The following is a 54,337-nucleotide window of genomic DNA, read 5'->3' as shown; positions in this document are numbered from 1 at the left end:
GAGACCACCATCTACGTCACCGCCCACCACGTCACCGAACCCGGCCCCGTCGTCCCCATCGGCCGCCCCCTCGACAACACCCGCGCCTACATCCTGGACGGACGGCTCCAGCCGGTACCGGTGGGCGTGCCCGGCGAGCTGTACATCGCCGGCGAACACCTGGCCCGCGGCTACCTCGGCCGCCCCGACCTGACCGCCGAACGCTTCGTCGCCTGCCCGTACGGCGGGCCCGGAACCCGCATGTACCGCACCGGCGACCTCGTCCGACTGCTCCCCGACGGCCTCATCGACTACCTCGGCCGCGTCGACAACCAGGTCAAAATCCGCGGCATCCGCATCGAACTCGGCGAAATCGACGCCAATCTCGCCCGCCATCCCGACATCGCCCAGACCACCACCCTCGTCAGGGAAGACCAACCCGGCGACAGACGCCTCGTCACCTACCTCGTCCCCCACCGGCCGCCGGGCACCCCCTCCACCAACGCGGAGATCTCCACGCGGGTACGGCGGTTCGCCGAGGAGTCGTTGCCCGCCTACATGGTCCCCTCCGCCTTCGTCGTGCTGGACGCGCTCCCGCTCAACCACAGCGGCAAGGTCGACCGGCACGCGCTGCCCGTACCCGCGTGGCAGGAGCCCACCGTCGTGCCGCAGGAGCCCCGGACGGAGGCGGAGGAACTGGTCGCGGAGGTCTGGACCGAGGTGCTCGGCCTGGACCGGGTCGGCGTGCATGACAACTTCTTCGCGCTCGGCGGCAACTCGCTGCTGGCCATCCGGGTCGTCTCCAGGATCAGGGCGGCGGTGGACCTGGAGATCCCGGTCGCCGCGGTCTTCACCGATCCCACGGTCGAGAGGCTGGCCGACACCGTCGAGGCGCTGCTGATCGCGGACATCGAAGGACAGAGCCCGTAATCCCCACAGGGAGAGTCCACAGTCCCCGCAAGGAAGGAAGAAGTCTCGGATGACCGAGCAGCTGTCGGAGCGCGCCGTCGCCCTCCCGGCCGACAAACGTGCCCTCCTGTCGCAGCGCCTCCGTGGCCGGACCTCGAACACCACCGTCCGGCAACGCCCCGATGGGACCGATCCACCACCGTCCAGCGGGCAGGAGCGGCTGTGGTTCATGGAGCAGCTGGCTCCGGGGAACACCGCCTACACGGTCCCGCTGACCGTGCGCCTCACGGGTGAGCTGGACCCCGCCCTCCTGCAGGAGGCGCTGACGGCGCTGACCGCCAGACACGAGGCCCTGCGGATGCGCTTCCCCACCACCCAGGACGGGCGGCCGAGGGTCGTCGTCGACGGGCCGGGGCCCGCCGTACTGAAGATCATCGAAGCGGGCACCGCCGAGCAGGCGGCGGAGCTCGTCGGCGAGGAGCTGGTCCGGCCGTTCGATCTGGCGGCCGACGCACTGCTACGGGCGGTACTGGTCCGCATCCGGCACGACGACCACGTGCTCCTGCTCGCCGTCCACCACATCGTGAGCGACGGCCAGTCACTGGAGATCATGGTCGGCGAGCTGTTCAGGTTGTACGGCGGGCTCCGCGAGGGCACGCCGGCGACGCTGCCCGAGCAGAGCGTCCAGTTCGGCGACTTCGCCGTGTGGGAGCGGGAGCGGCTGACGGGGCCCGCCGTCGAGCCCGACGTCGCCTTCTGGCGCGAGCAGCTGACCGGGTTACCGGACCTGGAGCTGCCCACCGACCATCCGCGCCCGGCCGAGCAGCGCTTCGACGGCGCGGTCCACACCTTCACCTGGGACGCCGAACTGACCGAGGCCGCGCGCGAGCTCGGCAGGGCGCACGGCGCCACCCTCTACATGACCCTGCTCGCGGCCTACCAGGCGGTGCTCGCCCGGCACGCGGGCCAGGACGACTTCGCGGTGGGCTCGCCGGTGGCCGGGCGGCCCTACCGTGAGCTGGAGGACGTGGTCGGCTCCTTCGTCAACATGGTGACCCTGCGCAGCCGTACCGGCGACGACCCGACCGTCGCCGAGCACCTGCTCCGCACCAGGGAGACCGTGCTCGGCGCGCTCGCCCACCAGGACTACCCCTTCCACCAGCTCGTCAACGACCTGCGCGTGGAGCGGGACCCCAGCCGTTCGGCGATCTTCCAGGTGACCTTCACGCTCACCAACCGGGTGGACCGCGAGGAGACCGTCGCCGGGCTGAACGTCAGCCCGTTCGACCCGCCGCTCGCGATCTCCCAGTTCGATCTCGCGCTCTACCTCACCGAGACCGACGAGGGGCTGGACGGCCTCTTCACCTACCGGACCGACCTGTTCGAGCCCGCGTCGGTCGAGCGGATCGAGCGCTCGATGCTGCGTTTCCTCCGGGAGGCCGTCTCCGGCCACGACCGCCGCCTGTCGGAGGTGTCGCTGCTCAGCGACGGGGAACGCGAGTCGCTGCTCGGTGACTGGGCGGGCACCCGCGTCTGGCGGCCCGCGCACCGCACGCTCGGCGAGATGGCCGAGGCCCAGGCGGGGCGGACCCCCGACGCGCTCGCCCTCGTCGCCGGAGAGCGGTCGCTCACCTTCGCCGAGCTGCACCGCCGGGCGAACCGGCTGGCCAGGCATCTGCGGGACTCCGGCGTGGGCCCCGACGCGCGCGTCGCGATCTGCCTGGACGGGACCGTGGACGCCGCCGTCGCGATCCTCGCGGTGCTCAAGGCGGGCGGCGCCTACCTGCCGCTCGATCCCGAGCAGCCCCGCGACCGGCTGGAGTTCCTGCTCGCCGACTCTGCGGCCGTCGTCCTGGTCACCGACTCGGCGCTGCGGGACCGGGCAGCCGGTTTCACCGGCCCGGTCGTCGAGCTGGACCGGCTGAGCGAGGGCGACGACACGCCGCTGGAACCGCTCGCCGGCCCCGACGACCTCGCCTACGTGATCTACACCTCCGGCACCACCGGCCGCCCCAAGGGCGTCGGCGTCCAGCACCGGCACATCGTGGCCTATCTGGAGTACATCCGCGAGGAGTACGACATCGTGCCGGACGCCGCCTTCGGCCTGCTCCAGTCGCTCGCCTTCGACTTCAGCATGCTGATGTTCTACCTGCCGCTCACCGGGGGCGGTACCCTCCATCAGCTGCCCCGCCGCGGCTCCGGGCCCGAGCTGGCCGAGTCCGTCCAGGACCTCGACTACCTGAAGATGACGCCCTCCCACCTCGCCGCACTGGGTGCGGAGGTGGAGCCCGAGCGGCTGCTACCGCGCCGCGCGCTCATCCTCGCGGGCGAGGCGTCACCGACCACCTGGGTCCGCGACCTGGCCTCCCGCGCGGGCTGCGCGATCTTCAACAGCTACGGTCCCACCGAGACGGTCGTCGCGGTGACCACCGAGCGGGTGGACCCCGAGGCGCCCGCGGCCGGTACGGCCTGGCCCATCGGCCGCCCGCTCCCCGGCACCCGCGTCTACGTGCTGGACCAGGCGCTGCGCCTGGTCCCGCCGGGCGTCGCGGGAGAGCTCTACATCGGCGGTGACACCCTGGCCCGCGGCTATCTCGGCCGTCCGGGGCTGACGGCTGAGCGTTTCGTCGCCGACCCGTACGGCGCGCCGGGAACCCGCATGTACCGCACGGGCGACCTGGTCCGCAGGCTCGACGACGGGCGTCTGGAATTCCTCGGCCGCACCGACCACCAGGTGAAGATCCGCGGCTACCGGGTGGAGCTCGGCGAGATCGAGGCCGCGCTCGGCACGCTCCCCGGGGTCGTCCAGGGCGTCGTGGACCTGCGCGACGACCGCCTCATCGCCTGGCTGGAGAAGGAGCCGGACGCCGAGGAGGCGCCGGTGTCCGAGCTGCGGGCGCACCTGCTCGACCGGCTTCCCGAGTACATGGTCCCTGGGCGTTTCGCCTGGCTCGACCGGTTCCCGCTCCAGGCTCACGGCAAGGTGGACCGCAAGGCGCTTCCCGACCCCGAGCCCGAGCGTCTGGACCAGCGGGCCGGTTACACCGCCCCGTCCAACCCGGTCGAGGAGGCCATCGCCGCCATCTGGGCGGGCGTCCTCGACCTCGAAAAGGTCGGCACCGGCGACGACTTCTTCGACCTGGGCGGCCACTCACTCCTGGCCACCCAGGTCGTGGCGAGGATGCGCAAGGCCTTCCCCGAGAGCAAGCCGCCGATCGGCGTGCTGGAGATGTTCAAGCACCCCACGGTCGCCGAACTCGCCGGGCTCGTCACCGAGCGCCGCGGGGAGACGTCCGCGCCGCGCCGGATGCTGGCCGAGCTGACCCGCCCGGTCGATCCGGAGAACCACCTCGGCACCGTCATCTGCGTGCCGTACGGCGGCGCCAACGCGGTCGTCTACCAGACGCTCGCCAACGCGATGCCCGCCGGCTACTCCCTCTACGCGGTCGCCGCCCCCGGGCGTGAGCCGGGCGAGGAGGCGCAGCTGCCCTTCGAGGAGGTGGCCGAGCACTGCGTCAAGGAGATCGCCGAGCACATCCGGGGCCCGATCGTGATCTACGGGCACTGCGCGCCCGGCAGCACGCTGGCCATTGAGCTGGCCCGGCGCGTCGAGGCGTCCGGGCGCGAGCTGGACGCCCTCTACCTGGGCGGCATCTTCCCCTTCGCCCGGCCCAAGGGCCGCTTCCTCGGCTCGCTCAGCACACTGATCAACGACCGCCTGCACGGCACCCGCACGATCGCGGCCGAGCTGCGCGCGCTCGGCGGCGACATGTCGGGCCTCGACGAGGAACAGGTGGCCTTCACCGTCGAGCTGATGCGCGAGGACGGCCGGATGGCCGAGGAGTACTTCACCCGGCTCCTGAGTACCGAGCAGCCCCGGCTCAAGGCGCCGATCATCTCGGTCGTCGGCGAACGCGACCCCAGCACCGAGTTCTACCAGGAGCGCTTCAAGGAGTGGTGCTTCCTGTCCGACTCGGCGTCACTGGTCGTCATCGACGAGGCCGGCCACTTCTTCCCGAAGTACCGCGCCGACGAGCTCGCGGCGATCCTCACGGGCACCCACACCGCCGACGCGGCCTGGCGGCAGGCGCACTCGCGTGAGGCGGGCGGCACCTGGTGGCTCCAGGACACCGTGGAGCGGCAGGCCGCACACCAGGAACGCGAGCCGAGCATGCGCCGGTTCCTGCCCGTCGCGCTGGGGCAGCTGATCTCGCTCACCGGGTCGGCGCTCACCGAGTTCGCGGTGCCGATCTGGATCTACACGGTCACCGGGTCGATGGCCCACTTCGGGTTCATCGCCCTGCTCGCCCTGGTCCCGGGCATCATCGTGGCCCCGCTGGCGGGCGCCGTGGTCGACCGCTACGACCGGCGGCGGGTGATGATCGCCGGTGACCTGGTGTCGGGCCTGACGCAGGCGGTGATGCTCGGCCTGTTGCTGACCGACCGGCTCTCGGTCGGCCCGCTGTACGGGCTGATAGCCGTCGTCTCCGTCTCCGTGACGTTCCAGCGGCTCGCCTACCAGGCGTCGATCCCGCAGCTGGTGCCCAAGCGCTATCTCGGACATGCCAACGGCATCGTGCAGCTCGCCATCGGCACCGCACAGTTCCTGGTCCCGCTCATCGCGGTCGGCATGCTCGCCGCGATCGGGCTGGAGGGCATCCTGACCATCCAGGTGGCGGCCTACGCGTTCGCCGTCATCGTGGTGCTGTGCGTCAAGTTCCCCACCACGCTGGGGCTGCGCCGCCGCGAGCCGATCTCGGCGGAGATCGTCAACGGTTTCCGGTTCTCGCTGGGGCACCCGGGTTTCCGCGCCATGCTGTTCTTCTTCGCCGGTGTGAACCTGTTCCTGGCCCCCATGTTCGTCATGATCTCGCCGCTGGTCCTCTCCTTCGCCTCGCTCCAGGCGGCCGGTGCGGTGGCGGTCGCGGCCGGCGCGGGCGCGGTCACCGGTGGCGTCGTCATGAGCCTGTGGGGAGGCCCGACCCACCGCAGGCTACGCGGTGCGATCGCCGCGACGATGCTGATGTCGGTCGCGGGTCTGCTGACCGGGCTCCAGCCCAACCTCTGGCTGATCGGCGCCGGCGCCTTCGGCATGTCCTTCGCGCTGGCCATGATCAACGGCACGATCATGACGATCATCCAGGTGAAGGTGCCGCAGCGCTTCCAGGGCCGGATCATCGCGGTCAACACCATGATCGCCGCGGCCACCGTCCCGATCGGCTTCGGTGTCATCGCCCCGCTCGCCGGCCCCCTGCTCGATCCGCTGCTGGCCGCGGACGGCCCGCTCGCGGGAACCGTCGGCGCGATCATCGGTACCGGGGCGGGACGCGGGCTCGGCCTGCTCTACCTGCTGTGCGGCCTCGGCATGGCCCTGCTGGTGCTCGTCGGCCTCCGGATCCGGACGCTGGCGCGCTTCGACGACGAGGTGCCCGACGCGAAGCCCGACGACCTCATCGGCATTGAAACGCTGGAAAGGACCCACGCATCGTGACCACCACCATCGCCTGGGAGATCAGGGACGGCCGTCCCGCCGCGGCCGACGCCCAGGGCTCGGACCTGGGCGAGACCTGCGACTGGCTGAGGGAGAACCGCGACGCGATCCGGGCGGGCCTGGACGAGCACGGCGCCCTCTACCTGCGGGGGCTACCCGTGAAGGGGGTGGAGGACTTCGCCGAGGTGCGCGACGCCCTGATCTCCAAGCTCGCCGGGTACGTCGAGAAGGCCACCCCGCGCAGCCACTTCGGCAAGGACGTCTACTCCTCCACCGACCTGCCGCCGTCCCAGACGATCCGCCCGCACAACGAGAACAGCTACGCGCTCAGTTTCCCCGGGCTGCTGATGTTCGGCTGCCTGATCGCCCCCGACGAGGGCGGCGCGACTCCGGTGACCGATGTGCGCAAGGTGTTGCGGAGTATCCCGCAGCCGCTCGCCGACCGGTTCCGCGCGCACGGCTGGTCCCTGGTGCGCAACTACGGCGACCACATCAGTCTCGGCTGGCGCACCGCCTTCGGCACCGAGGACAGGGACGAGGTCGCCGCCTACTGCGCGGCGAACCACATCGCCCACGAGTGGGTGGGCGACGACCAGCTCCGCACCGTGCAGCGCCGTTCGGCGACCATCCGCCACCCCGGCACCGGTGAGGAGGTCTGGTTCAACCACACGGTCTTCTGGAACGAGTGGGCGCTCGACCCGGAGATCCATGAGGTGTTCCTGGAGGACCTCGGTCACGACAACCTGCCCTTCAACACCGCGTACGGCGACGGCGAGCCGATCTCCAAGGAGGACGTGGCGGTCATCGACGAGGCCTATCGGCAGGCGACGGTGAGGGAGACATGGCGGCCGGGTGACATTTTGATCGTCGACAACATCCTCTCCGCGCACGCCCGCGAGTCGTTCAAGGGCCCCCGCAAGATCGTGGTGACCATGGGCGACCCGGTTCCCCTGGACGCCTGCGAGCCGACCGTCCCGCCGCAGGCCGGCTTCGCCAGGGCCACGGCCGCGGAGTCCGCCAAGCCCGCCAAGGCGCGCCGCTGGTTCGGCCGCCGCTCCTGACCGCGGTGGGGCACCCCGGGCCCGGGGTGCCCCACCGTCCTCTCCGCGGACCGGTCCGGTTCACCGGACGCCGGCCTGTCCGTGGTGCAGGCGGCGGCCCTTCACACCCGGCCCGATGTCCGTCCTGGTACCGGGCACCATGCCAGCCGGGACGTCGTTCAGCTGCCCGGGTTGTAGATCACCCGGTCGGGCCGGACCCGCACCGTGATGCGCTGCTCACCCGGCTGCCGGTAGGGATAGCTGTCCACCCCGAGGTATTTGTGCGCCAAGCGGTCGATAACCCTGTCTGCGCCCTCAAGCTCCAGTTCCCCGGGACCGGAGACGCTGACCAGGTGGAAGGCGTCCTTGGGGTCCAGGACGCTCACCGACACCCGGGGGTCGTTGCGCAGGTGGCGCTCCTTGGCACGGCCGACGGCCGTGTTGAAGATGACATCGTCTCCGTCGACGTCCACCCAGACGACGGTGCTGTGCAGCGAGCCGTCAGGCCGGATGGTCGTCACCCAGGCGTGAATCGGCTGGGTGAGCAGTTCCTTGGCTTCTTCGTTCAGCTTCCCCACGGGGACCTCCATGATCAGAAATATGCCTATGGGTCAATCGAACATCACACCCAACTGATCAATTCCGCCGCCCCTCTGTTGATCCGGCTCCGTTCCCCCGAGATCGCGGATGCCGCGGATCGCGTCGGCGCCGTCCGCCGTCTCACCGGCCGGCGCGGACGGGGAATACCTCTGCTTCAGAGGTATTCTGGATAGATGACAGCCGATATCCGCAGGCTGGGCGGTCCGGGCGTCTCTCCTGACGCTTTCGAGGCCCTGGCGGAGGAGCTGCTGGGAGCGGTGGCCGGCCTACGCAGGGGTTCCCGCCGTGCCGCGGGCCCGGGGCCGGTCTTCGCCTCGCTCACCGGGGCCCAGGCCGACCTGCTGCGCCTGCTCTACCCCCGTCCCGGTCTCCGGGTCGGCGAGGCCGCGGCCGAGCTCGGCATGGCGGCCAACTCGGTGAGCACCCTGGTCGGGCAGCTGTGCGCCGCGGGCCTGATGCGGCGCGTCCGTGCCGACAGCGACCGCCGGGGGGTCAGTCTGGAGCTGACCGACCGGGCCCGCAGGAGCATGAGCGACTGGCGCGACCGGCGCACCACCGCCGTCGCGGCCGGGCTGGCCCGGATGGACCCGGCTCAACGTGGACGGCTGGCCGGCGCGATCGAGCCGCTGCGCCTGCTGGCCGAGGGATTGGAGGGAACTTGACGACGACTCCGGCCGTGGAGTGCGACGGCCTCTCCTACCGTTTCGGCGAGCACCTCGCAGTCGACGGCCTCACCCTGCGGGTGCTCCCCGGGGAGGTGTTCGGACTGCTCGGGCCGAACGGCGCAGGCAAGACCACCACCATCCGCATCCTGACCACCCTGCTCCCGATGCAGCGAGGGCAGGCCAGCGTGTTCGGCGTGGATGTGGCACGCCAGAAGATGCGGGTCCGCCGGCTGCTGGGATATGTGCCCCAGCAGCTCTCCGCCGACGGCGCGCTCACCGGCCGGGAGAACGTCACCCTGTTCGCCCGCCTGTTCGACGTGCCCAGGCGCACGCGCCGGCGGCGGGTGGAGGAGTCCCTGAGCGCCATGGGGCTCGACGCCGACGCCGACCGGGTCGCCGCCACCTACTCCGGCGGCATGATCCGCCGCCTCGAACTGGCCCAGGCCCTGGTCAACGAGCCTCGGCTGCTCATCCTGGACGAGCCCACCATCGGCCTCGACCCCATCGCCCGCTCGGGGGTGTGGGGGCGCATCAACGAGCTGCGCGCGAGCACCGGGATGACCGTGCTGGTCACCACCCACTCGATGGACGAGGCCGACACCATGTGCGAGCGGGTGGCGCTCATGCATCTGGGCCGGATACGCGCGCTCGGCTCGCCGCACGACCTGAAGGCCGCGCTCGGCCCGGACGCGAGTATGGAGGACGTCTTCCGGCATCACGCCGCGGACGCCCTGGACGACGAACTCCCGCGGGGAGGGTTCCGTGAAGCACGTACCACCCGCCGTACGGCGGGCCGCCTCGGCTGACGCCGGCGGGGTTCCGGCCTGGGATCTGCCGGTCTGGCGCCAGTTTCCCAGCCGTGTGGTCACCCTCTGCCTGGTCGAGCTGCAGAAGATGCGGCGCGACCGGACCGAGCTGGTCACCCGCGCCGTCCAGCCCGCCCTCTGGCTGCTGATCTTCGGTGTGACGTTCAGCCGGCTCCGGGCCATCCCCACCGGGAACGTTCCCTACCTGGACTTCCTGGCCCCGGGCATCCTCGCGCAGTCGGCCCTGTTCGTCTCGATCTTCTACGGCATCCAGATCATCTGGGAACGCGACGCGGGCGTCCTGACCAAGCTCCTGGTCACACCCACCCCCCGGTCCGCGCTGGTCGCCGGCAAGGCGTTCGCGGCCGGGATGCGCGCGCTGGCGCAGGCACTCGTCGTGCTCGTTCTGGCCGCCCTGCTGGGCGTCGGCCTGACCTCCAACCCGCTCAAGCTGCTCGCGGTCGGGGTCGTGCTCATGCTGTCGGCCGCCTTCTTCTCCTGCCTGTCCATGTCGATCGCCGGACTGGTCCTGACGCGCGACCGGCTCATGGGCATCGGTCAGGCGATCACGATGCCGCTCTTCTTCGGCTCCAACGCCCTGTACCCGCTGGCCCTGATGCCCGCCTGGCTGCAGGCGGTCAGCCTCGGCAACCCGCTGAGCTACGAGGTGGACGCGTTACGCGGCCTGCTCATCGGCACCCCGGCGCACTACGGCCTCGATCTCGCCGTACTGATCGCCGCCGTGATCCTCGGCGTCACCGGCGCCTCCGCCCTCCTCCCCCGGCTCGCGCGCTGACCGCGGGCCTGCAGGCCTGCTCGGCGACCGCCGCCACGTTGCGCGGCATGCGTCCGAAGATCAGGTTGTGGAAGGGCGAGATCGACCACCAGTAGAGGTGGCCGGTCAGTCCCCGGGGATAGAAGATCGCACGCTGCTCGTACACCGTCTGTCCCTCGTGTGGGCGCACACTCATCTCCAGCCATGCCAGGCCGGGCAGGCGCATCTCCGCCCGCAACCGGAGCAGCCGGCCGGGCTCGACCTCCTCCACCCGCCAGAAGTCGACCGAGTCGCCCACGCGGAGCCGCCGCGGGTCGCGGCGGCCACGGCGCAACCCCACCCCTCCGACGAGGCGGTCGAGGAAGCCGCGGAGACGCCAGGCGACGGGCAGGGAGTACCAGCCGTTCTCGCCGCCGATCGACTCGATCACCGCCCAGACGGCCTGCGGGGACGCGTCGACGCGGCGGGCCTGCCGGTCGACGTAGAGACTGCCGCCCGCCCAGTCGGGATCGGTGGGCAGCGGATCGCTCGGCGCACCGGGTGTCGAGGCCGAGGACCAGCGGGTGACGACCTTCGCCTCCCTGATCCGCTGCAGGGCCAGCGCGACGGCCTCCCGGAATCCGATCAGGCCCTCGGGCGGCTCGGGGACGTAACGGGCGATGTCGTGCTCGCGGCAGACGGCCTCGTTTCGCAGCGATTCCACCAGGGGACGGGCGATGCCGGCGGGGACGGGGGTCACCAGCCCCACCCAGTAGCTCGACAGGCTGGGGCTGAGCATCGGGACCGGGATGATCATGCGGCGGGGCAGTCCGGCGACCTCGGCGTAGACGCGCATCATGTCGGCGTAGGTCAGCACGTCCGGGCCACCGATGTCGAAGGAGCGGTTCACCTTTCCCTCGACGGCCGCCCAGCTCACGAGGTAGCGCAGGACGTCGCGGATCGCGATGGGCTGCGTCCTGGTGCGGACCCAGCGCGGCGTCGTCATCACCGGCAATCGCTCGGTGAGGTAGCGCAACATCTCGAAGGAGACCGAGCCCGAGCCGATGATGACGGCCGCCCGCAGCACCACGGCCGGCACCTCGGCACGTAGGAAGATCTCCCCCACCTCGACGCGGGAGCGCATGTGGGGGGAGAGCTTCTCCGACGGCGCGAGGCCGCCGAGGTAGACGACGCGGCGCACTCCCGCCTCACTGGCCGCGGCGGCGAACGTGGTCGCCGCACGGCGGTCGGCTCCGACGAAGTCCGGTCCCCTCCCCATCGTGTGGATGAGGTAGTAGGCCACGTCGACGCCGTCGAGCGCCTCCCTCGTCCGGCGGGCGTCGGTCGCGTCGGCCTCGGCGGTCTCCACCCGCGACGCCCACGGCTGGTCGCGCAGACGACTCACCGAGCGCACCATGCACCGCACGTCGTGGCCGGCGTCAAGCAGTTCGGGCACCAGCCGACCGCCGATGTATCCCGTCGCTCCAGTCACGAGACATCTCATTCATCCATCTTCGTACGGCAGGCCGGAGAGGTTGATGACGTGACCGTCCGATGGCGTTCCCTATAGCTCCCCGCGGATCCGGGTGAGGATCTCCCGCGTGCGTGACGCGGGCTCGGCCTCGAGGCACAGGCGTTCCATCACCTCGAGGTAGCGGTCCACGTCGTCGCGCTTGTCGAGATACACCGCGCTGGTGAGCTGCTCCATGTAGACCACGTCGGGCAGGTCCGGCTGGGAGAACCGCAGGATGCTGAAGGGTCCGCCGGCCGCGGCGTGACCGCCGACGCTGAAGGGCACGATCTGGACGGTCACATTGGGCAGGTCGAGCGCCCGGAGGATGTGGTCGATCTGGTCGCGCATCACCTCGGCTCCGCCGAGCGGACGGCGCAGCACCGCCTCGTCCAGAACCGCCCACAGACGGGGCGGCTCGTCACCGCGCAGGAGCCGCTGGCGTGCCATGCGCAGCCGTACCCGCCGCTCCACCTCCTCCTCGGGGGCGGAGGGGAACCCCAGCCGGACGACGGCTCGGGCGTAGCCCTCGCTCTGCAGCAGCCCGGGCACGAACTGGACCTCGTAGTTGCGGATGCCGGTGGCCGACTCCTCCAGGCCCACATATGTCTCGAACCAGCTCGGCAGGATGTCGTTGTAGTTGTGCCACCATCCGGTGACGTTGGCCCGCTGGACGAGGGCCAGTAGCGCCTGCCGGTCGTCCTCGTCCGCCACGCCGTACAGCGTGAGCAGGTCGGCCACGTCCCTGACCCGGAAGCCGACCCTGCCGAGCTCCATACGGCTGATCTTGGAGTGCGAGGCACGGATGGCGTACCCCGCCTCCTCCAGAGTGATGTGGCACTGCTCGCGGAGGCGGCGGAGCTGCGCGCCCAGCACGATCCGCAGCACCGTCGAACTGCCTCGCGGCAGAGCCAGGGGGGTCGGAAACACCGGCTCGCCTACGGCGTGAGGTGTGGTCATCTTCAGTCCTTCGAGCGCGGAACGCGAGCCTCCGCCCACTCTTTGTGGCCGTCGCGAGCCTTTACGGTACCCCGGTCACGCCTTTCCGGCCACATAGAATTTGATTCTTCAATCAATTGGTCCGATCAGGTCATCGAATTGACCGCTTTTGACCCCCCGGACGAAGGCGTCGATTTCGAGCCGGGTGTAGATCAGCGCGGGCCCCCCGGGATCCCGTGAGTTCCGGATCGCGACCTCTCCGCCCGGCAGCGCGGCCAGTTCGACACAGTTACCGCTGGGGTTGCTGAAATGACTCTTGCGCCAGACGACCCGGCCCAGCTGAGTCGCCGCCATGCCGTTGTGCAGCTGATTCATCCTCGCCTCTCACCTACTGGGGAGGGAAACATCATGGCAATCATAGAGCTTTGTGCAGATGCACGTGCATCTGTACTTGCTTATGCACATTGCCCCGGGCAAGATGACTAGTCGGATTGCCCTCGTTACGCGATAACCCCCCACCTCCCCAAGGTCGCCGATGACTGGTCATCAAAGCCACCACAGCCGAGCCACACCCATCCGGACGCAGATCGGCGGATGGGAACGCTGGCTGTCAACGCTCGATCACGTGCTGCCGCTCAGAGCGCCGACCCCCTGGTCGGGTGGTGACCACCACGTCGACCGCCTCCAGCTGGCCGTACGGAGTCTGCGTCACGACTCCTGCGCGGCCCGGACCGCCCGCGAGTTCACCTCCGCCGCGCTGCGCGCCTGGGAGCTGGCCCCGCTGGTCGACGACACCGCCGTGGTCGTCTCCGAGCTGGTGACCAACGCCGTGCGCCACGGCGCACACGGCGGGGGCGGCCTCCGCCCCGCCCAGGACATCAGGGTCGTTCTCTGCCACACGGAGAGCTCGGTGCTGTGCGTGGTCACCGACCCCAGCGACCAGGGTCCCCGTCTGCGTGAGCCTGACCACGAGGCCGAGAGCGGGCGCGGGCTGCAGCTCGTCCAGGGAATCAGCCAGAGGTGGGGATGGGCCCCCCTGGAGAGCCGGGGAAAGGCCGTATGGGCGGCGTTCGCCCTTCCCTCGAAGGCGACACGTCACCTGGAGGCATGCCACTGACAGAACCACCTCCGGCCTCCGAGCGGTGATTTATGCGAATATGTCTCGTGTTCGACCGGAGATGCATGTTGTCCCGCTCAAGTACCCGCTGACCGTAAGGAACGGCGGCGCACAGAATAATTGCCGCATTTCTCCTATTGTCCGCAGCTTGACATCTACCTATGGACGCCACGGATCTTTATTCTCTCAGGCAACCGAGGAGATGACACATGAGCGACGCGGCCCGGCGGCCACTGGCACAGCTGGATACGAGCGTGCCGAACGTCGCCCGGATGAACGATTACTTCCTCGGCGGCAAGGACAACTTCGCGGCCGACCGTCAGGCCGCGGAGGAGGTTCTCGCCGTCGCTCCGGAGATCAGGACGATAGCGAAAGAGAGCCAGGCCTTCCTCTGCCGGGCGGTGCGCTATCTCGTCGAGCAGGGCATCACCCAGTTCCTCACCATCGGCTCGACGCTCCCCACCCGGAACAACGTCCACCAGATGGCCCAGGCGCTCGAACCCAGTGCCCGCGTGGTCTACGCCGCCGACGATCCGGTCGTCCTCTCCCACGCTCTGGCACTCCTGGCCACGGACCCCCGTACCGCCGCCATCAGGGGCGACGTGCTCCACCCCGACGAACTGCTCGCCGATCCCGAACTGCGGCGGCTTCTCGACCTGGAGCAACCGGTCGCCATCATGATCACCTCCACGCTCCAGTTCATCCCGGACGAGGACGACCCGTTCAAGAGCGTGGCCCTGCTACGCGACGCGGTGCCGGTCGGCAGCCACCTCGTCATCACCCACGTCGTCTTCGACACGCGTCCCGAGAAGGCGGGACCCCTCGTCGACATCTACCGCAAGGTCCTCAGCCGGAGCGAGGACGCCTCACGCACGCGTCAGCAGGTGCTGCGCTTCTTCGACGGGCTGGAGCTCGTCGATCCCGGTCTCGTCTACCTCCGGCAGTGGCGGCCCGACAACCCACTCGCCGCCCGCCGTCCCGAGAAGGCGTGGAGCGTGGCCGGGGTCGCCCGCAAGACCGACGGCTAACAGGTGGCCCATGGCCCCGAGCCGCACCGGTCACAGGTCTCGCCCTCCGAAGACGCGGGAGGCGAGGGAGAAGGGACGCCTGCGGCAGGGCGCCCCTTCGGCCGGTCATGTGGTGGTCACTTCGGCAGAAGGACCGTGTCGACGAGATAGACGGTGGCGTTGGAGGTCTGCAGGTTGCCGCAGAGGACCTTGGCGTCGTTGACGGTGTAGTCCTCGCCGGAACCCTTGACTGTCAGCGTGCCGCCGCCGAGCGTGTTGAGCGTCCCCTGACTCAGGTCGGCCGGGGCCTTTCTCCCCTCGACGACGTGGTTCTGGAGAACCTTGGTCAGTTGCGCCTTGTCCCCCAGGATCTTGTCGAGGGTCTTCCCCGGGATCTTGGCGAACGCCTTGTCGGTGGGCGCGAACACCGTGAGGTCCTTGGCCGAGTTCAGCGTATCGGTCAGCCCCGCCTTGTGAACGGCCTTGGCCAGAATGGACAGTTCGGGGTTGCTGGAGAGCGCGGTGCCGACCGGCTCCGTGGCCATGCTGCTGGGGCTTCCCGGACCGGAGGTGGGCAGCGAGGAGCAGCCGGGACCGAACGGTACGGTCGCCGCCCCAGGCGACTCGGAGGTCGTCTCGGTGGGCGACTCGGAGGTCGTCTCGGTGGGCGATTCGGAAGTCATCTCGGTGGGCGATTCGGAGGTCATGTCGGTGGGCACCGGCGTGGGGGAGACCCGGAGGAGGGTGCTCGTTGTGGCCGCCTGGGCAGCGGCCGGTACCGCGGCCAGGGCCAGCACGGTCAGAGCCGAGGCGAGAAGAGACTTCTTCACAGTGATCTCCTTGGGTGGGCGGATGAGCCCTCCGGGATCCATCGGCCGGGTCCTGAGAAACTCATCGATCTTTCCGTAGATCAATGCCCTCCAATGTCATGTTAAATGCCCCATGAGGTGACTCTTGACCACATATCTCCCTACGTAACAATCGACTCCACCGGCTCAGAGATGGACTTCCGTCAGTCCCGATCGGCCGGTACGGCGTCGGCCGCACACCGGCCGGAGACCGGGAGCGGCCGGCCGGGGAAGGGGCGGGCGCGACGTCCCATCCGTGCTCACCTCCGCCGCACGGCCTAAACCGGCCGCACCGTGATCTCCCCGCCGAGCTGGAACCCCCCGGACAGCCGGAGGTCGTCGCCGCTCCAGAACCGGCCCGGGTCGTACCAGTTCGGCCGGCGGCCGATGGGGAGCAGCCCCATCGCCTCGTAGGTGACGGCGACGACCTCCGCGCAGTAGGCGCTCTCCAGGGCGCTCTGCTCGGCACCTCGCTTCAGGATCTTCGGGACCCGGCCGCGGATCCACCGCCCGGCGAGCCGCGCCGTGGACGGGAACGGGGTGCCGTCCAGCCGGGCGACGGTGCGCAGGACCGCGTCCTCCATCTCCCGGGTGGCCTGAGGTTCGAGCTGACGCAGCCAGCCGCGCTGGCCGTACCTGGTGGCCCACACGCGGACCGCCTCGCGCAGGTCGTGCAGCTGGACCCCGCGCTGGTGGGTCCCCGACCACAGGTCGGGCAGCGACCGGCCGAGCTCGGCGTGCCACATCATCGGGGGCATGTCGTCGAGGACGACGGACATGCCGACGTGGTTGACGGGACTGTTGGTCACGGTCTGGATGGCTCGGTCGGGTACGGTGCGGCCACGGAACAGCCACACATCACCTGTGCGGGTCAGATCGACCGCCTCGTCGAGGCTGATGCTCTCACCGGACATCTCTGTAGCCTAGGCACATGCGGTGGTGGAAGATACTGGGCCTGGCAGGTGTCGCGGGCGTGGCGGCGACCGGAGTGGTGATCGCCAGGGCGGAACGGCGGCGGCAGGCCTACACCCCGGACGAGATCCGGATCCGGCTCCGTGCCCGCCTGCGGGAAGCCTCGGAGAACGGCCTGCGACCGCCGGACGGCGGTGAACGTACCCGTCCGCTCTGAACGTTCACGGGGCTTCGGCGCGTGCCTCCTCAATCCGGGGTGGCCGGTCAGGGCCGCCCTCCGCCGGGTCCCAATCGGCGGGCAACGGGTCCGGGACCGGGCAGGTACTGGCGACCGGCAGGAACTCGCCCCGTTCCGCGGAGGCGGTGACGGCCAGCATCACGTCCAGGACGTGCAGGCCCAGCTCTCCCGTGGCGCGGTGCGGCCGACCGGCGCGGATGGCCCGGGCCATGTCGAGCACGCCCAGCCCTCGGCCCGCGGTGGCCCCCTCCGTGGGGACGGTGACCCAGTCGTCGGCGAGGGTCCGGCGCAGACGCACCTCACCGTCGAAGGTGTTGGGGTCGGGCACCTCCATGGTCGCCTCGGTGCCGGTGATCTCGATGGACCCCGCGCGGCGCAGCGGCGAGTCGAAGCTGAACACCATCGTGGCGGCCTGGCCGGCGGCGAACTCCACGAGCGCGGTGGTGTGGGTGGGGACCTCCACGGGGAACCGGACCCCGCTCCTGGGCCCCGAGCCGATGACCCGTTCCTCACGGGCGCGGCGGGCGACCGCGGCCACCCGCCGGGCCGGGCCGAACAGCGCCACCAGGGCGGTCAGGTAGTAGGGGCCCATGTCGAACAGCGGCCCTGCGCCGCGCTGGTACAGGAACTCCGGGCTGTGGTGCCACGACTCGGGGCCCGGGGTCTGCATCAGGGTCAGAGCGGTCAGCGGGGTGCCGATGGCGCCTTCGGCGACGAGCCGGGCCGCGGTCTGCAGGCCGGCGCCGAGGAAGGTGTCGGGGGCACAGCCGACGCGCACCCCCGCCGCGGCGGCGGCCTCGACCACCTCAGCACCGGACTCCGTGTCCAGCGCGAACGGCTTCTCGTTGTAGACGTGGCGGCCGGCCTCGATCGCCGCACCGGCCACCGCCGCGTGCGCGGAAGGGATCGTGAGGTTGACGACCAGTTCGACGTCGGGATGGGCGATCGCCTCCGCCGGAGCGCCGGCCAGCGGCACGCCGTAGCGCTCCGCGACCTCCCGGGCGCGGGCGACGTCGAGGTCCGCGCACGCCACCACCCGCAGGTCGGGGAAGGCGGTGAGGTTGCGCAGATACTGGTGGCTGATGGTGCCGCAGCCGACGACGGCCACCCCGACCGGGTCCGTCACGGGCTCACCCGCCCGGTCTCGACGAGGCCGGTGAGGTAGGCGTGGCTGTCGGCCAGTGCCTCGACCATGTCGGTGGCGCAGTGGTCCAGCTCCACGATCCGTACCGCTTCCGGCGCGGCGGCCAGGGCCTCCAGGATCGGCACCTCGCCCGAGCCCACCGCCGTCATCGGTCCCTCCTTCGTCGCCGGCCCGTCCTTGACGTGCAGGTAGCGCACCCGTTCACCCAGCCGGGCCAGCAGGGCGGACGGGTCGGCCCCGCCGGTCGCCGCCCAGTAGACGTCCACCTCCAGCAGCACCTCGGGGTCCAGCAGCTGCTCCAGTGCCTCCAGCGCCGGGCGACCGTCCACCTGTTGTTCCAGCTCCCACCAGTGGTTGTGGTATCCCAGCCGCAGGCCGTGGTCGGCCGCCTCGCGGGCCGCCTCGTTGAGGGCTCGGGCCGCCCGCTCCAGGCCGTCCCGGTCGGCGAACCACTCCGCGGGGGCGGCCGGCACGATGACCGCGTCCGCTCCGATCCGCACCGCCGCGGCGAGCGCCGTCGCGCGGTGTTCCCCGAGCAGCGGGGCGTGCACGCTGCACACCCGCAGACCGGTCTCCTCCAGGTCGGCGGCGAGCCCGTCGGGGTCCAGGTGCGCGTCGTAGGGCTCGACGGCCCCGTAACCGATCTCGGCGATGCGGCGCAGCACGGCGCGGCGGTCGACGGCCGTCTGCTCACGGACGGAGTACAGCTGGACGGCGAGTGGGCTCATCACATACCTCCAGGGAGAGGAGCCTCCGGGGCCTCTGGCCTCGGAGGGGAAGCCGGCCTGATGGTCCCTTCGGCGTTCCGGCGCGCCGTCACCGTCGTCGCCACGCGGTGGTCCTGAGGGGGCCGCCGATGGAGATCTCAATTCAGTCGATGAGATCATAATCCGCCCCCTGCTGCGAGGTCACCCCACGACAGCAGATTTGTTTGGACATCCGCACATATTGCCTGTCAAGCTGGGCCGGCGGAGCGCCTCGTCACCTCCGGTCACGCCGGCCGGTCTTCGGCGGAGGGACGCCGGGCACGCCGGAGGGGCAGTCGAGTTGAGCGCTGTGTTATGCCAGTTTGAGGGGAGACAACGTTCGCCCGGGTGACATGAGGAGACAGCGATGACGCACGACCGCGCGGGACAGCCCGCCCAGCCATCCGACCTGGTTGACGTGGCCCGCCTGGTGACCGCCTACTACGCCCTGCACCCCGATCCCGGGGAGGTCGGCCAGCGGGTGGCGTTCGGGACCTCGGGACATCGGGGCTCGTCGCTGAACGTCGCGTTCAACGAGGATCACATCCTCGCCACCAGTCAGGCCATCGTGGAGTACCGCGCGGCGCAGGGGGTGGACGGCCCGCTGTTCCTCGGCGCGGACACCCACGCGCTCTCCGAACCCGCCCGGGTGTCGGCACTGGAGGTGTTCGCCGGCAACGGCGTGCAGGTCCTGATCGACAGCCGTGACGGCTACACCCCGACTCCGGCGGTCTCCCACGCGATCCTCGTCCACAACCGCGGGCGCGCGACGGGACAGGCCGACGGCGTGGTGGTGACCCCCTCGCACAACCCGCCCGGCGACGGCGGTTTCAAGTACAACCCGCCGAACGGCGGCCCGGCCGGCACCGAGGCCACCTCGTGGATCCAGGACCGGGCCAACGCGCTGATCGCGGACGGGCTCAAGGAGGTCAGGCGGCTTCCCTACGGCAGGGCGCTGACCGCCGACACGACCGGCCGCCACGACTTCCTCGGCGCCTACGTGGACGACCTGCCGTCGGTGCTGGACCTCGACGCGATCCGGGAGGCGGGGGTGCGCATCGGCGCCGATCCGCTGGGCGGGGCGAGCGTGGCCTACTGGGGGGAGATCGCCGAGCGGCACCGGCTGGACCTGACGGTGGTGAACCCGCTGACCGACCCGACGTGGCGGTTCATGACGCTGGACTGGGACGGCAAGATCCGGATGGACTGCTCGTCGCCGTACGCCATGGCCTCCCTCATCGCCAACCGCGGCGCGTTCGACGTCTCCACGGGCAACGACGCCGACGCCGACCGGCACGGCATCGTCACCCTCGACGGGGGGCTGCTGAACCCCAACCACTACCTCGCTGTGGCGATCTCCTATCTCTACTCCCACCGGCCGGACTGGCCGGCGGACGCCGGGATCGGCAAGACGATGGTGAGCAGCAGCATGATCGACCGGGTTGCGGGCGACCTGGGCAGACGGCTGATGGAGGTACCCGTCGGGTTCAAGTGGTTCGTTCCGGGGCTGCTCGACGGCTCGCTCGGTTTCGGCGGCGAGGAGAGCGCGGGAGCGTCGTTCCTGCGCCGCGACGGCTCGGTGTGGACCACCGACAAGGACGGCATCATCCTGGCGCTGCTGGCCTCGGAGATCATCGCGACCACCGGCCGCTCGCCGAGCGAGCACTACGGGGATCTGGTGTCCAGGTTCGGCGATCCGGCCTACGCCCGGGTCGACGCCCCCGCGACCCGGGAGCAGAAGGCGGTGCTCGCCAGGCTCTCGGCCGAGCAGGTCACCGCCGAGACGCTCGCCGGCGAGCCGATCAGGCAGGTGCTCACCTCGGCGCCCGGCAACGGGGCGGCCCTCGGCGGAGTCAAGGTCAGCACGGACAGCGCCTGGTTCGCCGCCCGGCCCTCCGGCACGGAGGACGTGTACAAGATCTACGCCGAGTCCTTCAGGGGGCCCGGGCACCTCGCCGAGGTGCAGGAGGCTGCCAGGGACCTGGTGTCGGAGTCGCTCGGCTGATCGTGGGGCGCCGCCGGACGGCGCCCCCCGTCAGGTGAACCTCCGCCGCCGGCTCAGCCCCGCCTCCACCAGCGGACGCCGGCCCAGAGAGCGGCCGCGCCACCGAACACGGTGGCCAGGACATACGCCGCGGAGATCGTCGTGTCACTGAGGTAGCCGTTGCCGCCGATGAGCACCGCCATGATCACCATGCTCAGCAGGCAGACGCCCACCCCTGCCGCGAGGCCGATCCCGGCCGCTCTCACCAGGCGCGCGAGACCTTCTGGCCGCTTACGGAGCAGGACCAGGAGGGACCTCAGCCGCTCGGCGACCAGCGCGGGATCGTCATCGACCTGGCCGGCGACGAGCTCGGCCGGCTCCCGGCCCGGGCCGGGCTCTCCCAGGCAGATCCACCGGCGGCCATCGAGGAAGACCGTCGCCTCTCCCGCCCCGGGAAATCTCAGCCAGAGGAAGGGCGCGCCCTCGGGAAACTCCCCGCGCCCGTGGCGGATGACCGGGGCGTGCGCGTCGAGCGCCGCCCCCAGAGCCCGCAGCGCCCGCTCCTCCCTCACGTCACCCACGACAACCTCCCCTCTCATATTCGTACCGCGCCGGGCGGCGGTTGCGACAGGGCAGGCCGTCCGGAAACGCGGAAGAAGGAGGTGTCTTCCCCGGCGTACCGCTTTACTCCCCCGGTCGCACGCCCAGGGCAGGTGCCAGTTCGGCGAGCTGGGCGATGCCCTCGGACAGGTCGGAGGAGAGCGGCTGGATGGCGACGTGGTCCGCCCCGGCGTTGAGATGCGCGACGATCCGGCCGGCGACGGCCTCCACGTCCCCCCACGCGACGATCGCGTCCACCAGCCGGTCGCTGCCGCCGTCGGCGAAGTCCCCGTCCTCGTAGCCGAGGTGGCGCAGGTTGTTGACGTAGTTCGGCAGCCTCAGGTAGCCGGCCATGTGCGCGCGGGCGATCTCCCTGGCCACGGCCGGGTCATGCTCCAGGACGACGGCCTGCTCGGGGGCGAGGATCGGGGCCGGGCCGAGGATCTCACGGGCGAGCACGGTGTGCTCCGGCGGCACGAAGTAGGGGTGGGCGCCGTCCGCCTTGTCCCGGGCGAGCTCCAGCATCCGGGGCCGCAGCGCGGCCAGCAGCCTGGGCATGGGCGGGTTGTCGGGGAACGGCAGGTCACGCGCGGCGGTGTCCATCGCGTCGAGATAGGCGCTCATCGCGGCGAGGGGATGGGCGTAGTCGTGACCGCGCCGGGAGACGAGGGGCGCGTGGCTGACCCCGATGCCCAGCACGAACCGCCCCGGGTACGCCTCGCCGAGCGTCCTCTCCCCCGCCGCCATGGCGGTCGCGTCCCGTGCCCAGATATTGGCGATACCGGTGCCGACCGAGATCCGCTCCGTGGCCGCGAGCAAGATCCCCGCGGAGCTGAACGCCTCCCTGGTCCCCGATCCCTCGCCGAACCACAGCGTGCCGTAGCCGAGCTCCTCGATCTCGGCCGCGGCCCGCCGTACGGCTGAGGCCGGCTCCCGGCCCAGCAGAGGATGCCACACCCCGATCCGTCCGATGCTCATCGCGGTCTCCGATCAAGCTCGACTCAACGGTTCGATTGTCGCCAGACACTATACGTTACCGGAAGGTGACGGTCGGTTGTCACCCATTGGGCATGAACGGCAAAATGGAACTTGAACCACACATTTCCCCCATTCAATTCACTATTTCCAACATCGTGACAAGCTGGACAGGAGAGAGAGGGACTCTCGCCTGCGGGCCGGAGGTGGCCGTGCGGACCGAACGCGAGGGGGACCCGCAGCCGGAACGGCCTCCCACGGATGTCACAGGGGACGGCGCGGCTGCACAGGATGACGGCGCGCCGGGGTCCGCGCGGAGTCGCCGCCCACCGATGTGCCCGAGAACACAGGGGGAAGACCGTGAAAGCTCTCGTCTACGAAGGACCACTAGACGTCAAGATCAAGGATGTCCCCGACGCGAGGATCGAGAAACCGACCGATGTCCTGGTGAGGATCACCACCACCAATATCTGCGGGTCCGACCTGCACATGTACGAAGGCAGGACCGACATGGAGTCGGGCCGGGTGCTCGGTCACGAGAACCTCGGTGAGGTCATCGAGATCGGTCAGGCCGTCGACCGGGTGAAGATCGGAGATCTGGTGTGTCTCCCGTTCAACATCTCGTGCGGCTTCTGCGAGAACTGCGAACGCGGCCTCTTCTCGTACTGCCTGACCACCAACCCGGAGCCGCGGATGGCCGGCGCCGCGTACGGCTTCGCCGACATGGGGCCCTACAGCGGCGGGCAGGCGGAACTGCTCCGCGTACCCTACGGCGACCACAACTGCCTCATCCTGCCGCCCGAGGCCCGGGACAACCAGGCCGACTACGTCATGCTCTCCGACATCTTCCCCACCGGCTGGCACTCCACCGAGCTCGCCGGCCTGCTACCTGGGGAGACCATCGCCATCTACGGCGCCGGCCCGGTCGGGCTCATGGCGGCCCTCTCGGCGAACATCAAGGGCGCGAGCAAGATCATGGTCGTCGACCGCCACCCCGACCGGCTCGCACTCGTCGAGAAGTTCGGCGGGATCCCCATCGACGACTCCAAGGGGTCGCCGGTCGACCAGATCCTGGAACACACCGGCGGGCTGGGCGCCCACCGGGGAGCCGAGTGCGTGGGCTACCAGGCCCATGACCCCCAGGGCCACGAGCACCCGAACATGACCCTGAACAACCTCGTGAACTCCGTCCGCTACGCCGGCTCCATCGGAGTCGTCGGGGTCTTCATCCCGCAGGACCCCGGCAGCCCCGACGACCTGTACCGGAAGGGCGAGGTCGTCTTCGACTACGGCATGTTCTGGTTCAAGGGCCAGAGCATGGGCACGGGCCAGTGCCCGGTCAAGCGGTACAACCGCAAGCTGCTCAACCTCATCCGGGAGGGGAGGGCCAAGCCGTCGCAGATCGTCTCGCACGAGCTCTCGCTCGACCAGGCCCCCGAGGGGTACTCGCACTTCGACAAGCGCGACATGGGCTGGACGAAGGTCGTCCTCCATCCCGACGGGCACCGCTGACCCGAGGCCCGGACCGGACCGCGATCCCGCCGGAAGGGCTCCCGCGGCCCGGCCCGCCCGCTACCACCCCGCGACCGGGGCGCCACCGGGATGCCGCCGTACGGCCGACAGGGCATTGAGGCGTACGCGGACGGGTGCCTCGCCGGGCGGCTCGGGCAGCGTCAGCGGTCCCCGGCCGGGCGTGATCGTGCCGAGCACCCGCGGTCCGGCGGCGCCCGTGCAGCCGGGCACCGTCGCCGGCAGCCCGTGCGCCGTCATCCAGCCGAGCAGCGAGAAGGCGATCGCCTCCTTGGCGTCGGCGGGGACGCCGAACTCGTCACTCGGCAAAATGTGCGCCTGCCCGGCCCGTGCGCGCAGCATGTCCATCAGGACCGGGTTCCGCACCCCGCCGCCCGACACGATCACCGTGTCGAGCCGGTGCCGCCGGATCTCCGCGGCCACGGTCTCGGCTGTCAGCGCGGTCAGGGTCGCCACCAGGTCGGCGAGGGCCAGCCCGTACGGCGAGGCGACCCTGGCCAGGTAGCCGGGGTGGAAGAGTTCCTTGCCGGTGGTCTTCGGCGGGAGGGCCTGGTAGTAGGGCTCCGCCAGCAGCTCCCGCAGGAGTCCCTCGTGGATCCGCCCGGCCGCGGCGAGCCGGCCGTCCTCGTCGTACGGCCTGCCCGTGGCGGCCGACACCGCGGCGTCCAGCAGCGCCGACGCCGGGCCCGTGTCGTAGGCGATCCCGAGCCCGCCGACGGTCAGGTTGGCGATGCCGCCCAGGTTGAGCGCGCCGCCGCGGCCCGGCAGGTCGGCCAGGAGCAGCAGGTCGAAGAAGGAGACCAGCGGCGCGCCCTGGCCGCCCGCGCTGACATCGCGCACGCGAAGATCGGAGACCACCGGAACGCCGGTCCGTTCGGCGATCCAGGCGGGCTGGCCGAGCTGCAGGGTGCCCCGCACCCTGCCGTCTTCCACCCAGTGGTACAGCGTCTGCCCGTGCGAGCAGACGAGATCGGCCGGGCCTGCCGCCTCGGCCGCGTCGGCGAACGCCTGGCCGATCAGCGTGTCGAGGCGGCACACCTCGGCCATGTCGATCGGGTTCGGCGGCAGCGCGGCGACGATCCGCGCCCGGAGCCCGGGGTCGTACGGCCGCTCGCCGGTGTGCTCGACGACCCCGGCCAGCACACCGTCCCTCATCGACCAGTCCACGACCGCGCTGTCGATCCCGTCATGGGAGGTCCCCGAGATCAGTCCGAGCACCCGCACGCCTTCTCCTCGCAGGAAACTTTCACAGGAACATAATTTTAAGGAGATTATCTGCAGACGGAGTGCGGGTGGCATCCCGGTCTCCGGTCACCCGCCACGGACCTCCTGCGGGCGACTCCCCCTACACGCGGCGGCCCTGGCTCGGCGGGCTCTGCCGGTTGACCCGGTCGACGGCCGTCACGTAGTAGTACGCGCCCTTGGCGCCCGCCGGGTCGACCCAGATCAGGTGCCGTTCGGCGGGGACGACCGCGACCAGGTTGCGGGCGTCGGTGAAGTCCTCGGGACCGGCGGGCCGGTCGAGCCGGAAGATCGCGTACTGGAACGGGGTCTCATTACCCGTGGCGACGATGCGCAGCTCGGCGCCCCCGTCCACCCGGCGCGCCCAGGTGAGCACCGGGCGGCGTGGGGCGTTGCCGCCGGCGAGCCTGGGCAGCAGCGGGCCGAGAGCGGGACGCGTGTAGTGGTCGGTCACGACGGTGGTGACCGAGCCGAGCCGGTCCTCGCGGACGTCGCCCGAGTTGTACCAGATGTCGCCGCCGACCTCCGGGTGGTTCCGGTTGAGGGTCAGGTGCCTGGTGAGCTCGTCCGGCTGGAACCACTCGGCGGGCTGCCCGGCCGCCCCCGCCTTGTAGGCCGCCTGGCCGATCCAGAGCTCCGTGCCGGTGCCCGCCGCCACGTCGGACCACCAGGGGACCAGCTTGGCGTAGTCGGCGTTCGACTGGCCGATGTACCAGTAGAGCTGCGGCGCGATGTAGTCCAGCCAGCCCTTCTTGACCCAGCCCCGGGTGTCGGCGTGCAGGCTGTCGTAGGACTGGCCGCCGCTGGTCTCCGAGCCGAGAGGGTCGGTGGCCTTGTTGCGCCAGATGCCGGACGGGCTGATGCCCCAGGCGACCTCCGGCTTGGCCTGCCGTACCCGCTGCTGCATCTCCTGCACGAGCAGGTCCACGTTGTGGCGCCGCCAGGCCGCGAGGTCGGAGAAGCCCTGGCCGTACGTGGCGTAGGCCGCGCTGTCGTCGAACTCGGTGGTGTTGACCGGGTAGAAGTAGTCGTCGAAGTGCAGGCCGTCGATGTCGTAGCGGGTGACCGCGTCCATCATCGCGTCCTGCACGAACGCCCGGACCTCGGGAATTCCGGGGTTGTAGTAGAGCTTGCCTCCGTAGGAGACGATCCAGTCGGGGTGCTTGCGGCCCGGGTGGTCCGGGTGCAGCTTGGCCCGGTCGGACTGCATCGAAACGCGGTAGGGGTTGAACCACGCGTGGAACGTCAGGCCCCGCCTGTGTGTCTCCTCGACCAGGAACGCCAGCGGGTCGTAGCCGGGGTCCTGGCCCTGGGTACCGGTCAGATACTGCGACCAGGGCTCGAAGTTCGAGGGCCAGAAGGCGTCGGCGGTCGGCCGGATCTGCACGAACATCGAGTTCAGCTTGCGGGCCTGCGCCAGCTCAAGCCAGGAGAGATATTCGGCCTTCTGCTGGTCGGCGGTCAGCCCGGTCCTCGACGGCCAGTTGATGTTGACAACCGAGGCGATCCACATGCCGCGCATCTGGCGCAGCGGCGGCACGTACGCGGCGGCCGGAGAAGAGGCGAAAGCGGAGGAGGTGAAGGCGGAGGAGGCGAAGGCGGGCAGGGGCACGGCGGTCGCCGCGGCGGCGAGGGCGAGGCCGCGCAGGAGGGTGCGTCTGGTAGGTGAGCTCATGCGGACTCCAAGGGGGGTGTTTCGCCCCTGGCCGTCCCCGGCCGTCCGAGGCCATGAGGCCGCGGGGCCGGAAAGCCACGGGCCGAAAGCCGTCGAACGGGCAGGGAAGTGATCAGGAGGGGTCACGGGGGTCTCGACGGCGAGACTGGCAGAAATCTACCTTCAAGGCAATGATGGTGAAAGAAAGTGTCATTGATGTGTAACCTGCCGGAAGACGTCTCCGGTGAGAAGGTGCCGCCCATGTCCCACAGCAGTCCTCATCTGTCCCGGCTGGCCATGACCGTGCTCCAGCCCGGATTCGACGGCATCACGCCGCCCGACTGGCTGCGCCGGGCGCTCGCCGAGGGCCTCGGCGGCACCGTGCTGTTCGCCCGCAACCTCGCGGGCCGGGCGCAGACGGCCGAACTCGTCGCCGGGCTGCGCCGGGAGAACCCGGCCGTGGTGGTCGCGGTGGACGAGGAGGGCGGGGCGGTCACCCGGCTGGAGGCCAGTACCGGCAGTTCCTGGCCGGGCAACCGGGCGCTCGGCGTGGCCGACGACATCGGGCGCACCGAGCGGGTCGCCCGCGAGATCGGTCTCCTCCTCGCCGCCGCCGACATCACCCTGGACTACGCCCCCGTGGTGGACGTCAACGCCAACCCGGCCAACCCGGTGATCGGCATCCGTTCCTTCGGCCCCGACCCCGAGCTCGTCTCCCGCCACGGCACGGCCTGGATCACAGGCCTGCAGAGTACCGGCGTGGCTGCCTGCGCCAAGCACTTCCCCGGCCACGGAGACACCGTCACCGACTCCCACCACGCGCTGCCCACCGTGCACGCCTCCCCGGAGCTCCTCCGGGAGCGCGACCTGCCACCGTTCCGCGCGGCGGTGCGGGCCGGAGTCCAGGCCGTGATGTGCGGCCACCTGCTGGTGCCCTCGCTCGATCCGGACAACCCGGCGACGCTGAGCAGAAGGATCCTGACCGGTCTGCTCCGTGAGGAGCTGGGCTTCGGCGGGCTGCTGGTCACCGACGCGATCGAGATGCGCGCCGTCGCCGCCCTTCACCCGCCGGGCGAGATCGCCGTCCGCGCGCTGGCCGCGGGGGTGGACGCGATCTGCGTCGGCGCCTCCTCCCCGGACGGGGAGAGCGTCTACGCGCTGCGCGACGCGATCGTGACGGCCGTGCACGACGGGAGGCTGCCGGAGGAACGCCTCGCCGAGGCGGCGGCCCGCGTGCTTGCCCTGGCCGGCTGGCACGCCGAGAACACCGCGCGGGCGCCGCGGGACGCCGGGGAAGCCGGGGATCTCGGCCTGCAGGCCGCCCGCGCGGCGATGCGGGTGGTCGTCTCGGACGGTCGCCCCTCCCCCGCGCTCTCGCGGCCGCCGCTGGTCGTCGACATCGCCCCGCGGCTGAACCCGGCGGTCGACCCCTCCGTCCCCACCGGGATCCTCGGCGCCCTGACCGAGCTGCTGCCGGGCACCGTCGGGCATACCGTCACCGCCGAGACGGCCGAGCTCCCCGACCTCTCCGACGACGGGCGCCCGCTCGTCCTGGTGGTGCACGACGCCCCGCGCCACGCGTGGGTCCGCGACCTGCTGGCACGGGCCGTCCGGCTGCGCCCCGACGCGATCGTGATCGAGACCGGTCTGCCGGGCGAGTCCATCGGGGCGGTCTATATCGCCACATACGGTATTTCGCGAGTTTCGGCCCGCGCCGCCGCTCTCTGGCTGACCAGTGGCCAATAGGCTTGGTTTCGACAGAAAAGGTGTCCACATGAACGACCACGACGGTCCCACCCCGGGGAACCTGGTGGCCACGGTTAGGGCGGTCCTGCCCTCTCTCACCCCCGCGGCGCAGGCCATCGCCCGGCTCATCCTCGACGACCCGGCGATGGTGGCGCGCAGCACCATCACCGAGTTCAGCGCGGTCTCCGGGACGAGTGAGGCCACAATCGTGCGCACCGCCAGAGCCCTGGGCTTCGCCGGCTACTCACAGCTGCGCTTCGCCCTGGCCGCAGCGGTGGCCCGGGAGAGGCCCGAACGGCTCGTCCCCGGCGACCTGGGCCCCGACGACCCGCTCACCGACGTGATCGCGAAGGTGACCCGGGCCGAGTCCGAGGCGCTGGCCGACACCGCCGCGCAGCTCAACCCCGACCGGCTGGGCGCGGTCGTCGAGGCCATGGTCGCCGCCCGCCGGGTGGACGTCCACGGCGTCGGCGCCTCCGGCCTCGTGGCCGTCGACATGGCGCAGAAGCTGATGCGGATCGGCCGGTCCAGCCATGCCTTCACCGACGCGCACATGGCGCTGACCAGCGCGGCCCTGATCGGGCAGGGCGACGTCACGGTGGGGGTGAGCTGCACCGGCGAGACCCCCGACGTGCTCGCACCCATGCACATCGCGCGCAAGGGGGGCGCGACCACGGTGGCGATCACCAACAATCCGCGCTCCTCGCTGGCCGAGCTCGCCGACCACGTCCTGGTCTCGGCCGGCCGGGAGACCGCGTTCCGGCCCGGCGCGCTGGCCAGCCGGATCAGTCAGCTCCTGATCGTGGACTGCATCTTCGTCGGCATCGCCCAGCGCACGTTCGAGACCTCGGACGCGGCGCTGCGGGCCACCCGGGGCGCGCTCGACGAGTTCATGACGGACACCCGCCGCCGGAACAGGTAACCGCCCCGGACACGGACCCACGCCGCCGCGAGCAGCGCCTGCGGCCCGAGCAGCTTCCTGGCGTTGCGGGTGTTTACTCACCACGTTCTGCGGCGGCTTTTCGGTGTTGTGGCGGTCCGCGCCGGCGACCGATGCGTAGACCAGGTGCCGCTCAGAGACCGATGATCTGTACGCGGCCACCGCACAGCCTGGCCATGTCGTCGATGTCCGAGGTGACGATCGCCACCGGACCAGGCTGGCGCAGTGCGGCCTCTGCGACGGTTGCGTCGATCGCGTACTTGCGACCGTGCAGACCCGTGGCTTTGAGCAACTCCGCCGATGCCTTCGCCGCTTCTTCGGTCACCGGCTCGACTCTGACCCGAGACAACGTCCAGCGCAGCCGGGGCACGTTCACTCGTGCGTGACTCACTTCGACGATGGTATTGGCGCTGACGACGAGATCGGCCGCCGTTTCGTGGAACACCTGCAACATCGCGAGAAGCTTGCGGTCTTGGGCAATCCAGGCGGACAGCCCCTGAGAGTCCAAGACGACGGTCTCGAAGCGCTCGGTCACGCGACGTCCGTCTGCCCAACGGAAGCGAGGGCCGCACCCACCCTTCCCGAACGGAGACTTCGTGGAGCAGCGAGCAGCCGAGGTCGGCGACTGGTGGATCCGGCTGCTGCTGGGCGGCGCCCATTAGACGGCCCGGCGTTACCCGGGCCGGTGGTGAAGCATGGCGGCCACGCCCTCGTCGCTGGCGTCGTAGACGGCGCCCCGCACCACGGCGACCGGGGCGCCGTGCTGGTCGGCGCGGCCGTCGGAGTCAGCGATGACCACCGCGACGTCCACACCGGCGTAGACGGTCAGCGCGTCCCGCAGAGCGCAGGCGGACGCGTCCGGGTCCTCCGGCAGTGTTCTCCGAAAGCGAGGCCGAGGTCTACCTCACCGCGGGCTTCCGGGCGCGCGATGAGCCGGTGAAGGACGAACGGACGCAGCACCAGACGGGACACCACCGCGAGCGGTTCGTCGACGGTCGCCGGGACGGGCCGCTGCCGGATCCCGCTGACCCGGTCCCCATCGGGTTCGGCCAGGTCGACGATCCCGAACGAGCCGATGTCGGCGCGGTCGATCAGCTGGGCGGCGATGACGAAGTCCGCTCCCCACCCGGCCTACTCGCGCATGGCGGCCACGGCGCCGGATGCGCCGTCGGTATCAGCAGGCCGGCGGCGAGGAGCTGCTCGGCGACCAGTTCGCCGGTGCTGACCATGCGGCGCAACCAGGTGGCGGCCGACGCTGGCAGGCTGTGTACGGCCCCGGATCGGTAGTCGACCAGGAGACCAGGACCGGGCCGAGGTCGGCCGCGGTCACGTGGGCCGGTGCGGTCACGTACTGCGGTGAGCCGCCCCTCCTTTGTCAGGCAAGGACACCGCTGCGAGCAGCGAGACCGCGCAGTTCGGGCGCAGTGCGTCCGGACACCAGCAGACCGGAGATGAGAGACTTCACCGCCGGGCGTGCATGAGTTTCCTCGGGGGCATGATGCTCGGCCGTCAGGAGCGCACGTACGCATTCCTCACGGCGGCCCAACTGTCCGAAGGCCGCAGCGATGTCGGTGTAGTAGCGGGAGCGGCGCTCCACGCTGGGCAGGCTCTGCGGCGCGATCGCGCGGGCGGCGCTCAAGGCAGCGGCGGGATCTCCAGCGGAGTTCTCCGCCGAGATGAGATGCAGTTGGACGGTGATCGGGCTGAAACCACCGCCGTGGTCGCGCAGCATGGTGCTACCACCGAGTTCGGTGGCGATGGCGGCTGCCTCGTCGGTGAGTTGCCGCATTCCCTTACGATCACCGCTACGGGCAGCGGTGTAGGCCGCAGACTGGATCAGCAGGCCGCGCTCAGCGGCACCGGCCCGTCCAGCGCTGCGCAGACCGGGGTCGTCAGCGGCGGCCAGCGCGATCGACATCGCCTGATCGTTCCAGCCAGCCTTTCGGGCCAGCACCGCGAGGTTCCGCGCGGCCTCCGCCACCGTGAGCACATCGTCGCCGGCCTCGGCCAGCTGGCGTGCACGGTCGGCAGCCATCCAACCGAGCTGCTGCTCGTCGAGCTTGACGAGCATCCGGGTCGCCAAAACGTAGCTTTGCGCGAGGAGCGCGTGATCCGTCCCGCCACCGCTGAGCACGTGTCCTACACAGATCAGCCGGGGCAGACGCACGGCGAGGCTGCCGTAGCGGCAGGTATGGAAGTCGGTGAGCGCGCGTGAGAGTTCCGCGGGCAGCTGCTCGGGCGGCAGGTCCCCTAGGTTGCTGCCCAAACCGAGCAGGGTGTAGCTCGTTTTCAGGGACTGGTTGACCTGGGACGTTGAAGGTCTGGTCATAGGCAAGGTCGTCTTCTACCGTGCGGGGTGGAGGCGATCGCGATGAGCTCGTTGCTGGAGGAACGGGCCCGGCGGCAGGCGGCGGCCTGGGAACGGGCCGAGGCGATCCGGGAGCAGATCGAGCACCTGCGGGAGCGGTTGGCGGCCGAGGAGGAACTGCTGTCTCGGCTGGTGATCACACGGGAGACGGTGGCGGAGATCCTGGACCAGGCGGCTGGTCCGGTAGAGCAGCCGTCCGGCGGCGTCGCGGTGGACGGCCCCCAGCGCGTGGACGAGGCGGAGGGGGCGGCCCCGGACTCGGGCACCTCGCCGATCGGGGTGATGACGGTGCTGCGGTGGCGGCCGGGCCTGGGCGCATCGGTGTTGCCTCGGACCTACCAGGATGTGCTGGAGGTACTGGTCGATGCCGGTGGCGCGATGCGGGCCAAAAAGATCGTGGCGGCGTTGGGGCTGCCGGTGCGGGCGGCCAAGGTCGAGGGCCTGCGCTCGAAGCTGAAGCGGATGGCGGAGCGGGGCTGGCTGAGCGAGGACGCCCCCGGCCTGTTCGTGGTGACCGAGCAGGTGGCCGCCCAGCTCACCCGGTAGAACATCTCCGGTAGCCCGGGGTGACATCACCCCCTCCTCACCGGCGGGGTGATTACCCGAGGGCTCCTCCGCCGTCAGGTTCGAAGGTGCGACCCTGCCCGAACCCGCCGGAGGAAGAGCCCGTGATGGAACCGTACGACACCGCCGTGCCGGCTGACTGCTTTGCGTCCGCGCAGAACACCTTCAACTGTCTGATCGGACAGCTCGCCGACCCCGCGACCGAGACGCTCACCCATGACCTTGTGGAGGAGATGCTCGCCGAGCGGGGACGTGAGCTGCTGCGCCTGCTGCTGCAGGCCCACCTGGCCCTGCGGGCGGAGCGTGAGCGCCAGGCGGCGATCACGGCCCGTGCGGCGGGGAAGGCCAGCGGGGTGGCCGGCGCCGGCCAGGTGGTGCGCCGCCGGCTGGAAGCAGGCCATCACCGGCTGCTGTCCACGCTCTTCGGGACGGTGACCGTCACGCGATGCGCCTGGCGCGCCCCGGGCATGCCGAATGTGTATCCGGCCGATGCGGCGTTGTCGTTGCCGGGGGGACGGCATAGCCATGGGCTGGCCCGCCTGGCGGTGGCCGAGGCGGTGCGCGGGTCGTTCGACGCGGCCAAGAGCGCGATCACCGCCCGGTGCGGGCCGGTGATCGGCAAACGGCGGCTCGAAGAGGCGGTGGTGGCCGCCGCGGCCGATATCGATGCCTTCTACCAGCAGCGGATCCCGCTGCCGCGCACTTCTGAGGAGTTGCTGGTCATCTCGATCGACGGCAAGGGCGTGGTGATGCGCCCGGAGGCGTTGCGGCCCGGCACCGCCCGGGCCGCCGCTCGCGCCCGGCCCCGGTTCCGCACCCGCCTGGCCGCCGGGGAGAAGTCCTACCGCAAGCGCATGGCCACTCTGGGCGTGGTCTACGACGCCGAGCCCGCACCCCGACGCGGCCATGATGTGATCGCCGTTCCCGGCGGACGGCACGGCCATCGGCCACTGCGACCCGGACCCAAGGCCCGCGGCAAGTGGCTGTGCGGGTCGGTGTCCGCCGACCCCGACGAGGTGATCGGATCGGTGTTCGACCAGGCCGAGGCCCGCGACCCGGCCCATGCGCGGACCTGGGTGGTTCTGGTCGACGGCGCCCGCCATCAGCTCGACCTCATTCATGCCGAGGCCGAGCGCCGCGGTGTGCGGATCAACGTCGTCATCGATGTGATCCACGTGCTGGAGTATCTGTGGAAGGCGGCGTGGTGCCTGCACACGGGCGGTGATCCGGCCGCTGAGGACTGGGTCGCCACTCATGCGCTCGCCGTGCTGGCCGGTCACGTCGATGAAACCGTGGCCGGTATCGACGCTCAAGCCGGCGCCGTCGGCCTGGCCCGCGATCGCCGCGGCGGCGTGGAGACCTGCATCCGCTATCTGAAGGGCAACGCCGCGTTCTTGCGCTATGACCGGGCCCTGGCGGCCGGCTGGCCGATCGCCACCGGCGTTATCGAGGGGGCCTGCCGCCATCTGATCGGCGACCGCCTCGACATCACCGGTGCCCGTTGGGGCCTGCCCGGCGCCGAGGCCGTCCTCACGCTCCGGGCCATGATCGCGAACGGTGACTTCGATGCCTACTGGCGCTTCCATCTCGCTCAAGAGCACCTCCGGGTTCACCAGACCCGCTACCAGGACAAACTCGGTTTCACCGCCTGATCAATCGAATCCCTGAGAAAGAGCTGCACCCTACTCAAATAGCGCGCAGGCCCCGGTCGGCGAAGGCGATCAGCCACTCGAAGCTCTCGTCGATGTCGGCGCTCCACTGGAAGCCGTTGGCCACCTGCAACGTGGCGAAGCCGTGCCAGAGGCTGCGGAGCATGCGCAGGGCGTGGTCCATGTCGCACTCTGCGATCTCGTAGCCGCGCAGGACCGCCGTGAACGCGCCGAGCAGCCGCCGGCCCGCGGTGGCCAGCGGATCGTCCGGGCCGGACGGTTCCACGCCGATCGTCGCGGCGTACCGGCCGGGGTGCGCCAGGACGAAGGTGTGGAAGGCGCGCGCCGCGGCCGCCAGGGCGTCGCGGCCCGCGTACCCCTGGATCGCGCCGCCGACAGCGTCGGCGGCCTCGCCCAGCGCCAAGGCCGCGATGCGCCGGTTGAGGTCTTCCTGGCCGCTCACGTGCTTGTACAGGGACGGGGTACGCACGCCCACCCGCTCGGCCAGCAAACCCATCGTCAGGTTGGCGAGGCCCACCTCGTCGGCGAGGGCGGCACCGGCCGCGACCACGGCCGCCGGGTCCAGGCCGACCCTAGGCACGAGCGGCGTCCGAGCGAAGGAAGGCGAGCATGAGCGAAACCACCTGGTCGGGGAACTGGTCGTGCGGGTAGTGCCCGGCGCCCTCGATCATCTCAAGGCGACCGAGACCGGACGGCAGGGCATCGACGATCGCCGAACCCTCGGCGTGCGGGTCGGCCCAGTCGGGGTCGAGCGTGCCCATCACGACCAGGACCGGGCAGCGGACGTTGCCGAGCTGCGCGCCGGCGTCGGTCGGGGCGCTGCGGCCCATGCCCTGCATGGCCTTCATCCGGCCAGGCTCGCGCAGCAGGGAGTCGATGCGGCCGAGCCGCTCGGCCCAGTGAGCCGGTTTCACGCCGGGGTAGGCCACGTCGAGGTACGAGCGCCAGAGCGGCACGCTGCCGAACGCGGCCGTGCCGAGCAGCCGCAGTATGCCCTGCCGGAAGCGCCTCACCCGCAGGTCGCCGAGGCTGATCGACTGCTTGCGGGTGAACGGCGCCAACTCGACGACCGCGGTGATCAGCGAGGGCTCCCGCGCCGCGGCGATGGTGGCGGCGCCGCCGGAGACCGAGTGGCCGACGAGCACGGCCGGGCCGCCCAGGTGGCGGATCACGGCGAGCAGGTCGCCGGCGATGTCGGTGCGGCTCCAGGCCGGCCAGCCGACGCTGGACTCGCCGCAGCCGCGCAGATCGACCGCGGCGACCCGATAGCCCGCCGCCACCAGCGGCGGGATCACCGCACGGTACGCGGCGCGGCTGTCGCCCATGCCGTGTGCGAGAACGATCAGCGGGCCGGACCCCGCCACCTCGTAAGCGATCGTGCCGCCGTCGACGGCAAGGTACTCGGTCACGACATCCTCCAGATCTGGCTAACTCTGTTAGCTAAAAGCTAAGCTAATTAGCTAAACCTGTCAACGACGAACCCCCGGCACGGCCAGGAGAAACGACGAAGCGCCCGAAGTACAGGTCAGAGGCGGCGCGCAGGCGGGGCGCACTGCGCGCACCGTAGCGGCCGGCTGGTGCGCAGGCGGCGGAATGCGGACGGCCACTGGTCCGCACCCGGCTCTGCCCACCGACACCGCACCGCAGCTGGCCGCGATGCTCACCCAGGCCCATGGATCCTCGCTCATTACCGAACGCGTGTATCCCAGCCGTAACACCCACATCGCGGGCCTGCGAGCCTTCGGCGCCGACATCTCCTCCACCGGCCCGGTCATCGGCCTGCGCGGGCCCATCCGGCTACACCCCGCCACGGCAGCGGCTGAAGACATCCGTGCGGTGACCGCTTTGCTAATCGCCGCTCTGGCCGCCGAAGGCACCTCTACGATCCGGGGGGTGTACCACCTCCGGCGCGGCTACGGCCATCTGCTTGCCAACCTCGCCACGCTGGGAGCCGACATCACCACCACCCCGGAGGCCCCCTGATGCCCGCACCGTTCACCGCCAATGACACCGCCCGGCTTCAGGAGACTCTTGATGAGGTGGTCGCCGACGGTGCCACCCCCGGCGGGGTCGTCGTCTGCGGCACCATCGACGGGCAAAAGCACGTCCTGACCGCCGGCACCGTCGCGCCCGAGCTCGGCGAGCTCACCCCCACCGAGCACACCATCTACGACATCGCCTCGCTGACCAAGGTCGTCGCCACCTGGCCGCTCATCGGCCAGGCCCTTGCCACCGGGCTGGTCGATCTCGATGCACCCACACGCAACGTCCTGCCCGCCATGACCGGTGAGGCGACCCTCCGCCAGCTCCTCGCACACGCCTCCGGGCTACGCGCCTCAACGCGCTTGGACCACTACCGCAGCGCCGACGCGCCGCTGCACGAGCTCCTATGCCGCGAACCGCTGGAGGACACTCCTGGCCGGCACCGCTACATCAACCGCGGCTACATCCTCCTCGGCCTGGCCCTCGCGCACGTCAACGGCGTCCCCCTGGACTACCTCGCCGACCAGCTCTGGCAGCGCATCGGGATGAACTCCACCGTCTACGGGCCCATTGCCCGCGGCCACCACGTCGCGCCGACCGAACAGCGCATTCCTGGCGCCCCGAGGACCTGGGGCGTCGCACACGACGACAACGCCGCGCTCCTGGGCGGCATCGCCGGGCACGCAGGCGTCTTCTCCACACCCCGTGACCTCGCCACTTACGCCACCTGGCTGCTCGACGCATACACCTACGGCGACGCCGCCCCAGGTGAGTGGCTGCGAGCGAGCCTTGTCCCGCAGGTCGCGATCGAACCGGGTCTGGACCGCGGCCTGTCGTGGATTCTCGCCGCCGGTGGCCGCGTCGCGTACCACCACGGTTTCACCGGCACCAGCCTCTACCTGGCCCCAGACGCCGGCCGCTACCTGGTGATCTGCACCAACGCCGTCTACTACGGCAATGCCCGAACCCGGATCGCACCGCTGCGGACTCTTGCGCTCAAAACGATCTCCGCTACCTGGCACCCGGAGGCGCTTGATGAGTGAACTGCCGGCCGACCACACCACACTCCGCCTCGGAGGCCCCGCCGATCGGCTGCTCACCCATACCGACCCCGCTGCCTGGCCCGATCTCACCCGAGCCGTCATCGGCGAGCCCGTAGCACCGTTCATCTTGGGCGGCGGCAGCAACACCCTCGCCGATGACGCCGGATACCCCGGGCCGGTTATTCACATGATGACCCGCGGCATCGCCGTCCGCTCGCTCGGCGACGGCACCACGGAAGTCACCGTTCAAGCGGGCGAACCGCTGTCCGCCCTCGCCGCCTTCACCGTCAACGAGGGCCTGTCCGGCATCGAGTACCTCGCCGGCATCCCAGGCACCACCGGCGCCGCCCCGGTGCAGAACACCGGCGCCTACGGTCAGCAGATATCCGACACCCTTACCCGCCTCACCGTCTACGACTGGAACCGTCGGCAACTCGCCGAGCTCCGCCCCGAGGAATGCGGCTTCGGCTACCGCACCAGTATCTTCAAGGCATACCCGGGCCGGTGGACGATCCTTGAGGTCGCCTTGCGCCTCACCCTCAGCGGGTACGCTGCCCCGGTCATTTACCAGCACCTCGCCCACGCGCTCGACGTCCCCCTCGGTACCCGGCCCCCGCTCGCCGAGGCGGCCCAAGGCGTCCTCACCGACCGCTGCGAGCGCGGCCTGGCCCTACCGGAGAACGGCCCGGACGCCCGCCAGGCGGGATCGGTCTTCCTCAACCCGCCCATCACCACGGCTCAAGCCGATACAGTCCGCGCGGCCGGTGGCGTGACCTACCGCGACGACCACAGCGTCCTGCGAGTCAGCGCCGGATGGCTGCTCCAGTTGGCCGGACACCACCCCGGCAGCCAGCTCGCACCGGGAGTGTTCTGCTCGACCCGCCGGGCCCTTACCCTCACCGCCCACGACGGCTCCACCGCGGCTTCCTTCAACACGGTCCTGCGGAAGCTGACCCGTGATGTCTACAAAGCGACTGGTATCCAGCTATACCCGGAGCCCGTACGGCCTGTCGCGGCGTGGATGGCCGCCGGGAGAGATGCCCTCGGAGTTCTGGCCATCGAGATTGAACGCACCGAAGGGTAGTCGCCGCCCCGCCTGGTCTTCGGACCAGGCGGGCTTTTCCCCGTTCAGGAGGCGCGGCTAGACGTCGACGCCTTCGACGCGGGCGAGCAGGTCGCGGATAGGGCGTGCGTCTCAGGGCAGGCCGTCGCGGGCGAGGTCAGCGGCGAGGATCATTACTTTGTCGCGGGGCGCGTCTGCGCCGAGTTTCTCGCGGGCGATGGTCATCCAGTCGAAGGCGTCGCCGCAGCCGCTGAGGTAGGCGTGCGCGGCTTGAGAGGCCGTTGAAGGCTCCCGAGGGCTCCATGGGGGCGGTGGGGACGCCTCTGGCTGGACAGCGGCCGGGTCAAGGACGACCAGCCGGTGATCGAGCTGCTCAACGGTTCAGGCCGATGGAGACGATGGGGGTGACGCGCTGAACGACGGAGGCCCCCTCCCTGGGGAGTGGAGTAGGGCGGGGGTCTCTCGCTGTTCGCTTCAGGACGGACGGCCATCCGGAGGATAGTCAGTGGCCGAGGTGGACCACCCGGCCGCGTGGTCGCGGAGCATCCGCTCCAGCTCCAGGGCGCGGCGGGAAAGCTCTGCCAGAACGTCCGCCTCCTTCCGGAGCCTCTCCGCAACGAAGAACCGCATGACCTGGTCGGAGGCTATCTCCCCTCCCTCGGAATCGTCCTTGAACGGGTACTTCTTGACGCCCATCTGAGTCGCGAGCTGGCCGCGGAGCACGTCACGTTCGTACACCGGGGTCACGGTTCTCCATTCGTCGCGAGCGGCCAGGACGAGTTCGTTCGCGTAGGGCCATTGCGAGTCAACCCTGGCCAACTCGCTCCACTGCTTGTCCAGCAATTCGCGGGCGGGTTCGGAGAGCGCCGCGCGTAGGTTCGCCAGTTCGGGGACGTCGCCGGCCTGCGCGGGGAACGAGCGACGGCTGTAGAGCGGGTCTCCGCTTTTCCGGGCGGCAGCCGCGCGGGGGGCTTCTTCTGGCAGCCATTCAGCGAAGGCTGCGGCCTCGTGGATCTCGCACGGACCGACCCGGAATCCGGGGGCGGTGTCGCAGTTGCACATCAGGATGCCTCCTGGGAGGGCGGGCGGGTGTTTTCGCGGGCGAGTTGGGCGGCGAGGATCGTGATCTCGTTGCGGTGGGCGTCGGTGCCGAGTTTCTCGCGGGCGGCGGTCCAACACTGATCGAAGTTGCCGAGTGTCTTGAGGTAGTCGTGGGCGGCTTGTACGGCGGGTGGGGGTTCGTCGGGCGCCTGCCGAGGTGGTGCGATGCGGGCGGGGAGGCGGGCGCCTCTGCGGTCCTGTGAGCTGGTGAGGTCCTGGAATTTCTTCCGGGCGGCGGATATAAGGGCGTCCTTCTCTTCGGGCGTCACCGAGGGCTCTGTGGGGATGACGGGTGGTGGTTGGGCCTGGCGGGCGGCGTAGGCGGCGCGGCGTTCGGCGTTGGCGCGGACCCGGTTGAGGTAGTCGGGGAGGTCGCCGCGCTGGGCGATCGCACGGAAGTAGCTGTTCGGGTTTTCGATCTTGCCCTTGGTCGCTTGTCTGATCTCCTTGATGACTTCTCTCATCTCTTCCTCGGTGATCCCGGCGGGGGCGAGCGCTTCCATGACGACGCGCTCGTGGCTGAGGAGAGATGAGGAGTTCTCCTGAGGAGATTGAGGAGAAGGGCGCCCCGCTGGGGGCACCTTCGTATAGGAAGCTGCCCCGCTCGGGGCAGCTTGGAAGGTCCTCCAGCCGGGGGACCACGAATTCCGACATCTCGTGTCCATTGCAGGCGTACACCACCCGGCCGCGCTTATCGCGCACGGGTTCGCCGTCCTTGCTGCGAACCGGCTCACGCATCTCGATGCCGTTCTTGGCCAGCTTCGTCAGGACCTTGCCGAGCTGCTTCTCGTCGGCGTAGCCGGTGCGCCGCAGGATGATGGCGCGGGTCTCGCTGCCGTAGGCGTGACGGCTCTGATCGTTGGCCTGGTCGGCGATCTCCAGCGCGACCAGGCGCTCGCCCGACGAGAGTCCGGCGGGCAGCCGGTCGGCAAGCCAACGGCGTAGTTCGTAGCCCACAGGGCTCTAACCCGGCGGAGACCCGTCGAACAGGGTAACGCGACCGTTGCCGCTGAGCACACCCAGAGCGGGATGCGTCACGGCGATCCATCCCGCAGCAGGAGATCAGACGCCCGGCCGGTACCGGTAGATCACGTCGTAGCGGTCCACCACCACCCGGCGCGCCACCTCCACGATCCGGCCCGCCCGGTCATACCCGCGCCGCCACAACACCAGCACCCGCCCCGCCGTACCGACTTCGAGCGTCCGCTGCTCTCCCCTGTCGGTGCTCGCGATGACACGTACTCCTCACACATCACGATTGACGGTGTGACGAGGTCTTTAGAGATCCGCCGCGGCGGCAGAAAACGGCCAGGGCGCGGGAAACCGCGCCCTCAAGGTGCCCTCGAAGCGGCTTCGGGACGGTCTCAGGACGGCTCCACCGACAGTCTGAGGGCTTCGGCGGCGACGGCGTGCCGCAGGTCCCGGATACCGGGGCGGCCCCGGAGCGGGTGGACGTTGTTGGTCAGCAGGACGACCGTCAGGGCCCGTCCGGGATCGACGACGAGCGAGGTGCCGGTGAAGCCGGAGTGGCCGTAGGCGGAGGTCAGCGGGCCCACGATGGCGGGGTCACCGATCCGCGCCCCCAGGCCCTGCCCGAAGGCCGCGCCCGGAACGCCCTGGTCACGGGTCATCTCGGCCACCGTGCCGGGGCCCAGGACGGAGGTTCCTCCGGTGCGCAGGGCCTCGGCGAAACACATCACGTCGTCGGCCGTGGCGAAGATCCCGGCATGCCCGGCGACCCCGCCCAGGCCGTGGGCTGTCTCGTCGTGGACCTCGCCGCGCACGCATCCGGAGCCACCGCGTTCGGGTTTCTCCTCGGTGGCGGCGATGCGGGGGCGCAGCGACGGCGCGGGCCGATATCCGGTGTCGTCCAGGCCGAGCGGCCCGGTGACGCGGGTACGGAGCAGCTCGTCCAGGGGGGCTCCCCCGGCGATCTCCGCCACCCGGCCCGCCATGATCATGCCGACGTCGGAGTAGACGTGGTGCTCGCCGGGCGCGTGCAGCGGCGGGGTGGAGAGAATGCGCTCCAGTCGGGCGGCGCGGACCTCGGGTCCGTCGCCGAAGATCTCCTCATGCGCCCGGCGGCTGGGCGGCAGGCCCGCCGTGTGGGTGAGCAGATGCCGCGGGGTGACCCCGGGGAGGCCGCCCGGCAGCCAGGTCACGACGGGCTCGTCCAGGCCGAGGCCCCCCTCTTCGACGAGGGACAGGATGACGGCCGTCGTGTAGAGCTTGGTGAGCGACGCGAGGTCGAAGATCGAGTCGCGGCGGACGGCCGGGCGGTCGGCCAGGAGCGCCTCGGAGGCTCCCGAATACCGTACGAGCTCCCCGTGCGCCGCGGCGGCGGCCGTGACGCCGTCCACGGCGATCACGGCGACCGCCGCCGAGCACACCCTCGGCACCGCCTCCGCCAGAAGGGCGGCAAGCGCCGCGGAGCCGCCGCTGTCAGGCACCCTGCGCCTCTTCCGAGGCGAGCGCCGACTCCAGGCGGTCACCGTGCTCCCTGAGCAGCCCCCGGGCGTCATCCGGGTCGAGACCGCGCTCGATCATCAGCACCGCGACCTTCACGTGCCAGCCGGCCGCCTCCAGCGCGGGCCGGGCGACGGCCAGGTCCGCGCCGGTGATGTCGCGGACCATCCGGGTGGCGCGGTCGGCGAGCTTGGAGTTCATCGCCGACACCTCGATCATGGTGTTGCCGTAGGTCCGGCCCAGCCTGACCATCGCGATCGTGGAGATCATGTTGAGGACCAGCTTCTGCGCGGTCCCGGCCTTGAGCCTGGTCGAGCCGGTCACCACCTCGGGACCGACGATCACCTCGAGCGGGTGCAGTGCCGCGCCGGAGAGCGGAGTTCCGGCGTTGCACGACAGTCCCACGGTGAGGGCGCCCCGACGGCCGGCCTCGGCGAGCGCGCCGAGCACGAACGGCGCCCGGCCGCTGGCGGAGACGCCGACCACCGAGTCGAGCGCGCCCACCTGCCGGTCGGCGATCGCCTCGCCACCCGCGACGGCGTCGTCCTCCGCGCCCTCGATCGAACGGGTCAGCGCGGGCTCGCCGCCCGCGATGATGCCCTGCACCAGCTCAGGGTCGGTGCCGAAGGTCGGCGGGCACTCGGAGGCGTCCAGTACGGCCAGCCGGCCCGACGTGCCCGCGCCCACGTAGAACAGGCGCCCTCCGTCCCGCATCCGGGCGACGATCGCGTCGACCGCGCCCGAGATCGCCGGAATGGCCGCGGCCACCGCCGCGGGCACGGTGACGTCGGCCGCGTTCATCAACCGGGCGACCTGCTCGGTGGGGAGCCGGTCGATGTCGCGGTAGCGCGGATCACTCTGCTCGGTGGACAGGCTTGCGAGTGGATCAGTCATTTCGCCCCATGCCGCTAATTTTCATTCCCTACTTTTATTATGCAAATTTTCTTCGGACAATGGAGCCATGTCTTACGTACGGACCGGAGTCGAACGCCTCGCCGCCGATCCCGGCCTCCTCCACGGCGACCGGATCGGCCTGATCACCAACCCGACCGGCGTCCTGTCCGACCTGACACCGGGCGCCGGTGCACTGCGAGCGGCGGGAGTGCCGCTGACGGCGCTGTTCGGCCCCGAGCACGGGATACGCGGCACGGCCCAGGCGGGCTTCAGCGAGCGGGAAGAGATCGACCCCTCGACCGGGCTGCCGGTCTTCGACACCTACGACAAGGACGGCAGCGCCCTGGACGCCCTCGTGGCGTCCTCCGGGGTCGACACGCTCGTCTTCGACATCTCCGACATCGGCACGCGTTTCTACACCTACATCTGGACGATGTACGACCTCATCGCGTCGGCCGCACGGCTCGGGCTGCGCTTCGCCGTACTCGACCGGCCCAACCCCATCGGCGGGACCATCGCCGAGGGCCCCCTGCTCGACCCCGCGTACGCCGGTTCCGTGGGCCGGGCGGCCATCCCGGTACGGCACGGCCTCACCGCGGGGGAGCTCGCCCTCCTCGTCAACCGCTCGTTCGGCGCCGACCTGCGGGTGGTCGGTGCCGAGGGCTGGCGGCGCGACCTCCCCTTCGAGGCCACCGGCCTGCCGTGGGTGATGCCCTCGGTGAACATGCCGACCCCGGAGACCGCGCTGGTCTATCCGGGCACCGGCCTGTTCGAGGGCACGAACCTGTCGGAGGGCCGCGGCACCACCCGGCCGTTCGAGCTGATCGGCGCCCCCTACCTCGACGACAGGTTCGCCGCCGGGCTGAACGGCCTGGGCCTGCCGGGCGTGCGGTTCCGCGACACCTGGTTCACCCCGACCTTCCACAAGCACGCCGGAGTGGCCGTGCGGGGGGTGCAGCTCCACGTGCACGACCGCGAGACGTTCCGGCCCGTGCTGACGGCCCTGTCGATGATGCACCTGGCCCGCTCGCTCCATCCGGACGACTTCGCCTGGCGCGACGACGGGGAGAGCGAGCCATACTTCATCGACCTGCTCTGGGGTTCGGACTCGCTGCGCCGCCGCCTGGACGACGGAGGCGACCCCGCGGACCTGTGCCCGCCCCCTGGGCATCCGGAGACCTGGCTGGACGGCGGGACGCTGCTCTACCCGTGACATCCGGCCGTCACCGCAGGTCGCGGCGGTAGAGCCAGAAGACCCGCTCGGCGCGCGCGCCGACCGCCCGGGAGTAGAAGCCCAGCGGTCCCACCCATCCGATCTGCGCGCTCGTCTGGCCCGCGTCCCGCTGCTCGGCCAGGCAGCGGCGCAGCAGCACCCGGCCGACGCCGAGACCCCGCGCCGCCGGGGCGGTGCCCATCGGGCCGAACCAGGCGGCCCTGGCCCCCCAGGCGGCGAATCCGAGGATCTCCCCGTCCCTGGAGGCGTAGTGGCAGCCGGTCGCCCGCTCCGCCTCCCACACCCAGTTGTCGTTCCAGTGCTCGCGCACGAAGTCCAGCACGGCGGCGCGGTCCCCGGGACCGGCCGCCCGCACGGTGACACCCCTGTCCGCCAGCCGTACGAGGTCGGCCTCCGTGGACAGGTCGGCCTCCGCGGACAGGTCGGCGGTCATGTTCCAGGCGACGTCGTAGCGCTCGTAGCCGAGCCGCTCGGCCAGGCAGGCCGCCGGGGTGTAGCGCACGTCGATGCCCGGCCACGCGTAGCAGGGCGGGTTGCCGGCGAAACGGGCCTCGGCCGCCCCCTCGGCCCGCAGCCACTCCTCAGCCACGGCGACCAGCGCCCGCCCGCGCCCCCCACCCTGAGCCGAGGGGTGTACGGCCAGCAGGTCGATGTGCCCGGCGGACGCCTCACGCGCCGACATCGAGGCGAACACCACGGCATCGAGATCGCCCGTCACCAGTGCCGTCCAGCGGCGGCCGGCGGGCGGGTCCGAGAGCCCGGCCACCAGCCGCGGCGCCTCCGCGGCGTCCAGGACGAGCGCGGCGGCGGCGACCTCGCCGAGCGCGGCGGCGTCGGCGGCCACGGCCTCGCGGATTCCTCTCATGGCCGTCACCCCCGTCCGAGGGGCGTCGCCACGACACTGCGACGCTCCGGATGGAAGCAGGCGTGCTCCTGGGGGGTGCCGGCCGCGTGGCTGAGCACCGGCACCTCCGACTCGCAGCGCTCCGTGCGGAACGGGCAGCGCCGCGCGAACAGGCAGCCCGCGTCGTGGTGGCTCTCGTCCAGCGCCTCGGTCGGCACCACCGGCTGCTCACCGGGACGCTCCAGGCCGTGCAGCACGGGGATGGCCGACAGCAGCGACTGCGTGTAGGGGTGGACGGGGGCTGCGATGACCGTGTCCACGTGACCCCGCTCGACGACCTGCCCCCGGTAGATGACGTAGAGCTCACCGTCGTCGCCGATGTACCGCGCGGTCGCGACGTCGTGGGTGATGAACAGCACGCTCACCCCCAGCCGCTCACGCAGGCCCTTCAGCAGCGCCAGGATGCCCAGCCGGAGCGACACGTCGATCATGGAGACGGCCTCGTCGGCGACGAGCATGTCGGGGTCCACGGTGAGCGCGCGGGCGATCACGACGCGCTGGCGCATCCCACCGGAGAGCTGGTGGGGGTAGCGCGGCAGCACGTAGGCCGGATCGAGCCCGACCAGCGCCAGCAGCTCCTCGGACCGCTCGTCCACCCATGAGCGCGGACGGCCGGTCTGCCGGGCCCGCAGGGTCAGCGGCGCGTCCAGCGCCTGGTGGATCGTCCGCGTCGGGTTGAGCGCCGAGTACGGGTCCTGGTGGATGAGCTGGATCCTGCGGAAGTACGGCTGCCGCCGGCGGGGCTTCAGCGACGACATGGGGATGCCGTCGATGGTGATCTCGCCGGAGTCATAGGACTCCAGCCCGGCGATGATCCGTCCCAGCGTGGTCTTGCCGCAGCCGGACTCACCGATGAACGAGGCCGCCCCGCCCTTCTCGATGGCGAAGTCGACACCGCGCAGCGCCTTCACCTCCCGGCCCGCGAGCACGCTACCCCGCTGCCTGAAGGTCTTCGTGATGTTCTCGCCTGTTATCACGTTTTCTCCCCCCGAACGTCACGTACCCCGGTTGCCGCCGGTGATCCCACGACCTGCTGTTCCTCTACGGCTTCACGGGTCTCCGCGGTCTCCCCCGCCTGCCCGGTCTCCTGGGCGACCACGTGGCACGCCACGATCGACGCCCCGAGGGTGACGACCGGCGGTCTCTCCGTCTCGCAGACCTCCAGGCGCAGGGCGCAGCGCTCCCTGAACACGCATCCCCGTGCCGGGATCGTTCCCAGTGTCGGCGGGCGGCCCGGCAGGGCACCGGCCTCGCCGATGTCGCCCACCAGCCGCGGGATGGCCCGCAGCAGACCCCGGGTGTAGGGGTGGCGGGGCGCGCCCAGCACCTCCATGGTCGGGCCCTGCTCGACCACCTGCCCGCCGTACATGACGGCCAGCCGGTCGGCGACCTCGGCCACCACGCCGAGGTCGTGGGTGATGACCAGCGTGGTGAGCCCGCGTTCGGTGTGGACCTCGCGGACGATCCGCAGGATCGTCGCCTGGGTGATCATGTCGAGCGCGGTCGTGGGCTCGTCGAGCACGACGAGATGGGCGTTGAGCACCAGGGCGAGCATGATGCCGACCCGCTGGCGCATCCCGCCGGACAGCTCGTGCTGGTGGGAGTCGAGGACCCGCGCGCCGTCCATGCCCATCCTGCCGAGCAGATCCCTGGCATCTCTGACGAGGCCGCGCAGATCCGCCACCTCGTGCGAGCGACCCAGGTCGAGCAGCTGCTTACCGACCGTCTTGAGGGGGTTGAGGGAGTTCTGGGCGGCCTGGAAGACGTAGCCGATGTGACGTCCCCTCGCCTTGCGCAGCTCCTCGCCCCTCAGCTTCACGACGTCGCCGAGCCCGTCGATCTCGACGCTGCCCGCGCTGATCCTGCCGGGCGGCTGGACGGCGTTGAGCAGCGACAGCGCCAGGGTGGACTTGCCGGAGCCGGACTCGCCGACCACCCCGGTGATCGACCCGGGCACGAGCTCCAGGTCGATCCCGGAGATCGCCGGAAGCTCACCGGCCGGTGTCCGGTAGACGACGGACAGGCCGCTGACCCGTACTCCCGGCGCCTTCTTCTCAGGGGTCACAGACACCCGTTACTCCTCACGCAGCCGGGGGTTGAAGATCTCGTCCATCGCGTCGACGACGAGCACGATGCCCAGGGTGAGCAGCAGGATCGCCAGCAGCGGCGCCATCAGGTACGGCAGCGCGGCCGGCGACGACATCGCACCTCCCCCGAACACGGCGAGGTTGAGCATCACGCCCCAGTTGTTGGCCTCGAACGGCAGGACGCCCAGGAAGAACAGGCCCACCTGCGCGTAGACCGCGCCGGTGACGGCGATGAGCATGTTCATCGCGATGAAGGGGGCCATGCTGGGCAGCAGTTCCCTGCCGACGATGTGCGTGGTGGACAGCCCCAGCCCCCGGGCGGCCTCGACGAAGCCGCGCTCGCGCAGGGAGAGGGTCTGGGAGCGCACGGCACGGGCCACCCCGCCCCAGCCGAGCAGGCCGAGCACCAGGCCCATCTCGACCGCGCTGCCGAACTTCCAGATGGTCGACAGCACCAGCAGCAGCGGCAGGCCGGGGATCGTCAGCTTCATGTCGGTGATCCGCATGAGCACGGTGTCCCAGCGCCCGCGCCGGAACCCGGCGAACAGCCCGATCCCGGTGCCGAGCACGACCGTGATGAGCGCGGTGATCACCGCGGTCAGCAGCACGTACGTCGAGCCGGTGACGACCAGCGCCAGCACGTCGGTGCCCTCGAAGTCGGTGCCGAACGGATGCTCCCAGCTCGGCGCCCCGTAGAGGTTGCCGGTGTCGCGGGGCAGCGGATCGGGATAGAACAGGGGGCCGAAGGTGCCCATGAACGCGAACGCCAGCACGATGACCATGCCGGCCATCCGGCTGGGCTTGCGCCTCAGCACCCGCCAGACGCCGCGCCAGAAGTTGCGCCGCAGGGTGGCCCGGCCGCCGCCCGCTGTGATCATCGGCGCCGTCATGCGCCCCCCTCCCCGCTCCGCACCCGCGGGTCGATCACGGTGTAGAACAGGTCGGCCACGATGTTCGCGACGATGATCGCCGCCGTGATCAGCAGGAACGCCCCGCCCATCAGGGCGTAGTCGCGGTTGGTGATGCTGTCGATGAGCATCAGCCCCAGGCCGGGGTAGTTGAAGATCCGCTCGATGAAGATCGCGCCACCGAACAGCATGCCCAGCGAGAGGGCCAGGATCGTGAACAGCGGCAGGATCGCGTTGCGCGCCACGTAGCGGAAGATGAACCCGCGCTTGAGACCGCGCAGCTCGGCGGCGAGGATGAAGTCGTCGCCGAGGACGGTGACGACGCTCGACTTCATCGCCAGGATCCAGCCCCCGTAGCCGGCGAGCGCGTAGGTGAGAACCGGCAGCGTGGCGTACTCGACGAGCGAACCGACGTATTCGGCGGTCAAGCCCGGCTCGACCATGATGTCGGCCGTACCTCCCTGGGGCAGGATCGGCCACAGGGTGGTGAAGACGGCCATCAGCAGCAGCGCGAGCACGTACTGCGGGATGCCGTGCAGGAGCGATCCGGAGATCGCGAGGATGTCGCCGAGCCTCCCCGAGCGCTTGATGGCGGCGTAGACCCCCATGACGACGCCGATCAGGAAGCTCAGCAGCGTGCCCACGAGCACCGGCAGGACGGTCCACTTGGCGGCCGAGAACAGCACGGTCGACACGCCCACGCCCGGCACCATCAGCGACTGGCCCAGATCGAGGCGGGCCAGGCCGGACATGTAGGCGACGTACTGCTCCCACAGACTGCCGGTCGGCGTGAAACCGTAGAGGACCTCGATGGCCCGCTGTGCCGCATCGGGTGACATGCCCTGCTCGATCAGCTTCTCGTACCTGGCCGCCATGGGGTCGCCGGGAACGTTCCTGATGACGAAGAAACTGACCGTGGTGACAATCACAATCATGACGAGCCCGCGGGCCAGGTGACCCGCGAGCCGTCGCGCGAACGCCGTCATGCGTTACTACTTCTTCTTGACCATGCCGAGCTGGACCCACACGCCGGAGGGCTGCCGGAGCAGATCACTGTCGTTCTCGGGGAAGCCGGTGAAGCGGTTGGTGTTGACGAACTGGGTGTTGACGTAGTCCCAGAGCTGGACCACCGGAAGGTCCTGGTTGGCCGCCTTGGCGAGCTGGCCGATGATGGCCTTCTGCTCGTCCGGGGAGGCGGAGTTCAGCTTGGCGGTCAGCTCACCCGGATTGACCTTGGCGCCGTCGACCTCGATGGTCTCCGGGCCGCCCATCCAGTTGCCGTTCTTGCCGGGGGCCGAGTGCTCGACCTTGCCGCCCAGGTTGGCCCAGCCGTTGGAGGCGCCGTAGAGCCGCTGGTAGATGTTGTACGGCGCGGGGCCGAGCGCGATCAGCCAGAACCCGACGTCGTACTTGCCCTCCGCGATCTCCTTCAGGTAGAGCGGGTAGTCGGCGACCGTCACGACCTCGGCGTCGATCCCCGCCGCGGTGAGCTGGCTGGTGATGGCCTTGGCACCGGAGACCCAGTCCGAGAACGGCGTGGGGACGTTGATGGTGAACTTCCACGGCTTACCGTCGGGCAGCGTCCACTTGCCGCCCTCCTTCTTCAGGCCCGCTTCCTTGAACTCCTCCTCGGCCTTGGCCGCGTCGAGCTTGTACGGCTCGAGCGCGTCGAGCTCGGCGCCGAGCCATTCGGCGGCGGGCTTCTGGTGGATGCCGGTGGTGGTGACGGCCGGGGTGCCGCCCTCGGGCGAGGCGATCGTGGTGATCTCCTCACGGTTGATCAGGTAGGCCAGCCCTCGCCGCACGTGCACGTTGTCGTAGGGCTTCTTCGACTGGTTGAACGCCATGCCCAGCGACACCGGCGAGAAGCCCTTGATGACGGCGTTGCCCGGCGTGCCGGTGATGCGCTTCATCACGTCGGCGGGCACGGCGGTGAACGGCGCGCTGTCGAGCTTGCCGGCGATGAGGTAGTTCCAGATCTGCTCGTTGCCCGTGTAGTTGAGCATCTTGACCTGGTCGGGCCCGACGTTGGCGGCGTTGTAGAAGTTCTTGTTCTTGACCAGCAGCGCCTCGCCGGGGTTCATCCGCTCCAGCACGAACGGCCCCGCGGAGACGTCCTTGGGCGGGCCGAACGCGAGGACCTTCTCCGACAGCGCGGTGATCTCCTCGCGGGCCTTCTCGGCGTCGGCTCCCTCGCCGCGGGCGACCTTCAGCTTGTCCCAGAAGTCGTCCGGCAGCACGCTGTTCCAGACGTGCTTGGGCAGGATGAAGCTGTCCATGACGCCGCGCATGAACGTGACGCTGGGGTTCTTCATGTCCTGGGTGATCTTGACTGTCTTGTCGTCGACCACCTCGACCTCGGAGGCCGCGCCGGCCGCTCCCGGGTCGATCGCGAAGGCGGTGCTGCCCTGGGTGTAGGCCAGGGCGATGGAGAACTTCACGTCCTCCGCGGTGACCGGCGTGCCGTCGGACCACTTGTTGTCCGGGTGCAGGTGCAGCGTGATCGAGGAGTTGTCCGGCGCGATCTCCCAGCTCTCCGCGATGCCCGGATAGAACTGGTTCGGATCGGTCAGGTGGTTCTTCGCCCAGGCGATCCTCATCGCGTTGTAGCCCCAGAACGCGTTGCCCTTGGGATTCCACGGGTTGATCGGACCGTTGACGTCGAGGCCCGGCTTGTTGCCGTCGATCGTGGTGTAGAGACCACCTCCACCGCTACCGCCGCCCGCGGCGGAGTCGTTTCCGGTGGTGCTGCTGCACGCCGTGGCGGTGGCAAGGCCGAGCAACGCCACTACAGCTGCTAGTCGCTTCATGAACCGCTCCGTTGGGGGTCTTTCGAGGCTCGGAAGCCGGGGTTGTCCGGACCTTATGGGCGGCATACAAGTCGCGTCAATAATCTCCACATGTTGTGAGAATCTTGTAACTTTCCTTCATCATTTCCCTGCCGGACCTCAGCGGAGCGGGTGCGATCGACGCCGCTCCGGCAGCCGGGCGGCCCGGCCGGTCGGCAGCTGAAAGTTACACGTCAACCGCCCCCTTCCCCGCAGGTCACCGGCCTGCGGGAGGCCGGTGACTTCCCGTCCGGGACGCGGCTGCCTAGCATCGGCCCCGACGACGGCGGGAGTGGACAGTGCGCAGAAACAGTACGGTTCTGACGGTTCTCGCGGCGGTGGCCGTGACCCTCGGATTCCTTCTGGCGGGTACGGCGGTGCCGGCGCAGGCGGCGACCACCAAGATCATGGCACTCGGAGACTCGATCACCGGTTCGCCCGGATGCTGGCGGGCCCTTCTGTGGAACCGGCTCAACGACGCCGGTTACACCAACCTCGACTTCGTCGGGACGCTGCCACCGCAGGGCTGCGGCATCGCCCACGACGGCGACAACGAGGGCCACGGCGGGGCCCTGGTCACCAACGTGGCCGACCAGAACCAGCTCCCCGGCTGGCTCGCGGCGACCCGGCCCGACATCGTGATGATGCACTTCGGCACCAACGACGTCTGGAGCAACCGCCCCACCGCGACCATCCTGGCCGCCTACGGCAAGCTGGTGGACCAGATGCGGGCCGACAACCCCAACATGAAGGTCCTGGTCGCCCAGATCATCCCGATGAACCCCAGCACGTGCGGCGAGTGCGCGCAACGGGTGGTCGCGCTCAACGCCGCGATCCCCGGCTGGGCGGCGTCCAAGACCACCGCGCGCTCCCCCGTCGTGGTGGTCGACCAGTGGACGGGCTTCAGCACCGCCTCCGACACCTACGACGGCGTGCACCCCAACGCGTCCGGCGACCAGAAGATGTCCAACCGCTGGTTCCCCGCCCTGACGGCGATGCTCGGCTCGGGCCCGACCACTCCCCCGACCGTCACTCCCACCCCCACCCCGACGGTGACGCCCCCGGCCGGCGGCTGCACGGCCACCTACCAGACCGTCAACCAGTGGCCGGACGGCTTCCAGGCCGAGGTGACCGTCAAGAACACCGGCACCTCCTCGCGCACCAGCTGGACGGTGAGCTGGAACTTCGCCAACCGGCAGATCAGCCAGTCGTGGAACGCCGCGGTCACCCAGACGGGATCCACCGTGACCGCCAAGAACGTCGAGTGGAACGGCTCCCTGGCTCCCGGCGCGACGGCGACCTTCGGCTTCCTCGCCTCCGGCAACAGCTCCCCCTCGCCCACGGTGTCCTGCACGGCCGGCTAGCCCCGCCGGCCCGTACCGGGCCCATCCGGGCCGTGGGGTAAGGGCTCCGTCCAAGACCGGGATGCCCCAACTCCACCCCGCGCATCAACATCGCCAGTTCCTCGGGACAGGTTGTCTCGATGGCCTCGGGAGCGTCGACCTACCAGGAAAGAAAGGCCCAGAACTTGCGCGCCCACACCCGCCAAATGATCACCCAGCCTGGGTGCCTGGCCTGCAAGTCGAGAGCTTGACCAACCTGCGGACCTGGTGTTGGGACCCCTCGTAGGGGCGATGAGGATGGCTCGACTGGGGCGATGCCCATGTCGCCGCTCTGGCGTTGCGACCCCTCGTAGGGGCGATGAACACTTCAGGCGATCCGGAGCTGGGGGCTGAGGCAGGCCAGCGCCGCCAGCTCCGGCTGGGCGGCCGCATGAACGAAGCCGATGAGCAATCCGTAAGCGAAGACGACGAGCAGCCGCAGCCGATGCTGAGACCGCACCACCGCAATGCACCAGTTCCTAGGCTCCGACGCTTCCCGAGAGGAGCGCCGTAACCAGTCAAGCAACGACGCATGCCCCAACTGATCACCCTGGCCCAGAAACTACCCAACAATCTGAAAACCACCCACAAGAGCCGCACCCCCGACCCCCATGCCAGCCAAGATCGATTTGGGCCACGACATGCCATCTGCACGACAAAGCCACACTCCGACCACGGCAAGGAGGCCAGCGAACGTCAGAAGCAGAAGCGCGCGCTCCGAGAGCAGAGGGGACACCGTGCCCAACCTTTCATGATCATGGTGATGGTTGTATCTGTAATGGGTGCCGACCAGACTCCCAAAGCTAGAAGAGACGACCCGTCAGCCTCGGGGTTTAGCGAGATCGGGATGGCCTCTCGTCCGGTGGAGAGAGCAGTCCGTTCGAAGCGTTTAACTGTAATCGCGTGCTAGGGTCGCCCTTGCACGGAGTGACCTTAGCACTCCTGCGAGCAATAGGACGCACTTTCATCACCCGTACTACATGGGGTCGCAAGAAGCGATTAAGCGTAATCACCGTCCTAGTGATTGCTTGATTCATTACCCTTCGAGGGGCGGGTCGGACGTTCCGCGTCCGGCCCGCAGTTTGCGTAGCTGATACCTCAGGTCTTCCAGAGAGCGATCCGTCAGCTCTGAAAATTTTCGTCCTCAGCCAGAAGAAGGACAGATGAGGCTTCTAGTTGAAGTGACAACCACACTGAAGGAAATTCCATGGCGGAGTGTGCTGGCCCCTGGACGCGCACTGACCTACGATCTCCTCGCGCGGACGGCACCGGAACTTGGACGGCAGCTACATCAAAACGGAATTGCTCCCCATGGTCTGGTGCCCATTGGGCACAGCGCCCCCCTTTTCCCCGAAGCTCAAAGACGTCGTGGAACCTATGCTTCAGGCGGTCGAGGCACAGTGGAATGGGGTAGCCCGATCCTCGAGGTAGCAACTGCCTTAGCCTCTGGACTCAAACAGCGAGAGCTGATCGACTGGGGAGGCGTCGCGCTGCGCGTTCTCAAGGTTGCGGCGGTGGAGCCTCCGGGGTTTGAGTCGGGGCGAGGGCGGTTCCGGACGAGTACGCCGGTGGTGATGAAGGGCACCGGCCGGGACGAGGCGGGGCAGCGGACGACGCGGCAGGCCTGGCTGCTGCCGACGGACCAGGAGTTCCCGGTGTTCTTCCAGCGCAACCTGCGTCGCAAGGCCGAAACACTGGACCTGGACCCCGAGGTGTCGCTGACGGAGATCTCCTGGGTGGGGCCCAAGCGGTCCTTCACGGTGGGGCAGGGAGCGAAGCCGGGAGCGCCGATCGAGGTGGAGCTGACCGGGGCGCCGGAGACGCTTCAGGCGATCTGGAGCTGGGGTCTGGGGCAGGCCAACGCCGCCGGCTTCGGCTGGGTGGCCGCGTGAGCGAAACCGGCGACGACGAGCAGTCACGGCTGGTGCTGAGCGCGCACCCTCTGCAGCGGGTCGGTGCCTACGCGCTGGCGTTCCTCGGGAAGGCGACCTCACCGGAGCACCTGACGCCGGAGGCGTTCGAGGAAGCGGTGGACAGGATCGCCGGGGACGCCGTCTCCGCCGCGCTGGAACGTGACACGAAGGGCGAGAAGGGCTTCTGGCTCAAGGCGAGCATGTCCTTCTTCCCCAACTCCAAGATGAACCATCTCAGCAACGCGAAGAAAGATGACGGCACCATCCGCGACGCCGTACGGAGGTGGCGGAAATGCCCGGAGCCGCAGGATCGGCCCGCGGTGGCGTGTGTGCTGTGCGGGCGCGGCGCGGTGGGCTTCTTCGGCAAGGTCGACGTCCCGTTGGCCGAAAGCGATCTCTATCGCAACAGTACGCCGCGTGGTCATTCGGGCCTGGCGCTCTGCTGGCCGTGCCTGTGCAGTTTCTACGCGCTGCCGTACGGCTGCCGCCTGACGGGCGGGCCGTCGATCGCCCTGCACAGCTGGGATGAGCGGTTCATGGCGCGGACGCTGTC

The 54,337-nt window shown here is 70.2% G+C and carries 50 protein-coding genes and 2 pseudogenes; 24 read left to right on the top strand and 28 right to left on the bottom strand.

All coding sequences use genetic code 11. The features are described from left to right. From ACIN94_RS30930 to ACIN94_RS30920, 3 genes are all read left to right on the top strand, one after another. A partial coding sequence (locus ACIN94_RS30930) for a phosphopantetheine-binding protein (protein WP_400713889.1) occupies positions 1–909 on the top strand: 909 nt, incomplete at its 5' end. Positions 910–958: 49 nt separating this feature from the next. Then, positions 959–6,379, top strand: a complete 5,421-nt coding sequence (locus ACIN94_RS30925; RefSeq protein WP_400713886.1) for an amino acid adenylation domain-containing protein — start codon at positions 959–961, stop codon at positions 6,377–6,379. Then, positions 6,376–7,440 (top strand): TauD/TfdA family dioxygenase, encoded by a 1,065-nt coding sequence (locus tag ACIN94_RS30920; protein WP_400713883.1) that lies wholly within the window; start codon positions 6,376–6,378, stop codon positions 7,438–7,440. Before ACIN94_RS30925 ends, ACIN94_RS30920 begins: the two co-directional genes overlap by 4 nt. A 158-nt stretch (positions 7,441–7,598) precedes the next feature. On the opposite strand, the gene ACIN94_RS30915 is transcribed toward ACIN94_RS30920, so the two are convergent. Further along, entirely contained in the window at positions 7,599–8,009 is a 411-nt protein-coding gene (locus tag ACIN94_RS30915) for a TIGR03618 family F420-dependent PPOX class oxidoreductase (RefSeq protein WP_400713880.1), read from the bottom strand. A gap of 183 nt (positions 8,010–8,192) precedes the next feature. On the opposite strand from ACIN94_RS30915, the gene ACIN94_RS30910 reads away from it, so the two are divergent. The 3 genes from ACIN94_RS30910 to ACIN94_RS30900 are packed head-to-tail and all read left to right on the top strand — an operon-like array spanning position 8,193 to position 10,286. Then, positions 8,193–8,681, top strand: a complete 489-nt coding sequence (locus tag ACIN94_RS30910; protein ID WP_400713877.1) for a MarR family winged helix-turn-helix transcriptional regulator — start codon at positions 8,193–8,195, stop codon at positions 8,679–8,681. Further along, the gene (locus ACIN94_RS30905) at positions 8,678–9,490 is read left to right on the top strand and encodes an ATP-binding cassette domain-containing protein (RefSeq protein ID WP_400713874.1); all 813 of its coding nucleotides are present in this window, start codon (positions 8,678–8,680) and stop codon (positions 9,488–9,490) included. The genes ACIN94_RS30910 and ACIN94_RS30905 overlap by 4 nt, the downstream gene beginning before the upstream one ends. Beyond that, positions 9,447–10,286, top strand: coding sequence for an ABC transporter permease (locus ACIN94_RS30900; RefSeq protein ID WP_400713871.1), 840 nt, complete (start codon positions 9,447–9,449; stop codon positions 10,284–10,286). The genes ACIN94_RS30905 and ACIN94_RS30900 overlap by 44 nt, the downstream gene beginning before the upstream one ends. On the opposite strand, the gene ACIN94_RS30895 is transcribed toward ACIN94_RS30900, so the two are convergent. From ACIN94_RS30895 to ACIN94_RS30885, 3 genes are all read right to left on the bottom strand, one after another. Continuing rightward, entirely contained in the window at positions 10,246–11,748 is a 1,503-nt protein-coding gene (locus tag ACIN94_RS30895; RefSeq protein WP_400713868.1) for an SDR family oxidoreductase, read from the bottom strand. The genes ACIN94_RS30900 and ACIN94_RS30895 overlap by 41 nt on opposite strands. Positions 11,749–11,808: 60 nt before the next feature. Continuing rightward, on the bottom strand, positions 11,809–12,714 hold the full coding sequence (locus ACIN94_RS30890) for a helix-turn-helix domain-containing protein (RefSeq protein WP_400713865.1): 906 nt from the start codon (positions 12,712–12,714) through the stop codon (positions 11,809–11,811). A gap of 108 nt (positions 12,715–12,822) precedes the next feature. After that, a complete protein-coding gene (locus tag ACIN94_RS30885) occupies positions 12,823–13,068 on the bottom strand; it encodes a DUF397 domain-containing protein (RefSeq protein ID WP_400713862.1) in 246 nt (81 codons plus the stop codon). A gap of 250 nt (positions 13,069–13,318) precedes the next feature. Between ACIN94_RS30885 and ACIN94_RS30880 the strand changes: the two genes are divergently transcribed. Both ACIN94_RS30880 and ACIN94_RS30875 read left to right on the top strand, forming a co-directional pair. Then, complete coding sequence (locus ACIN94_RS30880) at positions 13,319–13,810, top strand: ATP-binding protein (RefSeq protein ID WP_400713859.1); 492 nt, start codon at positions 13,319–13,321, stop codon at positions 13,808–13,810. Positions 13,811–14,019: 209 nt separating this feature from the next. Then, positions 14,020–14,838 carry an SAM-dependent methyltransferase gene (locus ACIN94_RS30875; protein ID WP_400713856.1) on the top strand — a complete coding sequence of 273 codons (819 nt, stop codon included), beginning with the start codon at positions 14,020–14,022 and terminating at the stop codon, positions 14,836–14,838. A gap of 116 nt (positions 14,839–14,954) precedes the next feature. On the opposite strand, the gene ACIN94_RS30870 is transcribed toward ACIN94_RS30875, so the two are convergent. Further along, positions 14,955–15,647, bottom strand: coding sequence for a fasciclin domain-containing protein (locus tag ACIN94_RS30870; protein ID WP_400713853.1), 693 nt, complete (start codon positions 15,645–15,647; stop codon positions 14,955–14,957). Positions 15,648–15,943: 296 nt separating this feature from the next. Beyond that, positions 15,944–16,579 carry a hypothetical protein gene (locus ACIN94_RS30865; RefSeq protein ID WP_400713851.1) on the bottom strand — a complete coding sequence of 212 codons (636 nt, stop codon included), beginning with the start codon at positions 16,577–16,579 and terminating at the stop codon, positions 15,944–15,946. A gap of 17 nt (positions 16,580–16,596) precedes the next feature. Here ACIN94_RS30865 and ACIN94_RS30860 point away from each other — a divergent pair, with 17 nt between their 5' ends. Continuing rightward, a complete protein-coding gene (locus ACIN94_RS30860) occupies positions 16,597–16,794 on the top strand; it encodes a hypothetical protein (protein WP_400713848.1) in 198 nt (65 codons plus the stop codon). 4 nt (positions 16,795–16,798) lie between these two features. On the opposite strand, the gene ACIN94_RS30855 is transcribed toward ACIN94_RS30860, so the two are convergent. Together ACIN94_RS30855 and ACIN94_RS30850 are read right to left on the bottom strand one after the other, a co-directional pair. Beyond that, complete coding sequence (locus ACIN94_RS30855; RefSeq protein ID WP_400713845.1) at positions 16,799–17,941, bottom strand: Gfo/Idh/MocA family protein; 1,143 nt, start codon at positions 17,939–17,941, stop codon at positions 16,799–16,801. Beyond that, on the bottom strand, positions 17,938–18,687 hold the full coding sequence (locus ACIN94_RS30850) for a sugar phosphate isomerase/epimerase family protein (protein ID WP_400713842.1): 750 nt from the start codon (positions 18,685–18,687) through the stop codon (positions 17,938–17,940). Before ACIN94_RS30850 ends, ACIN94_RS30855 begins: the two co-directional genes overlap by 4 nt. A 385-nt stretch (positions 18,688–19,072) precedes the next feature. On the opposite strand from ACIN94_RS30850, the gene pgm reads away from it, so the two are divergent. Further along, the gene (gene pgm / locus ACIN94_RS30845) at positions 19,073–20,710 is read left to right on the top strand and encodes a phosphoglucomutase (alpha-D-glucose-1,6-bisphosphate-dependent) (RefSeq protein ID WP_400713839.1); all 1,638 of its coding nucleotides are present in this window, start codon (positions 19,073–19,075) and stop codon (positions 20,708–20,710) included. Between the two features lie 53 nt (positions 20,711–20,763). On the opposite strand, the gene ACIN94_RS30840 is transcribed toward pgm, so the two are convergent. Together ACIN94_RS30840 and ACIN94_RS30835 are read right to left on the bottom strand one after the other, a co-directional pair. Further along, positions 20,764–21,270, bottom strand: a complete 507-nt coding sequence (locus ACIN94_RS30840; protein ID WP_400713836.1) for a hypothetical protein — start codon at positions 21,268–21,270, stop codon at positions 20,764–20,766. Between the two features lie 103 nt (positions 21,271–21,373). Continuing rightward, positions 21,374–22,267: an LLM class F420-dependent oxidoreductase gene (locus ACIN94_RS30835; RefSeq protein WP_400713833.1), complete on the bottom strand. Its 894-nt coding sequence runs from the start codon at positions 22,265–22,267 to the stop codon at positions 21,374–21,376. Positions 22,268–22,624: 357 nt separating this feature from the next. Between ACIN94_RS30835 and ACIN94_RS30830 the strand changes: the two genes are divergently transcribed. Then, a complete protein-coding gene (locus ACIN94_RS30830) occupies positions 22,625–23,776 on the top strand; it encodes a glutathione-independent formaldehyde dehydrogenase (RefSeq protein WP_400713830.1) in 1,152 nt (383 codons plus the stop codon). Between the two features lie 60 nt (positions 23,777–23,836). Here the strand turns inward: ACIN94_RS30830 and ACIN94_RS30825 are convergent, their stop codons facing one another. Together ACIN94_RS30825 and ACIN94_RS30820 are read right to left on the bottom strand one after the other, a co-directional pair. Continuing rightward, on the bottom strand, positions 23,837–25,018 hold the full coding sequence (locus tag ACIN94_RS30825; protein WP_400713827.1) for an anhydro-N-acetylmuramic acid kinase: 1,182 nt from the start codon (positions 25,016–25,018) through the stop codon (positions 23,837–23,839). A 121-nt stretch (positions 25,019–25,139) separates the two neighbouring features. Then, positions 25,140–26,711 (bottom strand): glycoside hydrolase family 10 protein, encoded by a 1,572-nt coding sequence (locus tag ACIN94_RS30820; RefSeq protein WP_400713824.1) that lies wholly within the window; start codon positions 26,709–26,711, stop codon positions 25,140–25,142. A gap of 195 nt (positions 26,712–26,906) precedes the next feature. On the opposite strand from ACIN94_RS30820, the gene ACIN94_RS30815 reads away from it, so the two are divergent. Together ACIN94_RS30815 and ACIN94_RS30810 are read left to right on the top strand one after the other, a co-directional pair. Beyond that, on the top strand, positions 26,907–28,436 hold the full coding sequence (locus tag ACIN94_RS30815; protein ID WP_400713821.1) for a glycoside hydrolase family 3 protein: 1,530 nt from the start codon (positions 26,907–26,909) through the stop codon (positions 28,434–28,436). A gap of 28 nt (positions 28,437–28,464) precedes the next feature. Beyond that, positions 28,465–29,358 (top strand): MurR/RpiR family transcriptional regulator, encoded by an 894-nt coding sequence (locus tag ACIN94_RS30810; protein ID WP_400713818.1) that lies wholly within the window; start codon positions 28,465–28,467, stop codon positions 29,356–29,358. 151 nt (positions 29,359–29,509) lie between these two features. Here the strand turns inward: ACIN94_RS30810 and ACIN94_RS30805 are convergent, their stop codons facing one another. Together ACIN94_RS30805 and ACIN94_RS30800 are read right to left on the bottom strand one after the other, a co-directional pair. Further along, positions 29,510–29,911 carry a PIN domain-containing protein gene (locus ACIN94_RS30805; RefSeq protein WP_400713815.1) on the bottom strand — a complete coding sequence of 134 codons (402 nt, stop codon included), beginning with the start codon at positions 29,909–29,911 and terminating at the stop codon, positions 29,510–29,512. Between the two features lie 138 nt (positions 29,912–30,049). Continuing rightward, positions 30,050–30,205, bottom strand: a complete 156-nt coding sequence (locus ACIN94_RS30800; protein WP_400713892.1) for a hypothetical protein — start codon at positions 30,203–30,205, stop codon at positions 30,050–30,052. A 44-nt stretch (positions 30,206–30,249) separates the two neighbouring features. On the opposite strand from ACIN94_RS30800, the gene ACIN94_RS30795 reads away from it, so the two are divergent. Continuing rightward, the gene (locus ACIN94_RS30795) at positions 30,250–30,663 is read left to right on the top strand and encodes a hypothetical protein (protein ID WP_400713812.1); all 414 of its coding nucleotides are present in this window, start codon (positions 30,250–30,252) and stop codon (positions 30,661–30,663) included. Between the two features lie 88 nt (positions 30,664–30,751). On the opposite strand, the gene ACIN94_RS30790 is transcribed toward ACIN94_RS30795, so the two are convergent. Next, positions 30,752–31,705 carry a hypothetical protein gene (locus ACIN94_RS30790; protein ID WP_400713809.1) on the bottom strand — a complete coding sequence of 318 codons (954 nt, stop codon included), beginning with the start codon at positions 31,703–31,705 and terminating at the stop codon, positions 30,752–30,754. 42 nt (positions 31,706–31,747) lie between these two features. Between ACIN94_RS30790 and ACIN94_RS30785 the strand changes: the two genes are divergently transcribed. Together ACIN94_RS30785 and ACIN94_RS30780 are read left to right on the top strand one after the other, a co-directional pair. Continuing rightward, entirely contained in the window at positions 31,748–32,290 is a 543-nt protein-coding gene (locus tag ACIN94_RS30785; RefSeq protein ID WP_400713806.1) for a hypothetical protein, read from the top strand. Positions 32,291–32,415: 125 nt separating this feature from the next. Then, complete coding sequence (locus ACIN94_RS30780) at positions 32,416–33,960, top strand: ISKra4 family transposase (RefSeq protein ID WP_400713803.1); 1,545 nt, start codon at positions 32,416–32,418, stop codon at positions 33,958–33,960. A gap of 34 nt (positions 33,961–33,994) precedes the next feature. Here the strand turns inward: ACIN94_RS30780 and ACIN94_RS30775 are convergent, their stop codons facing one another. Next, on the bottom strand, positions 33,995–34,558 hold the full coding sequence (locus tag ACIN94_RS30775) for a TetR/AcrR family transcriptional regulator (RefSeq protein WP_400713800.1): 564 nt from the start codon (positions 34,556–34,558) through the stop codon (positions 33,995–33,997). Continuing rightward, positions 34,551–35,387, bottom strand: coding sequence for an alpha/beta fold hydrolase (locus ACIN94_RS30770; RefSeq protein ID WP_400713797.1), 837 nt, complete (start codon positions 35,385–35,387; stop codon positions 34,551–34,553). The genes ACIN94_RS30775 and ACIN94_RS30770 overlap by 8 nt, the downstream gene beginning before the upstream one ends. 178 nt (positions 35,388–35,565) lie before the next feature. Here ACIN94_RS30770 and ACIN94_RS30765 point away from each other — a divergent pair. The 3 genes and pseudogenes from ACIN94_RS30765 to ACIN94_RS30755 form a co-directional block, all read left to right on the top strand. Next, a pseudogene (locus ACIN94_RS30765) lies at positions 35,566–35,961 on the top strand (UDP-N-acetylglucosamine 1-carboxyvinyltransferase); the annotation flags it as partial. After that, the gene (locus tag ACIN94_RS30760) at positions 35,961–37,004 is read left to right on the top strand and encodes a serine hydrolase domain-containing protein (RefSeq protein WP_400713794.1); all 1,044 of its coding nucleotides are present in this window, start codon (positions 35,961–35,963) and stop codon (positions 37,002–37,004) included. The pseudogene ACIN94_RS30765 and the gene ACIN94_RS30760, both read left to right, overlap by 1 nt. Continuing rightward, a complete protein-coding gene (locus ACIN94_RS30755) occupies positions 36,997–38,088 on the top strand; it encodes a UDP-N-acetylmuramate dehydrogenase (RefSeq protein WP_400713791.1) in 1,092 nt (363 codons plus the stop codon). Before ACIN94_RS30760 ends, ACIN94_RS30755 begins: the two co-directional genes overlap by 8 nt. 453 nt (positions 38,089–38,541) lie before the next feature. Here ACIN94_RS30755 and ACIN94_RS30750 read toward each other — a convergent pair whose 3' ends face one another. Continuing rightward, on the bottom strand, positions 38,542–39,129 hold the full coding sequence (locus tag ACIN94_RS30750; protein WP_400713788.1) for a hypothetical protein: 588 nt from the start codon (positions 39,127–39,129) through the stop codon (positions 38,542–38,544). Then, on the bottom strand, positions 39,129–39,671 hold the full coding sequence (locus tag ACIN94_RS30745; protein WP_400713785.1) for a hypothetical protein: 543 nt from the start codon (positions 39,669–39,671) through the stop codon (positions 39,129–39,131). Before ACIN94_RS30745 ends, ACIN94_RS30750 begins: the two co-directional genes overlap by 1 nt. A gap of 154 nt (positions 39,672–39,825) precedes the next feature. Here ACIN94_RS30745 and ACIN94_RS30740 point away from each other — a divergent pair, with 154 nt between their 5' ends. Continuing rightward, positions 39,826–40,113 (top strand): hypothetical protein, encoded by a 288-nt coding sequence (locus ACIN94_RS30740; RefSeq protein WP_400713782.1) that lies wholly within the window; start codon positions 39,826–39,828, stop codon positions 40,111–40,113. Between the two features lie 419 nt (positions 40,114–40,532). Here ACIN94_RS30740 and ACIN94_RS30735 read toward each other — a convergent pair whose 3' ends face one another. After that, complete coding sequence (locus tag ACIN94_RS30735) at positions 40,533–41,618, bottom strand: serine hydrolase domain-containing protein (protein ID WP_400713779.1); 1,086 nt, start codon at positions 41,616–41,618, stop codon at positions 40,533–40,535. Beyond that, positions 41,611–42,528 (bottom strand): N-acetylmuramic acid 6-phosphate etherase, encoded by a 918-nt coding sequence (gene murQ, locus ACIN94_RS30730; RefSeq protein WP_400713776.1) that lies wholly within the window; start codon positions 42,526–42,528, stop codon positions 41,611–41,613. The genes ACIN94_RS30735 and murQ overlap by 8 nt, the downstream gene beginning before the upstream one ends. Positions 42,529–42,595: 67 nt before the next feature. On the opposite strand from murQ, the gene ACIN94_RS30725 reads away from it, so the two are divergent. Further along, positions 42,596–43,741, top strand: coding sequence for an exo-beta-N-acetylmuramidase NamZ domain-containing protein (locus tag ACIN94_RS30725; RefSeq protein WP_400713773.1), 1,146 nt, complete (start codon positions 42,596–42,598; stop codon positions 43,739–43,741). A gap of 10 nt (positions 43,742–43,751) precedes the next feature. Here the strand turns inward: ACIN94_RS30725 and ACIN94_RS30720 are convergent, their stop codons facing one another. The 6 genes from ACIN94_RS30720 to ACIN94_RS30695 are packed head-to-tail and all read right to left on the bottom strand — an operon-like array spanning position 43,752 to position 50,471. Further along, the gene (locus tag ACIN94_RS30720) at positions 43,752–44,627 is read right to left on the bottom strand and encodes a GNAT family N-acetyltransferase (protein ID WP_400713770.1); all 876 of its coding nucleotides are present in this window, start codon (positions 44,625–44,627) and stop codon (positions 43,752–43,754) included. 5 nt (positions 44,628–44,632) lie between these two features. Then, complete coding sequence (locus ACIN94_RS30715) at positions 44,633–45,643, bottom strand: ABC transporter ATP-binding protein (protein ID WP_400713767.1); 1,011 nt, start codon at positions 45,641–45,643, stop codon at positions 44,633–44,635. Further along, positions 45,640–46,737, bottom strand: a complete 1,098-nt coding sequence (locus tag ACIN94_RS30710) for an ABC transporter ATP-binding protein (RefSeq protein WP_400713764.1) — start codon at positions 46,735–46,737, stop codon at positions 45,640–45,642. Before ACIN94_RS30710 ends, ACIN94_RS30715 begins: the two co-directional genes overlap by 4 nt. Positions 46,738–46,740: 3 nt before the next feature. Beyond that, positions 46,741–47,643: an ABC transporter permease gene (locus tag ACIN94_RS30705; protein ID WP_400713761.1), complete on the bottom strand. Its 903-nt coding sequence runs from the start codon at positions 47,641–47,643 to the stop codon at positions 46,741–46,743. Beyond that, on the bottom strand, positions 47,640–48,647 hold the full coding sequence (locus tag ACIN94_RS30700; protein ID WP_400713758.1) for an ABC transporter permease: 1,008 nt from the start codon (positions 48,645–48,647) through the stop codon (positions 47,640–47,642). The genes ACIN94_RS30705 and ACIN94_RS30700 overlap by 4 nt, the downstream gene beginning before the upstream one ends. A 6-nt stretch (positions 48,648–48,653) precedes the next feature. Continuing rightward, the gene (locus ACIN94_RS30695) at positions 48,654–50,471 is read right to left on the bottom strand and encodes an ABC transporter substrate-binding protein (RefSeq protein WP_400713755.1); all 1,818 of its coding nucleotides are present in this window, start codon (positions 50,469–50,471) and stop codon (positions 48,654–48,656) included. Between the two features lie 317 nt (positions 50,472–50,788). Between ACIN94_RS30695 and ACIN94_RS30690 the strand changes: the two genes are divergently transcribed. Then, positions 50,789–51,853: a cellulose binding domain-containing protein gene (locus ACIN94_RS30690; RefSeq protein WP_400713752.1), complete on the top strand. Its 1,065-nt coding sequence runs from the start codon at positions 50,789–50,791 to the stop codon at positions 51,851–51,853. Between the two features lie 346 nt (positions 51,854–52,199). Here ACIN94_RS30690 and ACIN94_RS30685 read toward each other — a convergent pair whose 3' ends face one another. Next, positions 52,200–52,331 carry a hypothetical protein gene (locus tag ACIN94_RS30685; protein WP_400713749.1) on the bottom strand — a complete coding sequence of 44 codons (132 nt, stop codon included), beginning with the start codon at positions 52,329–52,331 and terminating at the stop codon, positions 52,200–52,202. A 703-nt stretch (positions 52,332–53,034) separates the two neighbouring features. On the opposite strand from ACIN94_RS30685, the gene ACIN94_RS30680 reads away from it, so the two are divergent. Further along, complete coding sequence (locus ACIN94_RS30680) at positions 53,035–53,763, top strand: CRISPR-associated endoribonuclease Cas6 (protein ID WP_400713746.1); 729 nt, start codon at positions 53,035–53,037, stop codon at positions 53,761–53,763. Further along, a pseudogene (locus tag ACIN94_RS30675) lies at positions 53,760–54,337 on the top strand (hypothetical protein); the annotation flags it as partial. The gene ACIN94_RS30680 and the pseudogene ACIN94_RS30675, both read left to right, overlap by 4 nt.

The sequence above is a fragment of the Streptosporangium sp. NPDC087985 genome (assembly GCF_044741965.1).
Taxonomy (GTDB): Bacteria; Actinomycetota; Actinomycetes; order Streptosporangiales; family Streptosporangiaceae; genus Streptosporangium.
This window is presented reverse-complemented; position numbering and strand designations above follow the sequence as displayed.

Excerpts from the sequence above, each read along its gene's own strand:
- ACIN94_RS30910 (WP_400713877.1), top strand. The coding sequence starts at position 8,193 with ATGACAGCCGATATCCGCAGGCTGGGCGGTCCGGGCGTCTCTCCTGAC.
- pgm (WP_400713839.1), top strand. The coding sequence starts at position 19,073 with ATGACGCACGACCGCGCGGGACAGCCCGCCCAGCCATCCGACCTGGTT.
- ACIN94_RS30720 (WP_400713770.1), bottom strand. The coding sequence starts at position 44,627 with ATGAGAGGAATCCGCGAGGCCGTGGCCGCCGACGCCGCCGCGCTCGGC.
- ACIN94_RS30820 (WP_400713824.1), bottom strand. The coding sequence starts at position 26,711 with ATGAGCTCACCTACCAGACGCACCCTCCTGCGCGGCCTCGCCCTCGCC.
- ACIN94_RS30915 (WP_400713880.1), bottom strand. The coding sequence starts at position 8,009 with ATGGAGGTCCCCGTGGGGAAGCTGAACGAAGAAGCCAAGGAACTGCTC.
- ACIN94_RS30790 (WP_400713809.1), bottom strand. The coding sequence starts at position 31,705 with ATGACCAGACCTTCAACGTCCCAGGTCAACCAGTCCCTGAAAACGAGC.
- ACIN94_RS30815 (WP_400713821.1), top strand. The coding sequence starts at position 26,907 with ATGTGTAACCTGCCGGAAGACGTCTCCGGTGAGAAGGTGCCGCCCATG.
- ACIN94_RS30700 (WP_400713758.1), bottom strand. The coding sequence starts at position 48,647 with ATGACGGCGTTCGCGCGACGGCTCGCGGGTCACCTGGCCCGCGGGCTC.
- murQ (WP_400713776.1), bottom strand. The coding sequence starts at position 42,528 with ATGACTGATCCACTCGCAAGCCTGTCCACCGAGCAGAGTGATCCGCGC.
- ACIN94_RS30785 (WP_400713806.1), top strand. The coding sequence starts at position 31,748 with ATGAGCTCGTTGCTGGAGGAACGGGCCCGGCGGCAGGCGGCGGCCTGG.
- ACIN94_RS30860 (WP_400713848.1), top strand. The coding sequence starts at position 16,597 with ATGCGGTGGTGGAAGATACTGGGCCTGGCAGGTGTCGCGGGCGTGGCG.
- ACIN94_RS30780 (WP_400713803.1), top strand. The coding sequence starts at position 32,416 with ATGGAACCGTACGACACCGCCGTGCCGGCTGACTGCTTTGCGTCCGCG.
- ACIN94_RS30760 (WP_400713794.1), top strand. The coding sequence starts at position 35,961 with ATGCCCGCACCGTTCACCGCCAATGACACCGCCCGGCTTCAGGAGACT.
- ACIN94_RS30725 (WP_400713773.1), top strand. The coding sequence starts at position 42,596 with ATGTCTTACGTACGGACCGGAGTCGAACGCCTCGCCGCCGATCCCGGC.
- ACIN94_RS30705 (WP_400713761.1), bottom strand. The coding sequence starts at position 47,643 with ATGACGGCGCCGATGATCACAGCGGGCGGCGGCCGGGCCACCCTGCGG.
- ACIN94_RS30835 (WP_400713833.1), bottom strand. The coding sequence starts at position 22,267 with ATGAGCATCGGACGGATCGGGGTGTGGCATCCTCTGCTGGGCCGGGAG.
- ACIN94_RS30875 (WP_400713856.1), top strand. The coding sequence starts at position 14,020 with ATGAGCGACGCGGCCCGGCGGCCACTGGCACAGCTGGATACGAGCGTG.
- ACIN94_RS30895 (WP_400713868.1), bottom strand. The coding sequence starts at position 11,748 with ATGAGATGTCTCGTGACTGGAGCGACGGGATACATCGGCGGTCGGCTG.
- ACIN94_RS30850 (WP_400713842.1), bottom strand. The coding sequence starts at position 18,687 with ATGAGCCCACTCGCCGTCCAGCTGTACTCCGTCCGTGAGCAGACGGCC.
- ACIN94_RS30695 (WP_400713755.1), bottom strand. The coding sequence starts at position 50,471 with ATGAAGCGACTAGCAGCTGTAGTGGCGTTGCTCGGCCTTGCCACCGCC.
- ACIN94_RS30925 (WP_400713886.1), top strand. The coding sequence starts at position 959 with ATGACCGAGCAGCTGTCGGAGCGCGCCGTCGCCCTCCCGGCCGACAAA.
- ACIN94_RS30865 (WP_400713851.1), bottom strand. The coding sequence starts at position 16,579 with ATGTCCGGTGAGAGCATCAGCCTCGACGAGGCGGTCGATCTGACCCGC.
- ACIN94_RS30755 (WP_400713791.1), top strand. The coding sequence starts at position 36,997 with ATGAGTGAACTGCCGGCCGACCACACCACACTCCGCCTCGGAGGCCCC.
- ACIN94_RS30745 (WP_400713785.1), bottom strand. The coding sequence starts at position 39,671 with ATGGAAGCGCTCGCCCCCGCCGGGATCACCGAGGAAGAGATGAGAGAA.
- ACIN94_RS30890 (WP_400713865.1), bottom strand. The coding sequence starts at position 12,714 with ATGACCACACCTCACGCCGTAGGCGAGCCGGTGTTTCCGACCCCCCTG.
- ACIN94_RS30810 (WP_400713818.1), top strand. The coding sequence starts at position 28,465 with ATGAACGACCACGACGGTCCCACCCCGGGGAACCTGGTGGCCACGGTT.
- ACIN94_RS30750 (WP_400713788.1), bottom strand. The coding sequence starts at position 39,129 with ATGTGCAACTGCGACACCGCCCCCGGATTCCGGGTCGGTCCGTGCGAG.
- ACIN94_RS30885 (WP_400713862.1), bottom strand. The coding sequence starts at position 13,068 with ATGAATCAGCTGCACAACGGCATGGCGGCGACTCAGCTGGGCCGGGTC.
- ACIN94_RS30680 (WP_400713746.1), top strand. The coding sequence starts at position 53,035 with ATGAGGCTTCTAGTTGAAGTGACAACCACACTGAAGGAAATTCCATGG.